This window comes from Rhizobium sp. IBUN, from assembly GCF_000510625.1.
GTDB classification, from domain to species: domain Bacteria; phylum Pseudomonadota; class Alphaproteobacteria; order Rhizobiales; family Rhizobiaceae; genus Rhizobium; species Rhizobium altiplani.
On record NZ_AZNV01000014.1, the window covers coordinates 1 to 56554 of the forward strand.

Here is a 56554-nt window from a genome sequence, read left to right on the forward strand (position 1 = left end):
GTGCTCGGCAAACCAGGCGATCAGCGCATCGGGCTCGCTCAGTACCTTTGCTTCACGCACGATGCGGCCATCTGCATCCACCACGCACACACTTGAATATTCCAACGAGACATCGATTCCGGCATACTGCTTCATGGTCGTCTCTCCGTGATGCTATGGAGCAGGCCACTCCTGACTCCGCGAAACCATCATTGTGAGGGACGACCACCAGCCTTTCAAACCTCGCTGGCCGAGCTCCGCCCGTTACACCATCTAGTCCATAGGCGAGGCGGGGACGGTCGAGACTGCGCGCTGGGGACGGCCTTTTTCGGCGATGGCAATGCCGCCCAAAGCGAGCGCAAGCGCGATCACATGGAAGGGCTGAAGATGCTCGCCAAGCAGCGCCACGGACAACAGCGTTCCGAAGACCGGCACGAGGTTGATGAAGAGCCCGGCGCGATTTGCGCCGATCGCCTCGACGCCCTTGATATAGAGGATCTGGGCAAGCAGGGACGCGAAGATGGCAGTGTAGAAGGCAATCAGCCAGCCCTTGTTGTCTGGCAATTGCACAGCACCTTGCGTGCCCTCCCAGATGAGAAGTGGCACTGCTGTCAGCGTCGCGCCGAGGGCGGGGATCGCCATCAGCGTGCGCCAATCAAGGGGCGGTTTCCAGCGTAGAAAAATCGTGTAGACAGAATAGGCGGCTACGGCGATCAGCATGAGGCCGTCGCCACGGTTGAGACCGAGCTGCAGCAGGGTCGTCAGGTCACCATGCGCGGCGGTCAATGCGACGCCGCCGAGCGTCATGGCGAAGCCGACTATCTGTGCTGCAGAAACGCCTGTGCGGAAGAAGACGAAGTTCAGCAGGAAGATCAGCATCGGGATCCCGGCCTGCTCGATCGCAACATTGATCACGGTTGTGTACTGGACGGCCGAGTAAAGCATCGCGTTGAAAAGCGTATAGCCGATGATGCCGTAGAAGAAGAGCAGCGGCAGGTTCTTGCGGACGATCGGCCAGTCGCGCTTCAATTGCGGTACGGAAACGGCTGCAATGAGTGCCGTCGCAAGGAACCAGCGCAGAAACGTCAGCGTCATCGGGCTGACGTGCCCGAGCGCGAGCTTGCCCGCCACTGCGTTTCCGCCCCAGCATAGTGCCGCGACGACGAGAGAAATATAAGCGGCGACCTGCACAGGCGATTCTTCCAGATGACGGCGATGTGGTTCTCAACCTTGGGATATGATTGGCCAATAGCCCGATGATGGCTGATTTGTCACGTAAAAAGCCGATTTCGTCGGCATAACAGGGTCGATTTCCCGGTGACAAACCTTTATAGATGCGCGGGTTTGAGAAGGGTGCGGTTAAATCCGCCTTTAACAGGAAGACGTGAATGACGAACGTAGTTGTAGTCGGTTCGCAATGGGGTGACGAAGGCAAAGGCAAGATTGTCGATTGGCTTTCGGAACGCGCCGATGTGATCGTGCGCTATCAGGGCGGACACAATGCGGGCCACACGCTGGTCATCGACGGTGTCAGCTACAAGCTTGCCCTTCTCCCATCCGGCCTCGTGCGCGGCAAACTCAGTGTCATCGGCAATGGCGTCGTCGTCGATCCGCATCATTTCGTCGCCGAAGTCGCGAAGCTGCGCGCGCAGGGTGTCAATGTAACGCCCGAGGTGCTGCGCATCGCGGACAACGCACCGCTGATCCTGTCGCTGCACCGCGACCTCGATGGCTTCCGCGAAGACGCGGCTTCCAACAGCGGAACCAAGATCGGTACCACTCGCCGCGGCATCGGCCCGGCTTATGAAGACAAGGTCGGTCGCCGCGCGATCCGCGCCATCGACCTGGCCGACAAGGAAGCGCTGCCGGCCAAGATCGACCGTCTTCTGACGCACCACAATGCGCTGCGCCGCGGCCTCGGACTGCCGGAGATTTCGGTGGAATCGCTCGAGAAGGAACTGAACGACGTCGCCGACCAGGTTCTGCCTTATGTCGACCAGGTCTGGCGTATCCTCGACGACCAGCGCAAGGCCGGTGCCCGCATCCTGTTCGAAGGTGCGCAGGGTGCGCTGCTCGACAACGACCACGGCACCTATCCCTTCGTCACCTCGTCGAACACGGTTGCCGGTCAGGCCGCCGCCGGCTCGGGTCTCGGCCCGACGGCAATCGGCTATGTTCTCGGCATCACCAAGGCTTACACGACGCGCGTGGGCGAAGGTCCGTTCCCGTGCGAACTGAACGATGAGATCGGCAAGCATCTTTCGACAGTTGGTCGCGAAGTCGGCGTCAATACCGGTCGTCCGCGCCGCTGCGGCTGGTTCGATTCGGTTCTGGTCCGCCAGACGGTGAAGACATCGGGCATCACGGGCATCGCGCTAACCAAGCTCGACGTTCTCGACGGTCTTGACGAACTGAAGATCTGCGTCGCCTACAAGCTTGACGGCAAAGAGATCGATTATCTTCCGGCTAGCCAGGCTGCCCAGGCCCGCGTAGAGCCGATCTACATCACGCTGGAAGGCTGGAAGGAATCGACTGTCGGCGCACGCAGCTGGGCTGATCTGCCAGCCCAGGCAATCAAGTATGTTCGCCAAGTCGAAGAACTGATCGGGGCGCCCGTCGCTCTCTTGTCTACAAGTCCTGAGCGCGACGACACGATACTTGTGACCGATCCGTTTGAGGACTAAGGTCGCGGGTCATTATTTGTGCGGTTCGCAGGGCGGACCGCACTCTTAGAGAAAGTACGAATGGCGGATTTTATCGCAGTTATCCGGCGGGCGGTTGACGGCCTGTCTGAAAATACTCCCGAGATGCGGGTGAAAGTCTACGAGCGTGCTCGCGGTGCTGTTCAGCGGCAGCTCGAGAATATGAAGCCGCGCCCACCGGAAGCGATGCTGCAACGGCAGCTTGAAAAACTCGAAGCTGCAATCCGCGAAGTCGAAGCCGAACACGCAGAAGCCGTTCTGGTCGACGATGCAGCGCTAGCCGCAGAGCCTGAGGTTGAGGCAAGCGCCGAAGCGGCCAATGAGCCGAATGCGGCCGTTCCCGAACCGGTTGCCAGCGAAGCTGTGGTCGACGAGCCGGCGCATGAAACGCCGGTTCACGAAGAGCAGATGGCAGCCGAAGAACCTGCGCCTGCCTACGAAGAGCCGGTCGAAGAGCCTGCGCCCTATCAAGAAGAACGTACGCCTCATTATGAGGAGCCTGTCGCTGCCGAGCCGGAACACACCGCGCAGCAGAACGCACATTGGGAGCATGAAGAGCCGCGCGCTCCTGTCGGGGAAGCCGAGCCTGTCGAGCATTGGCAGGCCGCTCATGAAGACGACGTCGCTCGCGAGGAGCAGTACGGTCACGAGGAGTATGTTGGCGCAGTCGAGGAGCCTGTTGTCGAGCCGACCGAGCCGCCCCACGAAGAGCCGGTTCTGCAGCCAATTGCTCGCGACTACGACCTGACCAATCGCCTTGTCGAGCCCGTCTATGGGCTGGATCGTCCGCCGGAAGAATTCGTGGATCGCAGCCAGGAGGAGCCGCTCCAAGCGGATGCCGCTGCGCATTTCGATCCTGTGTGGGCAGAGCCAGTAGAGGAAACGCCTGCACCTCCGGCCAAGGATGCGCAGACGGATTGGGCGCTCGAAGAACTCAGGCAGTTTTCGGAATCTGCGCCGGTTGCTCCGGCCAACGAAGCGGCGCGCGCGTTTGAAGACGTCATCACGGGATTCGACCATACGCCGGGCGGCGTGAAGATGCCTGCCGCGAATGAGGGCTTCTCCTGGGAGGCCGCAGCCTTCGACGATCTGCCACCGATCGAAAACGGCAAGAAAGTTCCGATCAACGCTCATTTCGATGACGGCGATCTCTTCTCCGAAATTCATGGGACGCCGGCAAAAGCTGTACCGGAAACCAATTGGCAGGAGGCAAAGCCGCTTCGCGGATACGACAACCGCGGCGTGGTTGCCGAAGATGATGATGGCATTCCGGCCGCCGATCTCGACAGTGCTGTTGCTGCTAAGTTCCAGGGTAAGAACCTGCGTATGGAGCCGAAGCGCCGTCGCTTCGGCATTGGCTCCATCGTGACGATCCTCATTGCGCTGGGCGTGGTCGGTGGTGGCGGATACGCTGCCTGGATCAATCAGGACGCGCTGTCGTCAATGGTGAAAAACCTCGTCAGCGCTGCTCCCTCGCAGAGCGCGAAGAACGAGCAGACGCCCGCCAAGCCGGATGCGGCGCCCCAGACGAGCGATGCGAAGCCAGCTGAGGCAAATAAGGAAGTTGCGTCCTTGAATGACGGCGCTTCCGTCAACAACAAGTTCAACCAGCGGCTTCTTGCCGATGGCACCGAAGTCGACAACGGTCCGGCCTCCGTTCCGGGAACGCCTACGGCGGAAGGAAAGTCGGTAGCCGAGCAGAACGTTGCTGCAGCGGATCCGACGCCGCCTGCGACCTCGACGACACCTGCCGTCCCGGCTGCCACCGCACCCGCGACGACGCCGCCGGCGGCTGGAGCCACGCAAGCTGCGCCGGTCGGCTCCTCCGAGAAGATGTTCCTGTACGAAGAGCGGATCGGTCAGAGTTCGCCGACCGCCATCCAGGGCTCGGTCGTCTGGAGTCTTCAGCACGAGACAGGCCCGGATGGCAGGCAGGAAGCGACCGTACAGGGGACCGTGACTGTTCCAGAACGCAATCTGTCGGCGCAGCTTACCTTCAAGCGCAATTCTGATGCGTCGCTGCCGGCCAGCCACATCGTCGAGGTGGTTTTCTCGCTGCCGCCGAACTTTGAAGGTGGCGCTATCGAGAGCGTTCAGCGTATCTCGATGAAGCGAACCGAACAGGATCGGGGCGACGCCCTGATTGCCGTTCCGGCAAAGATCACCGACGATTTCCACATGATCGCGCTGAACGACTATCCGGATGCGCGCAAGGCGAACCTCGATCTCCTTTCAAGCCGCGACTGGATCGATATTCCGATCACCTACCGCAATGGTCGCCGCGCGCTTCTGACGATGCAGAAGGGTACGACGGGCGGCGAGGCGTTCAACGCCGCGATCAAGGAATGGGCTGCTTTTGGCGATGTATCGACCAGCCAATAAGCGCCTGCCGAATGGATAAAAGAAAGGGCGGGACCATCGGTCCCGCCCTTTTTGATTTGAAATTGCAACGGCGCTACGCGGTCGCTTCGACCACGCGAACGGCCTTGGCGCGTTCGAGAGCGTCCTTACGGACGGCATCCTGGACCTTTTCGAAGGCGCGGACCTCGATCTGACGAACGCGTTCGCGGCTGATGTCGAATTCGGACGAGAGGTCTTCCAGGGTCACCGGATCTTCCGCGAGGCGACGTGCCTCGAAGATACGGCGCTCGCGGTCGTTCAGAACGCTCATCGCCTTCGCCAGCATGCGGCGGCGCGTGTCGAGCTCATCCTGTTCGATAAGAACCTCTTCCTGGCTGTCATGGTCGTCGACGAGCCAATCCTGCCATTGACCGGATTCGCCTTCCGAGGCCTTGATCGGTGCGTTCAGCGAGGCATCGCCGGAAAGGCGACGGTTCATCGAAACGACCTCCTCCTCGGAGACGTTCAGCTTGGTGGCGATCTCAGCAACGTGTTCCGGCTTCAGGTCGCCATCGTCAATGGCCTGGATACGGCCCTTGAGGCGACGCAGATTGAAGAACAGCCGCTTCTGGTTGGCGGTCGTACCCATCTTCACCAGAGACCACGAACGCAGGATGTATTCCTGGATTGAGGCCTTGATCCACCACATGGCATAGGTGGCAAGACGGAAGCCGCGCTCCGGATCGAACTTCTTGACGGCCTGCATCAGGCCGACATTGCCTTCAGAGACGACTTCGCCGATTGGCAGGCCATAGCCGCGGTAGCCCATTGCGATCTTCGCAACGAGGCGCAGGTGGCTGGTGACGAGTTTGTGTGCCGCTTCGCGATCGCCGTGTTCCGCATAGCGCTTCGCCAGCATGTATTCCTGCTGCGGCTCCAGCATCGGAAATTTGCGGATTTCGTCGAGATAGCGATTGAGACCGTTTTCGCCGGCGGTAATGGACGGCAAGTTATTTCGGGCCATAAAAGCACCCTCCTATCTGAATTCCGGTTCCCAATGGAACGCGCCCCTGCGTCGAAAGGCAAACCGGGACATGCGGCTTTATCCAAGCCCGCACTAAGTCAATGTACAGATAAGTATGGCGGAACAGGGGTTCAAGACCATACACCGCTTCACGAAGGCGTTACTCTCGCTCCGCACGCAGGGCGTCTGCCAACTCTTCCATGTCCTCGGGCAGAGGCACCTCGAAGTGCATGACCTCGCCGGTGCGAGGGTGCTCGAATTGCAGCATGTAGGCGTGGAGCGCCTGTCTTCCGAAGGCATTCACGGTCTTCCTGGCGGCATCCGGAAGCAGGTTTGCCTTTGTTTTGAAACCTGCTCCGTAGACGGTGTCGCCAAGTAGCGGATGGCCGATATGTGCCATGTGGACGCGGATCTGATGGGTGCGGCCGGTTTCGAGATGGCACTCGACCAGCGAGGCCAGCGACGTGGCATCAGGGTTCTCATGGAAGCGTTCGAGCACTTCGTAGTGGGTGATCGCCTCGTCGGCATCCTGCGTCTCGGATCGCTTGACGGCGCGACGCGTGCGGTCGCCGACGGCGCGGCCGAGCGGTGCATCGATCGTTCCAGTCAGCGTGCGAGGGCGGCCCCAGACAATCGCTTGGTAAGCCCGCTCTAGCGGCATGGTCCGCCCATGGTCGGCGAATTGCAGCGAGAGATGGCGATGGGATATGTCGTTCTTGGCGACGACCATGACACCTGTGGTGTCCTTGTCCAGCCTGTGGACGATGCCCGGACGGCGCACACCGCCGATACCGGAAAGACTGTCGCCGCAATGATAGATCAACGCGTTGACGAGCGTGCCCGTCCAATTGCCAGCCGCGGGGTGCACCACGAGACCGGCCGGCTTGGAAATGACGACGAGGTCATCGTCTTCATAAAGAATATCGAGCGGGATATTCTCGCCCTTGGGCGTCGGATCCTCCGGCTCGGGCAGCAGGATCTCGAAGGTGTCGCCTGAACGAACCTTTTTCTGCGGATCGGCGAGGATCTTGCCGCCCACGGAGACCCGGCCCTCCTTGATTAGCGCCTTCACGCGGCTGCGCGAAAACTCCTCGCCGAGCTGTCCGGTCATCCACGCGTCAAGACGGCCTTCGGCGTTCTCGTCGGCGGTGAGGACTTTTCTAATGCCGGCAGCTTGTTTAAAGGGGTCGCTCAAGACGCTTCTTCTCCGAATTATTTAAAGAACGGAACGCCACATATGACGAATATCCAGCCAGAAGACGATCAGGACGAAAAACCCCTGGATCCGGCGATGGAACGTGTCCGGCGCAAGATGATCCGCCTGCAGATCGTCTCAGGCGTCATCATGTTCGTGAGCCTTATGGCTGTCTTCGGCGCGGTTGTCTACAAAGCGATGCGCGCGCCCGCGAAGGAACCGACAGCCGTAACTTCTGCCGGTGTACCATCCGATGCGCCGGTATCGGTCACGGCAACTTTGCCGTCGGGCTTCGTCATCCAGTCGTCGTCGCTCTCGGGAGGCCAGATCATGTTCTTTGGCGCGACATCCGATGGAATCAAGAAGTCGCTCATCTTCGATATCAAGTCGGGGCGCATTGTTGCCGATGTGACGGTCAGTGGCGGCTAGGACAATGGCCTCTCGCCTCGTTGCCATCGAGAGCGCGGACGATCCTCGTATCGCTGACTTTCGCGACATCCGCGAGCGCGATCTGACCGGCCGGCAGAACCGCTTCATCGCGGAGGGCACGGTAGTCCTTCGCGTGCTTGTGGAAGCGAGCCACGGCGGTCGCTTTGCGACCGAAAAAGTGCTGCTTCTCAGGAACCGTGTCGACGGCGTCGCTGCAATCCTCGAGAGACTGCCTGATGACGTGCCGGTCTATGTCGCAGAGGCGGACGTCCTAGATCGGATCGTCGGGTTTCATCTCCATCGAGGCGTGTTGGCCCTTGGCAGGCGAGAGGTGGTCGGAACCGAGCTTGTCGACCGATTGCCCGAACGTTCGCTCGTCCTTGTCGGCTGCGGTATTTCCAACCATGACAATGCCGGGTCGATGTTCCGCAATGCGGCCGCCTTCAAGGCGGATGCCATCTTTCTCGATGAGACTTCGTGTGACCCGCTTTATCGCAAGGCGGTACGCGTTTCTGTCGGCTCCGTACTCAGTGTTCCCTATGAGCGGAAGGGCACGGCGCTCGACGTTCTAACACGGCTTGCTGCGAGTGGCTTTGCAATCTGGACGCTCTCGCCGCGCGGGGAGACCGACATTCGAGCCATACCGCCAACCGATCGCATGGCGCTGGTCGTGGGTACGGAAGGCGAGGGGCTGCCGCCTGCACTCCTGGAACGTTTTCAAAGCGCGCGGATCCCGCAGTCGGAGGGACTGGACAGCCTCAATGTGGCGACGGCGACCGGCATCGCCCTCTTTGCCATGTCATCGGCAGCGAAGCTGATCTGAGTTCAGCCCGGTTCGGACAGGATTGTCGCGGCGCGTTGCGCGAGGTTGATACGCTCGCCGTCCTGATTGTCGGTGCCATCCGGCAGAAGGTCGCGGATCGGTGAGGAGGGTCCTTCGTTGATAGCGGTCAATGCAACCATGCTTGCAGCAATGCCGGCGATCTCTTCACGTATCGCACCGTCGTGGCTGGTGTCGGATTTCGCTTTCAGAAGTTGTTCCGAGACGGCGGCGCTGCGCTTGCGCACTTCGTCGCTCAGGCGCGCTGCAATCGCTGCTGTGTCGAGCTCAGTCGGCATTGTTTCCTCGGTTGCCCGCTCCTCTGAAACCGCATCTGCGGCCACGGGCTGAAGTCCAGCGTTGCGCAATGCACGGTTTGCCTTGCGCAGCTCGGCATTCGCCGCCTTTATCTGTTCCTTCAGCTTGGTAATTTCCTGCTGGCGGCGTCCGAGAAGCGTATCCTTGTCGGCCGTTGACGCCGCATCGCGCCCCGCTTTGTCCTCGAGCCGGATGACTGCGTGCTCATGCTGGGCGAGCGCCAGCTCCGCGTCCTTGGCGCGCTTCTGCAGCAGGTTCACGTCCTGGCGAAGATTGTCGCGCTCGATGCGGACTGCGTTCGCCTTGAACGTCAGGCTCTCGATTTCGGTATCGCGCGCTGCGAGATCGATCTTGAGATTGTCGGACTGCTCCGCAAGCTTGTTAAGGCGCGTACGAAGAGCGTCGAGCTCGCCTTCCTTGGCGGCGCTTGCTTGCTCGGCGATGTGGAGGCTCGTCTTAAGCTGGCTGATGTAGTTCTCGTCCTTGCGCAGGTGCGAGCGCTGTTCCGCGGCCTCAACACTCATGTCGCTGATTTGCGCCTGTAGCCCCTCGATCTCGGCGGCAAACCGTCCTGCGTCGAGCGCCAGCGAGTCATGCTTCAGTTGCAGCGCCAGCGACTTTTCGCGCTCGCGCATGAGGTCCTGTGTCGTCTTGGCGTTCTCGGCAGCATAGAGGGCCCGGACCATATCCTTCTGCGCGCGCACTTCCTGTGGGCTGAGTGGCATGGTCGCGCGCATACGGTTTTCCGTATACCAGACGATGCGGCGGTGGACGGCAGGCGACACGAGAAAGACGAGAAACGCTGCCGCCAGGAAGCCCAATCCGAACAAGAGAGCATATTCGATCACGGCGCGGCCACGGCTTCCAGAAGTTGAGTTGCGTCAGGACCAATGATTAAGCGGACCTGACGCGTAGAGCAAGTGGCGGATAGGTCACGGCGAGCGAGAGTTCGCTGCGCCGATGGGAATCAGAAGGGATTCCAGGTCGGATTAGGGGTGACCTTGAGGTAGCCGACATTCAATCCGAGGCGAGCACCGACGCCTGTGCGGATCGGCACCACCAGTACGTTGTCGTTCTTGAGAAGCGTCATGCCGAAGCCGGCGATAACGAAGGCTTGACCACTGACGCCACCGAAGCGCGCGTAGATGGCGTCGGTCGAGGGCAGGTCGTAGACGAGCATCATGACGCGCGTGCCCTGACCGCCATAGTCGATCCCGAGCGACGGACCCTGCCAGTAGAGCGGATGCTCACCGGCATTCTTTGTATTCAACTGGCCTTCGCCGTAGGTGAGACCGGCGATGAAAGCTCCGGAACCTTCCTGGCCGAGGACATAGCCGTTGGGAAGGCCGTATTTCTGAAAGGCGGCTTCGATCACCTTGGCCAGCCCGCCACTGGTCGAGCCGAAGAACGAGTGCCCAGCGTCGACGATTTCCTGCATCGAATACTGGCCGCCGTTAGACTGCTGCGCCGATGCCTGCATTGGGACAAGCGCGAGGGGCGAAAATGTCAGCGCAACGAGAAGCCGCCAGATGGCGGAGAGTCTTCCGAAAAAATGGGCGCGCATGGTGTTATCCGTTCATCATGGTCGGTACGATGAGCCGTTTCCGGCGTTTCGTTCATTTTGCGCGTATGGTCTTAACAATCGGTTTACCAAATATGGTGTCATTATGGCGCTGAGTACGGCCGCAAACTTCGCGCAATTTAAATGACGCAAAAGAGGCGGCGGAATGAACCTGCCGCCCTCCTGGAGACTATGATGTCGAAGAATCCAAACCTCACCCTTGCTGGCCCCGACCTGGCCGCGCTTCTGTGCAGCCGCGTCTGCCATGACGTCATCTCGCCGGTTGGCGCAATCAACAATGGTCTGGAGCTTCTGGACGAGGGCGGCGCCGATGCCGACGCGATGGATCTTATCAGGACAAGCGCGCTCAACGCCTCTGTCCGTCTGAAGTTCGCCCGGCTTGCCTTCGGGGCCTCGGGATCGGTCGGGGCTTCGATCGATACCGGCGAAGCCGAACGTGCGGCGAAGGATTTTGCTGCCGCGGAGAAGAAGACCGAGGTTGTCTGGACTGGTCCGCGCGCGATTATCGCCAAGAACCGCGTCAAGTTGCTGCTCAATCTCTTCCTGGTAGCCTATTCGTCAATTCCACGTGGCGGTGTCATCGAAGTCACGCTTGAGAACCCCGAACTGGACGCAAAATTCAAGATTGTTGCGAAGGGCAAGCTGATGCGCCTGCCGCCGAAATTCGTGGAGATCTCTACGGGGGAAATCGAGGAAGCCATCGACGCCCACTCGATCCAGCCCTACTACACCGTGCTGCTTGCCGATGAATGCGGTATGGCGCTCGGGCATAGCGCGACCGTCGAAGAACTGACGTTTACCGCTGACGTTATCGCAGCTTGATGCAGGGACCTCGACGGCGACCCGACCGTCGAGGTAATAAATCCTTAGCCTAATGTTTCTATTCTTGGCCGGTAACACGCCAGCCGCATTAGAAGCTGGGGCAAGGAGCAGCCATGCAGAGGTTTATGATCGCCGACTCATCTGACGTCGTTCGGAAGGTGGGGAAGCGCATCCTTTCCGAACTCGACTTCATGGTCAGCGAAGCCTCCAACGTTGTCGAAGCTCTCTCCAGTTGCCAGGTGGAACTTCCAGAATACCTGATCGTCGATTCTGGCATGGACAGCGCGCTCGAGTTGATTTCGGCGATCCGCGGCATGGAAGGCGGCAAGGACGTCAAAATCTACTATTGCGTGGTTGAGGCCGACCTCAAGAAGCTGATGATGGGCAAGCGGGCAGGGGCGACGGATTTCCTCCTCAAACCTTTCGATCGCAAGATTCTGACGGCCGTATTCGGCCACCGCGCTATCGCAGCATAATTGCGACTGCCCGCCAACGATCGAAGCCGCCACGGGCGGCTTTTTCTATGTCACAACGAAAAAATCCCGCCACAGAGGACGGGATTTTCTTAGTCTTGGCAAAGGGGCTGACGTATCAGGCGGTCTCGGCGTACTCGGCGCCGTCCGGCTCGCGCAGAACATAGCCGCGGCCCCAGACTGTTTCGATGTAGTTTGCGCCACCGGCAGCATTTGCGAGCTTCTTGCGCAGTTTGCAGATGAAGACGTCGATGATCTTCAGTTCCGGCTCGTCCATCCCGCCATAGAGATGGTTCAGGAACATTTCCTTGGTGAGCGTGGTGCCCTTGCGGAGCGAAAGAAGCTCCAGCATCTGGTATTCCTTGCCCGTCAGGTGCACGCGCTGGCCACCAACTTCGACCGTCTTGGCGTCGAGGTTGACGATCAGTTCGCCAGTCATGATGACCGACTGGGCATGACCCTTGGAACGACGAACGATTGCGTGGATGCGCGCAACCAGTTCGTCCTTGTGGAACGGCTTGGTCATGTAGTCGTCGGCGCCAAAGCCGAGACCGCGAACCTTGTCCTCGATACCGGCCATGCCCGAGAGAATCAGGATGGGTGTCTTGACCTTGGACAGGCGGAGAGTGCGGAGCACTTCATATCCGGACATGTCGGGAAGGTTCAAATCGAGAAGGATGATGTCGTAATCATACAACTTCCCTAGGTCCACGCCTTCTTCACCCAGATCGGTGGTGTAGACGTTAAAACTTTCTGATTTGAGCATCAATTCGATGCTCTGCGCTGTCGCGCTGTCGTCTTCAATGAGTAGTACCCGCATTATTATCCCCTTTACCGCCGCCGAAAGGTGGTCTGGCCCCTACGCGATACCGAATACATCATTGCGTGATTTGGAAGCTGCCACGAAATGGTTAACAAATTCTGATTCACTCTGGCAAGAGGTAACGAATTTATTAAATATTTTGTCCATTCCGCTGTTTTCCAACGAGAATTCGCAAAGCCAGATCTTAACTTTTACATTAAGAACGGCCGGTAAGCGATTCATTCGACTCACCAATGAAACAGTATCGGAAATCGCGTAGTTGTGTTTACCGACCCTTAAATCATCGGGACTATCATTAACGATGCCCGTAAACGAAAGGTTACCAGCGGTAGGTTTTTGTTAATACCGACGGAAATTTTTTCGGCAGGCCGCGTCAAAGCGGCCGGCAAGGGCGATTTAAAGTGGAGCAGGGGTCTCGCATCACTGGAGTAATGCGTATGAAGTCGCGTGAGAGCCTAGTTCGCCTGAAGGAGTTTCAGGTGAACGAAAAACGTCGCCAACTGCAGCAATTGCAGATGATGATGTCCGAATTTGATAGGATGACGAAGGATCTGGAGAGCCAGATCGTCGTCGAGGAAAAGAAGTCCGGCATTTCCGACCCGAATCACTTCGCCTATCCGACCTTCGCAAAGGCAGCTCGCCAGCGCGCGGACAATCTTCAGGTCTCGATCAAGGAACTGAAGATGCAGGAAGAGGCGCTTGAACAGGCGCTCGAAGAGATACAGGCGGAATATGCACGTGCAGCCGCGCTCGAAGAGCGCGACGGCGCAGTCCGGGCAAGAGCCTAAGGCGGGAAACGGGTGCTGTTGGCACCTTGGGATCGCCTCGAAAAAAGCCATGCATGATGGGCCGTCGCGTCCGTCATACATGGCTTTTGGCGTTATTGGGCTAACCGTTAATGACGTCGCGCCACTCCTCGTGGCGTTGCGCTTGCGCTTTGAAGAAGGGACATAACGGGAAGATCTTCCATCCCCCTTTGCGTGCCTCCTCGACGGCATGAAGAGCAAGTGCCTGGCCAACGCCCTTGCCGCGCAGCGCATCGGGTACGCCGGTGTGGTCAATAATGACAAGCGCCGGCGATGCGCGGGAATAGGTCATTTCGGCCTGATGGCCCTCGACCTCTGCAACGTAGCGGCCGCCGGAGGGATTCTCTTCATTCCTGATGTTCATTGCCATTCCTCGTCAACATTCAGCTGTCGGTCGGAAATTGGCATGTCATCCCGGCCGCGCCAAGGCGGGCGATGTGGACACAGTGTTCGATGAGAAGAGGCGGGGACAATTGCTGCCGGTACGAGGCCGGCAGCAATTCCGGCTCACCGACCGATTTTCCTGCCGAGTGGTCTATGGAGCAGGGAACTCGTGGTGAGGCTTGTCGCAGCATAAAAGCAGGGCGTCTGCAGGCTGCGTTAATGATTGCGGGCCGTTTGTATATCCCCCTCAGGACATGCAAGCGGCCCGAATCTAAAAATCGTTGCCCAGGATGGGCTTGTCAGTGGCGATACTGCTGAATACGCGTGGTGCGCAAACCGGCAAGGCCATGGCTGTTAATGGAAGACTGCCAGGACAAGAACTCTTCGACAGTCAGCGTGTAACGCTCGCACGCTTCTTCCAAGCTCAACAGGCCACCGCGAACCGCCGCTACAACCTCTGCTTTGCGACGGATAACCCAGCGCCTGGTATTCGGCGGTGGCAAATCCGCAATCGTCAGCGGGCTGCCATCGGGGCCGATGACATATTTTACTCGGGGACGTATCATTTCGGTCATTGGACTCTCTACACAACTCAAGACCACGGCCGTCACTCTAGCTTGTCACATTTAAGAATTGCCTAAGCGCATAGTAACACTTTGATAAGAAGTTTAGGCGTCGACTTCCTGGAAGCGATTTGCGCGCCCTCGTAGCCTTCCCCTGCGTAAATTTGTGATGAGCGCATAGGAGCCATGCGCAATGGCTAGTGGGCAATTGACGAACGTCAATTTATAAGCGCCGCAACATAGTTGTTAGTGCAAGACCGCGTCTCCGTTCTTTTCGTGGTGCCCGGAATAACTAAGGTTTGCTTCGTGTCCTTTTGATACGTGCCTTTGCTTTTCCTCTGCGGCGCGTGGCCATTCTGGTCGACGAAATGAAGAAGCTGAGGCGAAGCTAGCCGCCGAGGGACAGGAAAATGAAGAAGCAAGAACGCGCCGTCCGCGACGGCGTGGGGGATGCTGTTTTTTCGCGGATCGCGTCCGGGCAGAAAATGTCCTCGGAACGATTCAACGATTGCGTGGCTGAGATGGCAGTCGAGGCGGGATTCAACCAATACTTGTTTGCGGAGTTTCCGCGCGGGGATCGCAGCGGCTTCGCCAGCAACTATCTCGCTAGCAACTGGCCGCAAGAGCTCATTGATCTCTATGAGGAGGTTGACCTCTTCTATTGCAGCAAGCTGGTCTCGGCTCTCAAGACGACAGCGATGCCTGTCTTCTGTGACAAGGCGCCATTCGAAAGCGCGGCTGCAAACCAGGGAAACGACCGGCTGACGGCGCACTTCAGGGGCCATGGCCTCAAGGACACATTTGCCTTTGCCTTGCATGACATGCATTTGCGGCACTTCATATTCGCATTCTCGGGTGAGCGCGTGCGTCTCGCTCGCGAGGAGGCAATGCGGCAGGTTTTCCGGGCGATGGAGTTTCTGGAGCTGTTTGCGCAGCAGAACCCTGTTGAGCAACCGATGGAGAACCTCAGCAGCCGGGAAATCGAGTGCCTGCGTTGGTCGGCCGCGGGAAAGAGCAGTGAAGAGATCGCGATTATTCTCGATCTCTCCGCACATACGGTCATCGGCTACCTGAAGAGCGCGATGCGAAAGCTCGACTCTGTTAACCGCATGCAGGCAATCGCCCGCGCACTTCGCTATCGGTTGCTCTAGGCGTTTATCGAACCGATCTAGAGCATTATTGCCGAAAGCTCGGTCTCTGCGGCTCCAAACTCATATTGTGCGCTTCCGTGATGCAGGAGCGCCAGCCAGTCTCCCTCGTTCAATGCGGCCACGGTGCAGGCAATATCGCGTACTGCGCTGGTCGACGCGGAACCGACGAGAGAGGCGAGTTCCGTCGTACCATTTACATCGATCGCAGTTTCGTGCCCGGAGGAGGAGAGGGTGCTTGCTGTCAATTGCAGGAGATAAAAGCCGGTCTCCGGGATAAGCAAGCGATTGCCAGCGCCTGTGGGCAGAGCCGAGCCAAGAGAAAAGCCGCCCTGCAGCAGATGGAAGTCGCTGAAGCCGGTTCGGCTGCCGTCTGCAGGCGTGGATGTTCCCGCGGCCAAGGACGTTCGGGCAGCAGGTCTCGCCGGGGTTCTCACCGTGCCTCGGGACGAAATTGTCAGAGCGGTCAGCCAATCGGCGCCATTGCCGCTGACCTTGATCGAAAAGTCGTCGTTGCCGCGAGGCCAATTTCCGCCCGGCCGGACCATGCTGTCTGAAAAAGCAGGGTTCCCGTCTCCGCGACGGCGGCTTTGTTCACCTTCAACTGGTGCCCGTGGCCTGCATTGCCGAAGAGGCTCGCTTCCGAGGCCACTGCGAGGTGATTGACGGCGTCCGGCGACGTGTTGACGCCGATTATAGGAAGAGCACTGTGATCATCGAGCGATATCGCGCGCCACTCGCCGCTGCTTGAAAACACGAAGTTGGCCCTGGGCGGCGACGAAGCCACGCCAGCCCGTCCTGGGTTGGATATAGATCCTGGCGCCATCCTGGCGGAGCGCCAGCATGCCGTCCTTTCCGGACCACGAACCACCGGCTCCCTCAGCGACAAGATAGCACTGTCCCTCAGACGCGTCTGAGGGCGGAGCGGAGGATACTTCGACGATGCAGAGTTGGACAATGGCATCGAGACGCTGCAGCGCCTCGTTATGGGTCCCATGCCTCTGCGCTTGGGAGGGTAGGATGTAGGGGAGGGCGAGATTGTTGGTCTGGTCAGACACGGTTTTGCGGCTCCGGGATTGGCCGGACGGGCGCCCGGCGTGGTGTCATTCACCGAGAATCCTAGGCGCCACAAATGAGACGTGGACAGCGAAAGCCGCATCCCGCTGATTTTGCGTGTTTTTCCGACGAGGTTATGCCCGCTCCAAAGCGGATCTGGCGCCGCCCCAGGAAATGAAGTTCGGGTTGGCGAAGTCGCTGTCATGCATTTGAGACGTCTTGCCGTAGGTCAGCGGCAACCCGTCCAGCGTTACGGTGGAGCCGCCCGCAGCGCGCAGCACGGCATCCCCGGCGGCTGTATCCCACTCCATTGTCCGCGTGAAGCGCGGATAAACGTCGGCCAGGCCTTCAGCCAGCATGCAGAATTTCAGCGAGGAGCCGATGTTGGTGCAGTGGGAGATCGCGTTTGCGGCGAGAAAAACATCTGTCTGGGGGCTGTTGTGGGATCTGCTTGCCAAAGCCGTCCGGTCGGCCGGTTGCGGACGCACCCGGATGGGCGTCCGCCGTGTCACCTGAAAACGGTCGTCGACAAGGAGTTTCTCGGCCTTGCTGTCCTCGCCAGCGAAGGCGACGCCGAGGGCGGGGGCATAAACGATCCCTGCGAGAGGGCGTCCCTCGCTGATATAGGCAATGTTCACGGTGAACTCGCGTCGTCGGTCGACGAATTCCCGTGTGCCGTCGAGCGGATCCACAAGGAAGAAGGATCTGCCGATCGCAGGCACGTTTCCTGCTGCCACTGATTCTTCCGCGATAATCGGCGTATCGGGGAACGCGGCTTCAAGCTGTGCAATGATGATGCGCTCGGCACGCTCGTCGGCGATGGTGACCGGGCTGTTGTCTGCTTTCCTGGCGGTCGGGCATCCCTCCCGATAGACCTTCATAATCGCTTTGCCCGCTTCGAGAGCGGCGCGCTCAAATGTTTCGAGCATTGCTCGCCTTCCGGATCTTTTTGTTGCGCTCACCTGCAGCGTTTCACCTTTATATAAGCAATTCCCTCGGCCAAGTGAAACTTGCCAAATTCAAGCGACAGTTTCTGGGACAGAATCCAGCCTGCCCCGTGCCGCGGCATTGTCCGAAAGCGGGATGGTGTTGCAGTTTGCACCATTCTAAAGTCAAAAAGCGCTTTCTGGGGCTTCACATGTTAAAAAAAGCGAATTGTTGGTCGCAAAAAAGTCATTTTCACCAAAACGGCAAAGAACTTTGGAGCTTTGCGATTTTGCGCTTCCCTTTTGGTTTGAAAGCGGTATGAAATCCTTAATCAAGGGCGCATCAAAAGCTCTAATAACAAGAGATGTTGGCTAAACCGGCTTGCATCCAGGGGAAATGGTATATGGAATATTTTGTCCAGCAGCTCGTTAATGGGCTGACTCTTGGATCCATCTATGGCCTTGTGGCTATTGGCTATACGATGGTTTACGGCATTATCGGCATGATCAACTTCGCCCATGGCGATATTTTCATGCTTGGCGGTTTCGCCGGCCTCATCGTTTTTCTCGTCCTCACCTCCATGTTTGCGGGTCTTCCGGTTGCAGTTTTGCTGCTGGTTATGCTCCTGATCGCAATGTTGATGACGAGCTTGTGGAACTGGACGATCGAGCGTGTTGCTTATCGTCCGCTACGCGGATCGTTTCGCCTGGCGCCGCTGATCACTGCGATCGGCATGTCGATCACGCTGTCGAACTTCATCCAGGTGACCCAGGGGCCGCGCAACAAGCCGATCCCGCCGCTGGTCAGCACTGTATACAACGTCGCCGGCATCTCCATCTCGCTGAAGCAGATCGTCATCATCCTTATCACGGTGGTGCTGCTGACGGTGTTCTGGTACCTCGTCAATCATACGTCGCTCGGGCGCGCTCAGCGTGCAACTGAGCAGGACCGCAAGATGGCGGCGCTGCTGGGCGTCAATGTCGATCAGACGATTTCCATCACCTTCATCATGGGCGCGGCGCTGGCTGCGGTCGCAGGTACCATGTATCTGATGTATTATGGTGTCGTGAACTTCAACGACGGCTTCGTACCGGGTGTGAAGGCGTTCACCGCGGCCGTTCTCGGCGGTATCGGTTCGCTTCCAGGCGCTGTCCTGGGTGGGCTGATGATCGGTTTGATCGAGTCGTTGTGGTCGGCCTACTTCACCATCGCGTACAAGGATGTGGCGACATTCGCCATCCTCGCTTTCGTGCTGATCTTCAAGCCGACAGGTATCCTGGGCCGGCCGGAAGTCGAGAAGGTTTAACGTCATGGAAAATGTTGTACGTTCCGCTGACAAGCCCGCCAAAGCCGGACTTGTTCAGACGGGTATTAAAGAAGCTCTGTTTGCTGCCCTGATCGCGTTCGGCATGTTCGTGCTGTACGTTGGCCTGAAGACCGATCAGAATATCAGCAACGAACTCATCATTGTTCAGCGCTGGGGCCTCCTAGCTATATTCGTAGCGATTGCAGCCGTCGGTCGCTTCCTGACCGTCGTCTTCCTGCGGCCGCACCTTGATGCACGCAAGTTGGCGAAGGCGCGTAGTGGCGAGCTGGATATCTCGGCCGAAAAGGGCTTTTTCCACACACATTTCTTGAAGATCGCGCTCGTCGCACTGCTGCTCTATCCGGTGTTCATCTACGCCGTCGCGGGTCCGCAGGGTTCGCTGAAGTGGGTGGATAACTTCGGTATCCAGATTCTGATCTACGTGATGCTGGCTTGGGGGCTGAACATCGTCGTTGGCCTCGCTGGCTTGCTCGATCTTGGCTACGTGGCGTTCTACGCGATCGGCGCCTACTCTTACGCGCTCCTGTCCAGCTATTTCGGCCTGTCGTTCTGGGTGCTCCTGCCTCTGTCCGGTATTCTGGCAGCGCTGTGGGGTGTGATTCTGGGCTTCCCGGTTCTGCGACTGCGCGGCGACTACCTCGCGATTGTCACGCTGGCCTTCGGTGAAATCATTCGCCTGGTCATCATCAACTGGACGGATCTCACCAAAGGCACGTTCGGTATCTCGGGCATTCCGAAGGCGACGCTTTTCGGCATCCCGTTTGATGCGAGCGCCGGCGGCTTTGCGAAGCTGTTCCACCTGCCGATGTCATCGGCCTACTACAAGATCTTCCTTTTCTACCTGATCCTGGCCCTCTGCATGCTGACCGCCTATGTGACGATCCGCCTGCGCCGGATGCCGATCGGCCGTGCATGGGAGGCCATGCGCGAAGACGAAATTGCCTGCCGCTCGCTCGGGATCAATACGGTGACGACGAAACTCACGGCCTTTGCGACGGGCGCTATGTTCGGTGGTTTCGCAGGCTCCTTCTTTGCCGCTCGTCAGGGCTTCGTTTCCCCGGAATCGTTCGTCTTCCTGGAATCGGCTGTTATCCTCGCCATCGTCGTTCTCGGCGGCATGGGCTCGCTGACCGGTATCGCGATCGCTGCGATCGTCATGGTTGGCGGCACGGAAATGCTGCGTGAGATGGCCTTCCTGAAGATGATTTTCGGACCGGACTTCACGCCTGAGCTTTACCGTATGCTGCTGTTCGGCCTGGCGATGGTCGTCGTGATGCTGATCAAGCCGCGCGGCTTCGTGGGGTCGCGTGAACCGACAGCCTTCCTCAAGGAGCGCAAGGCAGTTTCCGGCAGCTTTACCAAGGAGGGCCACGGTTGATGAGCCCTCAGGAAACAAACATGACCAGCGATACTTTGCTGAAGGTCGAGCATCTGTCGATGAAGTTCGGTGGCCTGATGGCGATCAACGACTTCTCATTTGAAGCCAAGCGTGGCGACATTACCGCACTCATCGGCCCGAACGGCGCCGGCAAGACGACGGTCTTCAACTGCATCACCGGCTTCTATAAGCCGACGATGGGCATGATCACGCTGAAGCAGAAGGACGGCAAGGAGTTCTTGCTGGAGCGCCTTCCGGACTTCCGGATCACCAAGGAAGCCAGGGTTGCCCGCACGTTCCAGAACATCCGGCTGTTTTCCGGCCTGACGGTTCTCGAAAACCTGCTCGTCGCCCAGCACAACAAGCTGATGAAGGCGTCCGGGTTCACCGTGATGGGTCTCGTGGGCATCGGGCCGTATCGGGCAGAGGCGAAGAATGCCGTTGAACTGGCACGCCACTGGCTAGAGAAGGCTGATCTGATTGATCGCGCCGATGACCCGGCTGGTGATCTGCCTTATGGCGCACAGCGCCGGCTTGAGATCGCGCGCGCCATGTGTACGGAGCCGGAACTTCTGTGCCTGGACGAGCCTGCTGCTGGCCTCAATCCCCGCGAGTCGGCCGCGCTGAACGCGCTGCTGCGCAGCATTCGCAGCGAAAGCGGCACGTCGATCCTGCTGATTGAGCACGATATGTCGGTGGTCATGGAAATTTCCGACCATGTCGTCGTGCTGGAATACGGTCAGAAGATTTCCGATGGCACGCCTGATGAAGTGAAGCAGGACCCGCGGGTTATCGCGGCCTATCTCGGTGTCGAGGACGAGGAAGTGGAAGAAGTGATTGCAGCCGTAGAGAACCTCGAAGGAGGCTCGCACTAATGACTGGCCAGCCACTTCTGAACGTTCAGGGCGTTGAAACCTACTATGGCAACATCCGGGCCCTGGCCGGAATCGATATCGAGGTCCATCGCGGCGAGATCGTAAGCCTGATCGGTGCCAACGGCGCCGGCAAGTCGACGCTGATGATGACGATTTGCGGAAGTCCGCAGGCGCGCAAGGGCTCGGTGGTTTTCGATGGCCAGGATATCACGCGTCTGCCGACGCATGAGATCGCCCGCCTTCGCATCGCGCAGTCGCCTGAAGGACGCCGTATCTTCCCGCGCATGACCGTCATGGAAAATCTCCAGATGGGCGCGGGTCTCGACAACCTGAAATACTTCAACGAGGACGTCGAGAAGGTCTTTACGATGTTCCCGCGCCTCAAGGAGCGCCAGGGCCAGCGCGGCGGTACGCTCTCGGGCGGCGAGCAGCAGATGCTGTCGATCGGTCGCGCGCTGATGGCGCGTCCAAAGCTGCTGTTGCTGGACGAGCCCTCGCTTGGTCTAGCACCGCTGATCGTCAAGGGCATTTTCGAGGCGATCAAGAAACTCAACAAGGAAGAAGGCCTGACTGTCTTCCTCGTGGAGCAGAACGCCTTCGCAGCTCTGCGCTTGTCGGACCGTGCCTATGTCATGGTCAACGGCAAGGTCACCATGAGCGGTTCCGGCATGGAACTTCTCGCGAATCCAGAAGTGCGTGCCGCCTATCTCGAAGGCGGACGTCATTGAGCATGACGAAGGGGAGACTTTGATATGCAGGGACTTTTCTTTGAGAGCGATACGGGCGTGCGCAGCGCAATTCGCTTGGTCGTCGTGCTGATTGGATTCTGGACGGCATGGAGGGCCGGCAGAGCCGCGGCCGAGAGCTGGAGCAACTATCCTCTGGTAATCGCCTATACTGTTCTGCTTGCTGGTGCGATGCAATTCCTGCATCACGCACTGTTCGATGGACCGGTTCTCAGCCTCTTTTACTATGTAATCGACCTGGTCTTGCTTCTGATCTTCTCGACGGCCGGCTATCGCTATCGCCGGACCAATCAGATGGTCAACAACTACTACTGGCTATACGAAAAGACGTCCCCCTTCTCTTGGAAGGCAAAACATTGACAGCCGGTTGAATCTAGGGACAGATGCCCCTCCGAGTGGAACAAGTTTCCTGGCGCAGTAAAGTGGGTAATGCGCTGGGTAGTGGAACGGAACCCGCTAAAAAATTGGGAGTAACAGAATGAAAAAGTCTCTCCTGTCGGCTGTGGCACTGACGGCGATGGTCGCCTTCAGCGGCAACGCATGGGCCGACATCATCGTTGGCGTTGCTGGTCCGCTGACTGGCCCGAACGCTGCGTTCGGCGCTCAGCTCCAGAAGGGCGCAGAGCAGGCCGCCGCTGACATCAACGCCGCTGGTGGCATCAACGGCGAGCAGGTCAAGATCGTGCTCGGCGACGACGTTTCCGACCCGAAGCAGGGCATCTCGGTCGCGAACAAGTTCGCTGCTGACGGTGTCAAGTTCGTAATCGGCCACTTCAACTCGGGCGTTTCGATCCCGGCTTCCGAAGTCTACGCTGAAAACGGCATGCTCGAAATCACCCCGGCCGCTACGAACCCGAAGTTCACCGAGCGCGGCCTCTGGAACACGTTCCGTACTTGCGGCCGTGACGACCAGCAGGGTGCAATCGCCGGCAAGTATCTTGCTGACCACTTCAAGGACGCCAAGATCGCTGTCGTTCACGACAAGACGCCTTACGGCCAGGGTCTCGCTGACGAAACCAAGAAGGCTCTGAACGCTGCTGGCACGACGGAAGCCCTCTACGAAGGTATCAACGTTGGCGACAAGGACTTCTCGGCTCTCATCGCCAAGATGAAGGAAGCCGGCGTCACGATCATCTACTGGGGTGGCCTCCACACCGAAGCTGGTCTGATCATCCGTCAGGCAGCCGACCAGGGCCTCAAAGCTACGCTGGTTTCCGGTGACGGTATCGTTTCGAACGAATTGGCATCGATCGCTGGCGACGCAGTTGCCGGTACGCTGAACACCTTCGGCCCCGATCCGACGCTGAACCCGGCCAACAAGGATCTCGTTGCGAAGTTCAAGGCTGCAGGCTTCAACCCGGAAGCTTACACGCTCTACTCCTACGCTGCGCTGCAGTCGATCGCTGGCGGTGCAAAGGCTGCCGGTTCCAACGACGCTGAAGCCGTTGCTGCTGCAATGAAGGCAAAGGGCCCGTTCCCGACCGTTCTCGGCGACATGTCATTCGACGAAAAGGGTGACCCGAAGCTTCCCGGCTACATCATGTACGAGTGGAAGAAGGGTCCAGACGGCAAGTACAGCTACTTCCCGCAGGAAGCCAAGTAAGGGTTCATCCCCCGCTTGTGCGGATTTTGGAAGCCCGGTCGCAAGACCGGGCTTCTTCTGTTTGGCCCATCGGGCTTTTTGGGCTACTGGCTAGAAAGCCAACCAAGCATTCGGAGCAGGTCACCATGTCCAAACCACGCATTCTCGTTACGCGCCGCTGGCCGTCAGCCGTCGAACGCATCCTTTCGGAACGGTTCGATGTAACATTGAACCTGCGCGATGAAGCGATGAGCGTGGAGGCATTGCGCCAAGCGATGGATGAGTACGATGCCATCTTGCCGACGGTCTCCGACAAGTTGCCTGCAGCCGTTTTCGATGTCGTGACGCCGCGCACGCGCATACTCGGCAATTTCGGGGTCGGCTACAATCATATCGACACCAATGCCGCCAAGGGCCGCGGGATCGTCGTGACGAATACGCCCGACGTGCTGACCGATTGCACGGCTGACATCGCCATGCTGCTGCTACTGACAGTGGCCCGGCGCGGCGGCGAGGGCGAGCGTCAGGTCCGCTCCGGCGAGTGGGCCGGGTGGTGCCCGACGCACATGATCGGGACGAAGGTCACCGGCAAAACCGTCGGCATCATCGGCTTCGGGCGCATCGGCAGGGCGTTCGCACAACGTTGCCATTTCGGTTTTGGCATGGACGTGGTTTTCTACAACAGAACACCGGTCGATCCGTCGGAAGCGGCGCGCTACGGGGCACGGCAATTGCCGACGATTGAGGAGGTATTGGCGCTATCCGACTTCGTGTCCCTGCATTGCCCAGGTGGTGCGGTAAACCGACACCTGATGAATGTGGGTCGACTTGCGGCAATGAAGCCCGGCGCGTTCCTGATCAATACTGCACGCGGCGATGTCGTTGACGAGGTGGCTTTGATCGCCGCGCTGAAGGACGGCGTCATTCGTGGTGCCGGGCTCGACGTATATGCGGCCGAGCCGCACGTACCGGATGCGCTGAAAGTCATGGAGAATGTTGTTCTGCTGCCGCATCTCGGCAGCGCGACCGAGGAAACCCGCACGGCCATGGGGATAAAGGTGGTGGACAACGTCACTGCCTTCTTCGAGGGGCGGTCGCCGCCCGACCGCGTTGTTTGATCTGCCTCTTCCTCCGCGAGAGTTTTGCTAGAGGCTGAGTTCGAAGAGTAGCTCGCCGTCTCGATGGCCGATCAGGCGCCAGCCGGCGCGTCGGTAAAGCCTTTCGGCTCTCGTCGCGGGATCCGTCGTCAAGCGAATCCGCTCGAAGCCGGCGGATTTCAACGTTTGACACGCGCGTTCAAGCAGGGCACGCCCGATCCCGCGACCGCTGTACTGCTCGTCCACGAACAATGCCCAGATGAAGTCGTCGCGGGTGTCCGCCGCCGAGAAGCTGGCGACTTCGCCATTTTCTTCCCCGACAAAGATGCCGGGATTGGCAATGAACCAATTGATATCGTCCAGGGTAACCTTGGAGGGATCGGACAGGATGTTCTCCGATACCCCGGCGCGGATTTCGACGATCCGGGCAGTATCCCGATTTGTCGCCCTACGGATCAATGCTGCGCTCTCCGACTCTAGATCGTTCACGTCTCATGCAAGACGTGAGCGGCCTTGACCGCCGCCGAGGCACGGTTTTCGACGCCGAGCTTCACATAGATCTGTTCGAGATGCTTGTTCACGGTGCGCGCCGACAGGCCGAGAATCTCGCCGATATCGCGGTTGGCCTTGCCTTTCGCAATCCATAACAACACTTCGGATTCCCTCTGTGTCAGCGAGAAATGCCGGCGCAGCACCTCGTCGTCGGCCCGCGCGTTGTTTGCCGTCAGGCGAAACAGATATTCATCCGGACCGATCGCGCCCAGGAAGGCCAGCTGAAGCACGTCCTTGCCGGCATGCGAAAGCGAGATCGCGCCCTCGCGCGCCGAGGCCGGGCGGGTCTTCATCCACTCGGCAATCCTGCTGACCACCGTGTCCATGGCATCATCTCGATTCATCGCTGCGTTGGCGAGGCGTGTTGCCTGTGGCGTCGACCAATGAATATCGCCGTCGCCCTTGACGGCGAGCAAATGTCGGCCGGCAGCGTCCAGCGCAACGCGCGCGCTCTGTGTGGAACGGGCGTTGCGCAGATGGACGCCGATCCGCGCTCGCAGCTCGTCGATATTGATCGGTTTCGTCAGGTAGTCGACGCCTCCGGATTCGAGTGCACGAACGACATGCTCGGTTTCTGTCAGGCCGGTCATGAAGATGACCGGTATCTGGCTGATTGCCGGGTTGGCTTTGAGTCTCCTACAAGTCTCAAAGCCGTCCATGGAGGGCATGACCGCATCCAGCAGAATGAGATCGGGCGTAATGCGCTCCACAATATTTAGGGCAGCCGAGCCTGACGTGGCGATCAGGACCGAGAATCCGGACTGCTCCAGAGCATCGGTCAGGAACCCCAAAGCCTCCGGCGAGTCATCCACCAGCAGAACGATGTCGCGCGGGAGCTCAGCCAAGGGTTTCTACCTTCTCGTCAAAACGGTGCAGGAAATTCATGAGGCCGTTCAGATCGAAGGAGGCCGCATAGGAGCGAAGTTCTTCTGTAAATGGCTGATTTTCTTCTACCTTGGCAAGGTCGCCGAGCTTTGCCTCGATGCCTCTGATGTAGCCGATTTCGGCGAGCCGCAACAATTCCTGAACATGGGAGTGTCCTGGACTGACCAGCGGCCGGTCGTGCTTGGCGGGGGCGGGCGGGATCGCCTCCGCATAGATCCACCTCAAACCCAGATGGAGCGCAAGCTTGTCACGCAGTTGCTTGATGTCGACAGGCTTGCCGATGGCATCATTGTGGCTGTCATCGCTATCGCGGTGTGCGGCGGCGTCGCCGATATTGGCGGACAGCATGACGATCGGGGCAGTCTGGCCGTTCGCGCGCAGGCGCGAAACGAGTTGCCAGCCATTCATGCCCGGCATCGAGATATCGACCAGGAAGAGATCGGGCTGGATGCCTTCGATCAAAGTCAGGCAATCGGCTCCGCTTGCCGCCGTCAGCACGACGAAATCAAGTGGGGCGAGCACCTCGCGCATCATCTCGCGGTGGTCCTCATTGTCGTCCACGACGACGATCGTGCGCCGAGGACCGTCGTAGCTGACGATCTTCTTCTCCTGTGGCGGGACCGTCATTTCGCGAAGCACGGCGGAAAGCATGAGGCGAACGCGGAAGACCGTTCCGCGATCCTTCTCGCTGCTCACCGAGATTTCGCCGCCCAGCGTGTTGGTCAAAAGCTGCGTGATCGTCAGACCGAGGCCAAGGCCCGGCATCGGCCGGACGCTGTCGGCTTCGCCACGCTGGAACGGCTCGTAGATACGGCTCAAGTCCTTCTCGGCAATGCCGCGGCCGGTGTCGCTGACCGTGAAGGTGGCGACCTGGCTGCGATAGCCAACGTCGAAGATGACGCTGCCTTCGTCAGTGAACTTGATGGCGTTGGAGAGCAGATTGACGAGGATCTGGCGCAACCGCTTCTCGTCGGTGCGTACGAAGTGGGGCAGGGCGGGTGAGCGGTCGTGATGGAACGTCAATCCCTTGGCCTGGGCCTGAGGGCGGAACATGTCGACGATTTGATCCAGGAAATCCTTAATGTTGATCTCGTTGGAATAGACCTGCAGGCGCCCGGCTTCGATCTTGGAGATATCGAGGAGACCGTCGATAAGACCGGAGAGATGCTCGGCGCTGCGGCGGATGACCTTGATCGACGACTGTCGTGGAGTGGGAATGGTTTCGTCGCGCTCGAGAATCTGCGCGTAGCCGAGCACGGCGTTCAGCGGCGTGCGCAATTCGTGACTAAGGCCGACGACATAACGGCTCTTCGCACGGTTGGCGGCTTCAGCCGTTTCCTTGGCGGTCTGAAGGGCGGCGTCGGTCTTCTTGTGCGCGGCGATTTCCTTCAGCAGCAGCGTATTCTGGCGAGAGGATTCTTCCTCGGCAACGACCCGGCTGTCATGCGCGAGCACGTAAAACCAGCAGACGACTCCCGCAATCACCGCGAAGACGAAGAAGACTACCAGGATCGTTCCGTTGACGACGTCGGCGGTTTCGGGTGACGCCGAGGAAACCTGATGGGCGATCATCGCGAGGATGGTTCCGACGGCCGTCAGGGCGAGCACGACGGCGATGCCATAGCGACCGAGGCGTGTGGTCAGCTTCTCAACGACGCTCCCCGGCAGTACTGCCTTGGCGACCGTGCCAACCTGTGCGTTGAAGCGCGCCTTCGGCTTGCACATGTCGTGGCAGCGGCTGTCGAGCGAACAGCAGAGCGAGCAGATCGGTGCCGCATAGGCCGGGCACCAGGCCATATCTTCAGGCTCGAATGGATGCTCGCAGACGGAACAGGTGATGTTGGTAAGGTTCTTCCAGCTGTGGCGCGGCTTGCGAGCGAGATAGAACCTGCCCTTCGTACTCCAGGCGATCAGCGGCGAGGCGATCAGCGCGACAACAAGCGTGATGTAAGGCGCGAGGGAGGCTGCGATGGAGCCGAAGACGCCGAAATGCGCGACCAGCGCGATGCCGGCCGATAGCGTCATGGCGCCGAGGCCGACGGGGTTGATGTCGTAGAGGTGAGCGCGCTTGAATTCGATGCCGGGAGGCGCAAGGCCGAGCGGCTTGTTGATGAAAAGGTCCGCCGAGATCGTGCAGAGCCAGGCCATGGCGATGATCGAGAAGATGCCGAGCGTTTCCTCGAGCAGCCTATAGATGCCAAGTTCCATCAGCAGAAGGGCAATCGCCACGTTGAAGACGAGCCAGATGACGCGGCCGGGATGGCTATGAGTGAGGCGGGAGAAGAAGTTCGACCAGGCGAGCGAGCCTGCATAGGCGTTCATCACATTGATCTTCAACTGCGATACGACCACGAAGGCAGCCATCAGCAGCAGGGCGGCGTTGTGCCAGGGGATCATGTATCCAAAGGCGGTCAGATACATCTGGGCCGGATCGGCGGCACGATCAACCGGCACGCCGGACGCGAACGTCAGCACGACGAGGAAGGAGCCGGCTAGCAGCTTCGGCGCCCCGATGATCACCCAGCCTGGGCCGGCGAGGAAGACCGCGAGGCGGTGGCGCCATTTCGTCTGCTTCTCCGGGGGTAGAAAGCGCAGAAAGTCGGCCTGTTCGCCGATCTGCGACATCAGCGCCAATATGACGGCTGAGGCGGCGCCGAATTCGACGAGATCGAAAGGTGCGACCGTGCCCGGCGGCCCCGAAGCATGGCGAATGCCGGCAAAGGCGCGCCACAGATCGAATTTCTCCCAGTCCATCACGGCGATGAAGAGGAAGGGCAGGACATTGAGGACGATCCAGAAAGGCTGGGTCAGCAACTGGAATCGGCTGATCAGCCGGACGCCGTGCGTCACCAGCGGAATGACCATGACGGCGCTGATGATGTAGCCGATCCACAGAGGGATGCCGAGCGTCAGCTCCAGCGCGCCGGACATGATCGAGGCTTCGATCGCAAACAGCATGAAGGTGAAACTGGCATAGATCAGGGACGTGACCGTGGAGCCGATATAGCCGAAGCTCGCACCGCGGGTCAGCAGGTCGATATCGACGCCGTGGCGGATCGCGTAGCGGCTGATCGGCAGGCCGATGGCGAGCATGGCGATCGAGGCGACGATGATGGCGTAGAAGGCGTTGGTCGTGCCGTAGGAGAGCGTGATGGCGCCACCGATCGCTTCCAGCGCCAGGAAGGAGATGGCACCGATTGCCGTCTGCGAGATGCGCTGCGAGGAGAACTGCCGGGCGCTCTTGGCGGTGAACCGCAGCGCATAGTCCTCCAGCGTCTGGTTCGCCACCCAGCGATTGTATTCGCGCCTGACCGGAATGATGCGTTGCCGCGCTGCCATGCGTTAGTGCCAGCCCCTTTGTTCCCCTTGTCATCGTTCGTAACATGGAACCACGCGAGGCTTAAGAGTGCGGCGCAGCACAGAACTGCACATTTCGCCCCGTCACCTACGTCATATCACGTATACGCTTTCGCAGTGCAGCACCGGATAGTCCTTTAAGCAACAGTTAACTTCCGTTTTCGGCCTGTTGTCTAACAAGAAGAGGGGATCAACCAGATGAATCTCAAGTCCTATATCACGGGCGCCGCACTCGGCGCCGTCATGTCGGCCACGGCCGCATTCCACGGAGCCGTTGCGGCTGACGACACCATCAAGGTCGGCGTTCTGCACTCGCTGTCCGGCACGATGGCGATCTCCGAAACGACGCTGAAAGACGCCATGCTGATGCTCATCGACGAGCAGAACAAGAAGGGCGGCCTTCTCGGCAAGAAGCTCGAAGCTGTCGTCGTCGACCCGGCCTCCGACTGGCCGCTGTTTGCCGAAAAGGCACGCGAGCTGATCGAAAAGGACAAGGTTGCGGCCGTCTTCGGTTGCTGGACGTCCTCGTCGCGCAAGTCGGTCCTGCCGGTCTTCGAAGAGCTCAACTCGATCCTCTTCTACCCGGTTCAGTATGAAGGCGAAGAGTCCTCGCGCAACATCTTCTACACGGGTGCCGCTCCGAACCAGCAGGCGATTCCGGCCGTCGACTACCTGATGGAAAAGGAAGGCGTTAAGCGCTTCGTTCTCGAAGGCACCGACTACGTCTATCCGCGCACCACCAACAAGATCCTGGAAGCCTATCTCGTCTCGAAGGGCATTCCGAAGGAAGACATCATCATCAACTACACGCCGTTCGGCTTCTCCGACTGGCAGACGGAAGTGAAGAAGATCAAGGAATTCGGCGCGGCCGGCAAGAAGACGGCGGTGGTCTCGACCATCAACGGTGACGCCAACGTTCCGTTCTACAAGGAACTCGGCAACCAGGGCGTCAAGGCAACCGACATTCCCGTCGTCGCCTTCTCGGTCGGTGAAGAAGAGCTTGCCGGTCTCGACACCAAGCCGCTCGTCGGTCACCTCGCTGCCTGGAACTACTTCGAGTCGGTCGAAAGCCCGGCGAACAAGAAGTTCATCAAACAGTGGCACGAGTTCACCAAGAACGACAAGCGCGTGACCAACGACCCGATGGAAGCTGCCTATATCGGCTTCAACGCATGGGTTAAGGCTGTTCAGGCTGCCGGCACGACCGACACGGACAAGGTTCTCGACTCGATCATCGGCACCACGGTTCCGAACCTGTCGGGCGGCTATGCGACCGTCATGCCGAACCACCACATCACCAAGCCGGTTCTGATCGGTGAAATCCAGGCGAACGGCCAGTTCGAAATCGTTCAGCAGACCCCGGCGGTCGTTGGCGACGAATGGTCCGACTTCCTGCCGGACTCCAAGGACCTGATCTCCGATTGGCGCAAGCCCATGAACTGCGGCAACTTCAACGTTGCCTCGGGCAAGTGCGGCGGCAAGGGCTCCTGAGTGCGAACCACCCCGTCACTCTGACGCCTGAAGACTTCCGCCCGGTCTCTCCTGTCCGGGCGGAAGGTCCATCTCCGGAGCGCAGCCTTGATGCTTCGGACGGCGGCGGTTCCATGGTGGATCGATGCCGATTTAAGGGCTTATTTTTCCCGATTGCGCCGGAAGGCCAACGATAACCGAGGCAAGAGAGCCGATGTATCGCGCCATCAAGATTTTGCTTTTGACCCTATGCCTGGCCATGCCGGCTTTTGCGACCGCGCTCAAGGCACAGCAAGACATTCACCCCCTTATCGATGCGCTTGGCGTCGGCGATTTCCCTGAGCGCGAAGCCGCGATCAAGGCACTGGTCGCCTCCAAGGACCCGCGCGTCGGCGAGATCCTGCAGTTGCTGAGCGATGGTCAGCTTTACGTGAATTCCGAGACCGGCGGTCCTGTGCTGGTGCAGGGCGGCACCGAGGATGAGCCGACCTATGCCGACCCGATATCAGGCGCGGTCGTTTCCGACGTCGATCCGGACTATATGTCCAAGGTCAAGATCAACAACTCGCTGCGTACGGTGATTGCCACCGCCACCAGCCAGCTGACGCTCCTGAGCGCGGATCGGGGCGCGCGGCTTGCGGCAGCCCAGGGACTGCTCAAGGACGCCGATCCGGCAAATCTTGACCTCCTCACCTCGGCGCTGGCTGAAGAAAACGACGCCGAGGTCAAAAATGCGATGGAAGCGGCGCGCGCTGTCATGGTGCTGAAGAGCGATGTCAGCGCCGAAGAGAAGAAGGCCGCGATCGATACGGTCGCTGCGCGCGGCGGGCGCGATGCGCTGACCATCCTGAATTCCGCGATGGCGACCGCGCCTGAGGAACTGAAGGGTGCTATCCAGACCCATGTCAACGCGATCAACCGCAGCCTGGCGCTTTGGGATGTCGGGCAGAACATCTGGTACGGGCTGTCGCTTGGCTCGGTGCTGCTGCTGGCCGCGATCGGCCTTGCCATTACCTTCGGCGTCATGGGCGTCATCAACATGGCGCATGGCGAAATGGTGATGATCGGCGCTTACACGACGTACGTCGTGCAGGAGTACATCAGCTCCGCATTTCCCGAACTCGGAAACTATTCGCTGGCCTTCTCCGTGCCGGCGGCTTTCGTCTTCACCGGCTTTGTCGGTCTTGTCATCGAGCGGGTCGTCATCCGTTATCTCTATGGCCGGCCGCTCGAAACGCTGCTCGCCACCTGGGGCGCGTCGCTGATCCTGCAGCAGGCGGTTCGCACGATCTTCGGCCCGACGAATCGCGAGGTGCGCAATCCAAGCTGGATGTCCGGCGCATTTGAACTGGGCGGGCTCTCGATCACCTGGAACCGCCTCTGGATCATCGTTTTCTCGATGGCTGTGTTCTTTGCGCTGCTCGTTCTCCTGAAGCGCTCGGCCTTCGGCCTGCAGATGCGCGCGGTTACGCAGAACCGCCGCATGGCCTCGTCGATGGGCATCCGCACCGGCTGGGTCGATGCATTCACCTTCGCGCTCGGCTCCGGCATTGCCGGCATAGCGGGCGTCGCGCTCAGCCAGATCGACAACGTGTCGCCTAACCTCGGGCAGAGCTACATCATCGACAGCTTCATGGTCGTGGTCTTCGGTGGCGTGGGCAATCTCTGGGGCACGCTCGTCGGTGCGCTGTCGCTCGGTGTCCTCAACAAATTCCTCGAGCCCTTCGCCGGCGCCGTGCTCGGCAAGATCCTGGTGCTCGTCCTCATCATTCTGTTCATCCAGAAGCGTCCGCGTGGGCTCTTCGCACTCAAAGGAAGGGCGGTGGAAGCATGATTACGGCCTTCCTGCTTCGGTCTCTCGACCATAAGATCGTCGCTGCGATCGTCATTCTGCTTGCAGTCGCCGTGCTGGTGCCGGTTCTCAACCTGATGACCGCGCCGACCAATCCGCTGCATATCCCGACCTATATCATGGCGCTGTTCGGCAAGTATCTCACCTACGCCCTGCTGGCGCTGGCGCTCGACCTTGTCTGGGGCTTCTGCGGCATTCTCTCACTCGGCCACGGCGCCTTTTTCGCGCTCGGCGGCTATGCGATGGGCATGTATCTGATGCGACAGATCGGCTCGCGCGGCGTCTATGGCGACCCGATCCTTCCGGATTTCATGGTGTTCCTGAACTGGAAGGAACTGCCGTGGTTCTGGTACGGCTTTGACAAGTTCTGGTTCGCGGCGCTGATGGTTCTGCTGGTGCCGGGACTGCTGGCCTTCGTGTTCGGCTGGTTCGCCTTCCGCTCACGCGTCAACGGCGTCTACCTGTCGATCATCACGCAGGCGATGACCTACGCGCTGCTGCTCGCCTTCTTCAGAAACGACATGGGCTTCGGCGGCAACAACGGCATGACCGACTTCAAGGAAATTCTCGGCTTCAACGTTCAGGCTGATGGCACGCGTGCTGCGCTGTTTGCAGCGACCGCCATCTTCCTTGCACTGTCGCTCATGATTGCCTCGGCCATCGTCCGCTCGAAGTTCGGCAAGGTGCTGGTCGGCGTGCGTGATGCGGAAAGCCGCACGCGCTTCCTCGGCTACCGCGTCGAGCACTTCAAGCTCTTCACCTTTGTCGTCTCCGCGATGATGGCGGGCATTGCCGGTGCGCTTTACGTGCCGCAGGTCGGCATCATCAACCCCGGCGAATTCGCGCCGGCCAACTCGATCGAAGTGGTCATCTGGACGGCAGTCGGCGGTCGCTCGACGCTGATCGGGCCGATCATCGGCGCCATTCTGGTCAACGGCGGCAAGACGATCTTCACGGGCCTTTTCCCCGAGTTCTGGCTGTTCGCGCTTGGCGGTCTCTTCGTGCTCGTCACGCTGTTCCTGCCAAAGGGGATCGTCGGGACCATCGGCCAGTACTTCACGCGCCGCAAGCCGAAGACGGAGGCGACCCCGCCCGCGCTTCAGGAAGAGGGTGTCGATGCAAAAATCCAGCCGGCGGAGTAAGCGATCATGATCCCTGACGTCAAACCAAACAGCGTTCTCTATCTCAACAACGTCTCGGTTTCCTTCGACGGCTTCAAGGCACTGAACTCGCTCTCGATCGTCATCGAGCCTGGCGAACTTCGGGCCATCATCGGCCCGAATGGTGCCGGCAAGACAACGATGATGGACATCATCACCGGCAAGACGCGGCCGGATGAAGGCGAGGTGTTCTTCAACGGGCAGACCGATCTCACCAAACTCGACGAGGCCGACATCGCGCAGCTCGGGATTGGTCGCAAGTTCCAGAAACCGACGGTCTTCGAAAGTCACACGGTGTGGGACAACCTCGAACTCGCCTTGAACCGCAAGCGCGATGTCTTCTCGACGCTGTTCTACCGGCTCTCCGCGGAAGACAGGGCGCGCATCGAGGAGATCCTTGAGACCGTGCGGCTGACGCATCGGCGCGACGAACTCGCCGCCAACCTCTCGCACGGCCAGAAGCAGTGGCTGGAGATCGGCATGCTTCTGGCGCAGGAACCGAAGCTTTTGTTGGTCGATGAGCCGGTCGCCGGCATGACGGACGCCGAAACCGCGGAAACGGCGATCCTCCTCAAGGAGATCGCCAAGACCCGCTCGGTCGTCGTCGTGGAGCATGACATGGGCTTCATCCGCGATCTCGGCGTCAAGGTGACCTGCCTTGCCGAAGGTTCGGTGCTGGCCGAAGGATCGATCGATTTCGTGAGCTCCGATCCGAAGGTGATCGAGAATTATCTGGGGCGCTGAGATGCTGACAGTCGAAAATGCAAACCTTCACTATGGCGCCGCCCAGGCGCTGCGCGGCATTTCCATCAAGGCGGAAATGGGCAAGATCACTTGCGTGCTGGGGCGTAACGGCGTGGGCAAGAGTTCTCTTCTCCGCGCCGTTACCGGCCAGCATCCGCTGTCGGCGGGAACGGTGACGTTCAACGACACCAGGCTCAACGGCCTGCCGCCCTATGCGCGCGCCAAGCAGGGCATCGGCTATGTGCCGCAGGGGCGTGAGATCTTTCCGTTGCTGACGGTGAAAGAAAATCTCGAGACCGGCTTTGCGCCGCTTTCACGGGGCAGCAAGAATATTCCCGACGATATCTTCAGCCTGTTTCCTGTGCTGCAGACCATGCTTGGACGTCGCGGCGGCGACCTTTCCGGCGGACAGCAGCAGCAGCTGGCGATCGGCCGGGCGATGGTGACGCGGCCGAAGATCCTCGTGCTCGACGAGCCGACCGAGGGCATCCAGCCGTCGATCATCAAGGACATCGGCCGGGCAATCCGGTATCTGCGCGACAGTGCCGGGATGGCGATCCTGCTGGTGGAACAGTATCTCGATTTCTGCCGCGAACTTGCCGACTACGTCTACATCATGGATCGCGGCGAGATCGTTCACGAGGGGCTTGCGGAAACGCTCGATACGCCGGAAGCGCGTCGTCATTTGACTGTATGATCCAGTGGTTATCTGTTGGGCAGATGCTGTTTTCCTCGGCAGTTTCTGAAGGATCTCGTTGCCGCCGGTCCGATCGTGGTGAGTGTGTCGGAGCGGCACGGGAATTGCTTGCTTTCTGCAAGTTAGTGACTTCAATGAAAACGGCCGGGGTCAACCGGCGGTCCATTGGGAAGGGACGGAATGACGAACGCGGCGGCAGCTACGAGACCGCAGAGAGCCGAGGGGCGCGGGCATCTGGCTGCGAGGATGCTCGACGGGCGTACGCGCCTGCAGGAACTCTACCAGGAAGGAGCGGGCAAGATCCGGCTTCCGGATACGTTCGATTCCTCCATGGAAGCCGTCATCATCAATACCGCGGGCGGCCTCACCGGCGGCGACCGAATGAACTGGAGCGTTACGGCTGGTCCCGGCGCCCGCATCGACGTCACCACGCAGGCCTGCGAGAAGATCTACAAGGCATCGGCAGGAACGGCTGAGGTCAACACCAGCATTACCGCGGGCGCAAACGCCCGGGTGGACTGGTTGCCGCAGGAAACCATCCTGTTCGATCGTTCATCGCTGTTTCGAAAGCTCGACGTTGATCTCGATGATGATGCCGAATTCCTGGCCGTCGAATCCATCCTGCTTGGCCGGAAGGCGATGGGGGAGGCGGTGGAGAGCGGCCTCTTTCGCGACCGCTGGCGTATTCGCAAGGCAGGCCGGCTCTGCCACGCCGAGGACCTGGCGCTGCAGGGAAATGTTGCAATGTTTGCCGGTGCCGATGCCGTGCTGTCAGGCAAGGTCGCGTTTGCAACGCTGCTGTATGTCGGGCCGCGCGCCGAAGCCTACCTCGGTGCAGTGCGCCCGCTGCTTGAGGGCCATATGGGCGGCGCCAGCAGCTGGGCCGGCAAGCTTGTCGTGCGCCTTTCAGCGCCCGATGGTTTTGCCTTGAGAAAAATTCTCATCCCGATCATTTCGGCCTTGCGCGATGGAGCGCCGGTGCCGAAAGTCTGGAATCTCTAGTTGAAGCAGATGGATGCACGATGAACCTCACACCGAGAGAAAAAGACAAGTTGTTGATTTCGATGGCGGCGATGGTCGCGCGGCGGCGGCTGGAACGGGGCGTCAAGCTCAACCATCCCGAAGCGATCGCGTTGATCACCGATTTCGTCGTCGAAGGCGCGCGTGACGGGCGTCCGGTCGCCGAACTGATGGAGGCGGGGGCTCATGTCGTCGGCCGTGACCAAGTGATGGAAGGCATCGCGGAGATGATCCATGACGTCCAGGTCGAGGCAACCTTTCCTGATGGCACCAAGCTCGTCACCGTCCACGAACCGATCCGCTGAGGTTCCCATGCTGGAGCTGCGCCCCAATTGCGAATGCTGCGACAAGGATCTTCCGCCCGACAGTTCTGAGGCAATGATCTGCACATTCGAATGCACGTTCTGCGCCGATTGCGTTGCCGATGTTCTCGGCGGCATCTGCCCGAATTGCGGCGGCGAACTTGTGCGCCGCCCGGCGCGCCCCGCTTCCAAGCTTGCCAAGTACCCGGCGTCAACAAAGCGCGTTCTGAAAGCCGAGGGCTGCGGGCCCATCAAGGCTGCGTGAGGAGAAGATCATGATCCCAGGAGAAATCATTGCCGCAAGCGGCGACATCGAGCTGAACTTCGGCGCGCCGACAGTGACGCTTGAGGTCTCGAACACCGGTGATCGCCCCGTGCAGGTCGGCAGCCACTATCATTTCGCGGAAACGAATGCCGGTCTCTCTTTCGATCGGGAGAAGGCACACGGCATGCGGCTCGATATCCCGGCCGGCACGGCCGTACGTTTCGAGCCCGGTCAGACGCGCTCGGTGACGCTCATCCCTCTCTCCGGCAAGCGCGAAGTCTACGGTTTCCGCCAGCTGGTCATGGGCAAGCTCTAGAGTGGGCCGGGAGCAGACGATGCGTGCGAGCCTGCACCTTCTGGCGGCCGGTGCTGCGACGGTCTTTGCCTTCGGCGCCAACGCCGAGGATCTTGATTGCAAAAATCCGGTCACGCAAGCTGACATGACGGCTTGTGAACAGGCGCGCCAGCAGACCGGCGACAAGGCACTGAACGCACAATACAAGATCACGCGCGCGGCTCTCGCAGCACTCGACAAGGATCTCGATGCGGATATGCGGGGTGCCGAAGAGGCACTGGTGAAGGCGCAGCGCGCATGGGTGAATTTCCGTGATGCGGAGTGTGAGGCGGCAGGCTTTCAGGCGCGTGGCGGCACGATGGAGCCGATGCTCGTAGCAGGCTGTATTGCAGAGTTGACGGACGCGCGCACCAAGCAGCTCAAGGAACTCGCAGAGACGATGGGCAACTGACATGGTTGGCAGGATCATGGTCGTCGGCAACGGAGAGATCGGCGCACAGGCGGCGGCCGTAGTGGCGGATGCTGCGTTCGTTATCCGCTTTAACGAATGCCGCTCCTACGAAGCGAGCCCGGGGCGCACCGACGTCGTCGCCGTCTGCAATACCGGGCGGCCGGGCAAGGCAATGCTTGCTTCCGAGGCGTGGCGGGAGCATCCAGCCGTGCGTGAGGCGGCGGCGATCTGGAGCGTGCGCGATCCGCAAAAGTTCGCGGAACTGCGAGCGCCGCTGGCCGTATCGCATCCCGAGCTCGACGATTTCTGCGACGACTACACGAGTCAATTCAATGCGTTCTGTGCTGATGTTGGCAAGATGCATGTGGTCGTTGACAAAGTGATTCATGAAGCGGTGGACGAGGCGCTCGCTGCCTACCACCCGGCGCCCTACGTCGTGCCGAGCAGCGGCATGATCGTGATCGCCGAAGTGATGAACAGATTTCCCGAGGCGACCATCGATCTCGCAGGCTTCGGCCACGCGGGATGGGAATGGCATCCTTTTGCTGCCGAGCGGCAGCTTGTCGATAGTTATGTCGCCGCTGGCCGCGTCACGCGGCTGCCGGCAAGCGCATCCCTTTCTTCCTCCCAAGGAGCCTGACATATGCCCTACAAGATTTCCCGCGCCGCCTATGCCGGCATGTTCGGCCCGACCACCGGCGACAAGGTGCGCCTCGCCGATACCGAGCTCTTCATCGAGATCGAGAAGGATTTCACCACATATGGCGAAGAGGTGAAATTTGGCGGCGGCAAGGTCATTCGCGACGGCATGGGCCAGAGCCAGGCGACGCGGGCGCAGGGTGCTGTCGATACCGTCATCACCAATGTCGTCATCATCGACCATACGGGCGTCGTCAAGGCCGATATAGGCCTAAAGAACGGCCGCATCGCGGCGATCGGCAAAGCCGGCAATCCGGATACGCAACCCGGCGTCAACATCATCGTCGGCCCCTCGACCGAGGCGATCGCTGGCGAAGGCAAGATCATCACTGCCGGCGGTATGGATGCGCATATTCACTACATCTGCCCGCAGCAGATCGAGGAAGCGCTGATGTCGGGCGTAACCTGCATGCTGGGCGGCGGCACCGGCCCGGCGCATGGCACGCTCGCCACGACCTGCACCGGTGCCTGGCACATCGAGCGGATGATCGAGAGCTTCGACGGCTTCCCGATGAACCTTGCGCTTGCCGGCAAGGGAAACGCCTCGCTGCCCGCCGCACTCGAAGAGATGGTGCTTGCGGGCGCATCGTCGCTGAAGCTCCACGAGGACTGGGGCACGACGCCGGCTGCGATCGACTGCTGCCTTTCGGTCGCCGACGACTATGACATCCAGGTGATGATCCACACCGACACGCTGAATGAAAGCGGCTTTGTCGAGGATACGATCGGCGCCATTAAGGGCCGCACCATCCACGCCTTCCACACGGAAGGAGCGGGCGGTGGCCACGCTCCTGACATTATCAAGATCTGCGGTCAGTCGAACGTCATCCCGTCGTCGACCAACCCGACGCGGCCCTACACGGTCAATACCGTCGCCGAGCATCTCGACATGCTGATGGTCTGCCACCATCTGTCACCGTCTATCCCCGAGGACATCGCATTTGCCGAAAGCCGCATCCGCAAGGAGACGATCGCGGCGGAAGACATCCTGCATGACATCGGCGCCTTCTCGATCATTTCGTCCGACAGCCAGGCCATGGGTCGTGTCGGGGAGGTAGCAATCCGTACTTGGCAGACTGCCGACAAGATGAAGCGTCAGCGCGGCCGCCTGAAGGAAGAGAAGGGCGAGAACGACAACTTCCGCGTCCGCCGCTATATTGCGAAATACACGATCAACCCGGCGATCGCGCAAGGTCTTTCACACGAAATCGGCTCGATCGAAGTCGGCAAGCGCGCCGATCTGGTTCTGTGGAACCCTGCCTTCTTCGGCGTCAAGCCTGAGATGGTATTGCTCGGCGGTTCGATTGCTGCGGCTCCCATGGGCGATCCGAATGCTTCGATCCCGACGCCGCAGCCGATGCATTACCGGCCGATGTTTGCCGCCCACGGCAAGCTGCGAACCAGTTCGTCTGTCACCTTCGTCTCGCAAGCGTCGCTCGATGCGGGTCTGAAGAGCCGTCTCGGCGTCGCTAAAAATCTTGTCGCTGTGAAGAACACCCGCGGCGGCCTTTCCAAGGCGTCGATGATTCACAACAGCCTGACGCCGCACATCGAGGTCGATCCGGAGACCTATGAGGTGCGGGCTGATGGCGAGTTGCTGACCTGCGAGCCGGCCACCGTCCTGCCGATGGCGCAGCGCTATTTCTTGTTTTGAGTGTTTGGGGCGGCCGCATGCGAGGTGGCGGCTCCTAAAGCCGCGCGTTAAGACTGAATCTCCTGTGGGTTGTTTTTTATTTTTGTATGTTCCACCTTGAGGCGTTCCTTCGGTAATAGGACATTCTCCTTGTTGGTGGTTATAAAACACACGTAAAAACAAATTGTTACGATTCAAACCTCGCTGGATGATTGATCGCGGAAAGCGTCACGTTTTTGGGCAGCTTTCAACCGCCGCTCAATTCACCAAACTCGTTCGAACTTTAACAGTTCACTTAAGAACTCAGCAGGAGGTGACCTCTAAGCAATGTGCCTAGCGGCGGGCAAGAAGGTCGATTCGCATGAGAATTTCACTCCAGGCGGAGCTTGGCGATTTTCGTGATCGCCGCGCAATTTATGTGTTTGCTCTCAAGATGAGCTTCCTTGCGGTGACGCTCTCGTCGATCGTCATTGTCCTGCTATTGCCGCCGCTCGACTGGGCGGGACTGATGCCTGTTCCGCTCGCTCATGGTGTTGTCTACGGCGTGTTACTGTCGTGGCTTATTGGCGGGGCGGTCTCAAGCGTGCTGTCGCTGATAGCCGGTCACGCGATGCACCAGCTCAGCGTCTCGCGCGCGGAGTTCGAGCAGTTGAGCCGCACCGATGTGCTTTCAGGTCTTCTCAACCGACGTGCCTTTACAGAGGCATTGGAGCAGGTCGATGGAAATGCCTGTCTCGCGATCTTCGACGTCGACCGGTTCAAGGCCATAAACGATCGCTTCGGCCATGCCTGCGGCGATTCCGTCATCGTGGCAGTCTCCGCCATCCTCGCGGCTGCCTTCGGCGGGCACTCCGTCGCGGCGAGGCTGGGCGGTGAAGAGTTCGGCGCGATCGTTGTCGGTGGCTCACAAGAGCAGCGGATCGAGAGAGTGCAGTCGGTCTGCGCCCGCCTGGCCGGGCATCCGGTCGTTGCCGACGATTGCGTGGTCGCACTGACTGTGTCGGCCGGTATTGCGGAGTTCGAGCCCGCACGGAGCAACGAGGCTGTTTATTCGGCGGCCGACAAGGCGCTCTACCTGGCAAAGGCGCTCGGTCGAAATCGCGTGGTGCATGAGAATGACGGGCTGCATCCTGGTTGGCGCAGACGTTTGCCGGAGGAGGCCGTGGCCGCGCACGCAATGAACATGGATTGCGATGAGGCGCGGTTGGCCTGACGAATTCGCGGAATTACACAGCGAATGCCTGCAACGACAAGTTGGAGCCGGCGGATAAGCGCCACGCGGCCTCGTTGGTCCCACGCGACCGCGGAAATCATGCTTCGCCGCGTCGTTCTGTGTTACGCTTGTCATTGTCGCTCATGCGATCGCTGGTTACTTGGAGAGCTTATGGCAAGGACGCCCCTCAAGCGACGGCTGGCAGCAATCATGGCCACCGACGTAGTCGGCTATTCTCGTCTCATGGAGGCTGACGAGGAGGCGACGCTAGCTTCAGTCAAAGCGATGCAGGAAGAGCTGATAAGGCCGAATGTCGAGCGCGAAGGCGGCAGGGTTTTCAAACTCATGGGCGACGGCACCTTGGCCGTATTTGATTCCGTGAACGGTGCAGTGGAGTGCGCGATTGCAATCCAGGGCGAACTTATGCGCCAGCGGGAAGGGTCGCGCCTAGTTCTTCGCATTGGAATCAATCTAGCCGATGTTTTGGTCGATGGTACCGACTTATTCGGCGACGGAGTGAACGTTGCCTCTCGCATTGAAGCAAGCGCATTCCCCGGCGGCATAAGCATCACCGATGGCGTCTATCACCAGATCGCCAAGAGGACTGGGACGGATTTTGTGGATGGCGGCGAAAGGGTTCTAAAGAATATCGATCGACCCGTGCGCGTTTGGCACTGGCAGCCACGTTACAACGGTTTCGTGGAAGAGGAGCGACCGCGCCCTGCTGACGGAGCAATCGCAAAGACCGCAGTTAGAATCACCGCCGCGCCGTCAACGGCCCCGCAGCAGCTGGACTTGGCGGAACTGGTTGTATCCTCCCTTGAAGACCTTCTTACCGAGCAGCGTTGGCTCGATGTCTCGCGTGTTGGATCCGCTTCCGCCGCACTGGATGGAAGTGCTATTCGCCCGTATGACTACACGGTCAAGATTGGTATTCATGGCGCAGGCCCGTTCCGGGTAAACGCCAAATTCCTGCATACGAACGCCACGCCTGTGATGTGGTCGCGAGCTTTCGATCTTCCGGAAAGTTACCATTTCGATGTCATTGAACTGGTGGCGGCGGAGATAGGCTCGCTGGTTCAGGACAAGGTGCTGCTTGCAGCATCCGAGATGATCGCCAAGAAGCCACAGTCGTCCTGGTCGGCCGACGAAAACTTCCTCTATGGCAGGATGCTTGATAGCAAGCATATGCTTCCCGAGGCGGAGGTTTTCTTCTTGAGGGCAACGGAACTGGATCCGGGGATGATTTATGCCCAGGCCAGCTATGCCATTGCCCTGACTTACAGTTTTGCCCAAGCAGGCGACTTCGAGCACCTGCGCCGCGCCGACGAGATCGCACGGATCGCCTTGCGCATCGACAACAATGACGCCCTTTCCCACTATGCGGCAGCGCTGGTCCATCTGCTTTCACGCGACTACGACGGGGCCAGATCGCATTATGGCAAGGCGCGCGACCTTGCGCCCAGCGATCTGCAGATTCGCGCCGATCACGCGGAAATGCTCCACTACCTCGGCGACCTGGAACAAGCGGACGCCGAAATCGGTGAATGCTTCAGGTTGGCAAAATATCCCCCGGTGTGGTTCTGGGTGATCAGGGGAATTATCCGACTCCACCAGGGCCGCTTTGGTTCTGCAATTGAGGATTTTGAGAACATTCCATGGAGGTCGTGGCGAACGCTTATCTTGCTTGCTGCGGCCTATGCCCTGCACGGTGACGAAGTTCGACGTCGGCAGTACCAGACTGAGGCCTTGAGCCTTCAGCCCGCACTCGGACCTGAGCTTGTGCGAAACACTTTTCCCTATCGCGACCAGGACGCGCTTTCAAAACTTCTCTGTGCCTTTGTAGGAACTGCATAGGAATTCCGGGCGCAAACATCTGCTGCATATGCCTTTCCGGCAGGTTCCTTCTTGCATCGCATCAGGCTATTTTGCATGGTCGCAGTCTCAAGCGAATTGGACACGTCATGCAACGCGTTACTTCCTACCTGCCTGCGGGCACGCCTTCCTCGAACCCCATCGGAAAAGTGGTTTTGCCGCACGACCTGAGGCATTTGCGGCGAAAGCTGCTTCACCTCGACAACGGCGAGATGGTCATGCTCGACCTCAAGGAGCCGGTGCTTTTTGCCAGTGGTGATATGTTGGTTCTCGAGGATGGCGAGCTCATCGAAATTGTAGCCGCAGACGAGAAGCTCTTCGAGGTGAGGGGCAGGGATCGCGTGCACCTGATCGAGCTCGCGTGGCATCTCGGCAATCGGCATCTCGGCGCCCAGATCGAGGAAGACCGCATCCTTATCCTTCGTGATCATGTGATCCGCTCCATGCTCGAAGGGCTCGGTGCGACGATCCGCGAAGTTGCAGAGCCGTTCCAGCCGGCACGCGGTGCGTATCATTCACATGGCCATGCGCACGGTCATGACCAAGCGCATCATCATCACTCGCACGACTGATCCGATATGACTGATGATGCTGACCTGCATGCGTTGTTGAGGATGATGACCTGGCTTTCGCCAGCTTTCCCCGTCGGGTCCTTCGCCTATTCAGGCGGTTTGGAGCGCGCCGTTCATGATCGGCTGGTCCCCGATGCTCATTCGCTTGCTGCGTGGGCGTCGAACCTGATGGAGCGTGGGCCTGTATGGAACGACGTGGTTCTCCTTGCCGAGAGCCACCGCTGTCACCGACAGTCGGAGCGGCTCGGCGAACTGGCGGAGCTCGCCGAAGCGCTTGCCGGCTCGCGCGAGCGTCATCAGGAGACGATGCTGCTCGGCGATGCGTTCCTGTCCGCCGCCGGTGCGTGGCCAGACGAGGTTTTCGATCGATTGCCGCGACATGTGGCCTACCCGGTGGCGATCGGTGCCGTGGCGGGTGCCCATGGGGTGGCGTTGGAGAAGGCGATTGCGGCATTCCTGCATGCCTATCTCTCGCAGGCAGTTTCCGCAGGTATCCGTCTCGGCGTGGCCGGGCAGAAGGATGGCGTTGCCATTCTGTCGCGGCTTGAAGGCGACATAACCTCGGTTGTGAAGCGGGCGGCAGCTTCAACACTCGACGATCTCGGATCGGCGACCATCCAGGCCGACATCATGTCGCTGCGCCATGAAACGCAGTCGACCAGGCTCTTTCGATCGTGACTTGTCGGCAGACGCGCGGCCAGCCGTCGCCACCTGCGTCATTTGCCGGTGGTCGCCCTTCAGGCGGCACGCTATCATCGGCCGTTATTGGAGTTCAGAATATGAAATCAGGAAACGGACCCTTGCGCGTGGGCATCGGTGGGCCGGTCGGCTCCGGCAAGACGGCGCTGACCGAGAAGCTCTGCAAGGCCATGCGCGACGACTATTCGGTGGCTGTCGTCACGAACGACATCTACACGACCGAGGATGCCGAGGCGCTCATGCGCATGCAAGCTTTGCCATCGGATCGGATCGTTGGCGTGGAGACCGGCGGTTGCCCGCACACGGCGATCCGTGAGGACGCGACGATCAATCTGCAGGCCATCGCGGGCCTGAATGAGCGGATTCCCGATCTCGATGTAGTTTTCATCGAGTCGGGCGGTGACAATCTGGCCGCCACCTTCTCCCCTGATCTGGCTGATATCACGATCTACGTCATTTCGGTTTGCCAGGGCGAGGAAATCCCGCGCAAGGGTGGCCCAGGCATTACCAAATCGGACCTTCTCGTCATCAACAAAAAGGATCTGGCTCCCTATGTCGGCGCGGACCTCGAGGTCATGGACCGCGACGCGACACGGATGCGCCAGGCACGCCCCTTCGTATTCTCCGACATGAAGCGTGGCGATGGCGTTAGCTCCATCGTCAGCTTCCTGAAGGAACATGGCGGCCTGTAGTCAAACCTGCCTCAGCGCGTTGACATCCTCGATCGCGATGGCGCGGCCGCTGACGCGTACGCCTGATGTGCGCAAGGCGGAGAAGGCACGTGACAGCGCTTCCGGCGCAAGGCCGAGCTTTCGTGCCAGCAGGCGCTTTTGGAACGGCAGGCGCAGGGAAGCCCGCGCACCCTCACTCGTACAATGCGTCAGCAGATAGTGGGCGACGCGCTGCTGGCTGGTCTGCATGCGATCGCGCGCCAGACACTCCATGGTCGACAGCAAATGCCGCGAGAGGCTGCGCGCGATCGCGCTGCCAATCCGCGGGTGTTGAGCGAGCAACGCCTTGACCTCAGCGAGATCAAAGCGGGCGAGGATGACGTGCTCCATCGCCTGTGCGCTATAATTGTATGCGTCGCCGGCAAGCACCAGGCATTCACCGAAGCTGTCGCCCGGCTCGCAGATGCTGACATCCGCTTCGCGTTCCTCAGAGCCGCGATAGAGCCTGACGTAGCCACTTAGCACGCAATAGAAGTAGTGCGCCTTCTCGTGTTCACGGAAGAGAACATCCTGTGGACCGTAGCGCACCGCCACCGCGCAGGACAGCAGAGCGTCTCGCTCGTGTCGGTCAAGGTTGGAGGTGATCAACGCACCGCCAAGCATCGCCTGCTGCGCGCTGCTCAGTTTAAAAGCTCCGGACATCTGTTTCTCCCTGTGGCGCGGCGGGTGCCGTTCCCTACCTGATACTTGGAAGGATAACCGGGAGACGCGGTTCAGAACTTGAGCTTGATCAAATGTCAGCTAATAAAAAGCCGGGGTGTTGCCCCGGCTCTTGGCTCGAGCAGCTACTCTGCCGCGAACGGCGGCAGGCGTACGACATTGCCAGATTTGCCGCGCTTGCTTTCCGGGGTCTCGATTGCCGTTACCCGGCCCTCGAGCGCACCCAGCGCTTGTGTGAGTTCTTCGCGGGACATGGCCAGATCTTCCTTGTCCTTCTTGCCCACGAGACGACCGAACATCCAGGCAAGCAAGCGGGACAGATCGTCCATGATCAGGAAGAACGAAGGCACGACGACCAGCGAAAGCACGGTCGACACGATAATGCCGCCGATCACCGCAATCGCCATCGGCGCACGGAACGAACCGCCTTCGCCGACGCCGAGCGCTGATGGCAGCATACCTGCTGACATGGCAATAGACGTCATGATGATCGGCCGGGCGCGCTTGCGACCTGCCTCGACCATGGCTTCGACACGCTCCATGCCGCGATGACGCATCTCGATGGCGAAGTCGACGAGCAGGATCGCGTTCTTCGTCACGATGCCCATCAGCATCAGGATGCCGATCATCACGGGCATCGAGAGCGGATTCTGGGTGACCAGCAGCCCGACTGCCACGCCGCCGATCGCAAGCGGCAGCGAGAACAGGATGGTGAAGGGCTGGATCACGTCCTTGAAGAGGAGGATCAGCACCGTCAGCACCAGCATCAGGCCCATCAACATGGCGTTGACGAAGCTCTGCTGCATTTCGGTCTGCACCTTCGTGTCGCCACTTTCGGCAAGCTGTACCGTCGGCGGAATGTTGGCTTCCTTGACGATCTGGCGGAACCGTGCCGAGGCAGTGTCGAGCGCCACGCCCTGCGGCAGGTCCGAGCCGATCGATACGACGCGGTAGCGGTTGTTGCGCTTGATCGAGCTGACGCCTTCCGAATAGTCGATATCGGCGACAGTGGAGAGCGGTACGGTACTGCCGCTTGCCGTCTGGATCTTCATTGCCCGCAAGGCGGCAAGATCGCGACGCATGTCGAGCGAGGCCTGCACGCGGATCGGGATCTGGCGATCGTCAAGGTTGATCTTGGCGAGCGCCGCATCAATATCGCCGATGGTGGCAACGCGGATGGTTTCGGAGATCTGCTGCGGCGTGATGCCGAGGCGAGCCGCCTGATCCTTGCGCGGACGGATCTGGAGTTCCGGACGGGGCAGGGCGCCTTCGGCGCTGACGTTCGCCAGCAGCGGATCGGCTCGCAGTTTCGCTTCCAGGATACCGACAGCATCGTTCAGATCCTTCTCGTTCTTGGAGAGGAAGTTGAACGACAGGTCACGTTCGCCGCGATCGTTGAGCTTCAGGATGCGAACGTCTGGGATATCATGGAGTTTGGCAAAGACCTCCTTTTCGATATCCCACTGCGGACGAACGCGTCCCTTCGGTTCCACCTCGGGCAGATAGGATCCAATGACCGGGACCTTAACGAGCATGTCGTCCAGCTTCTTTAAAAGCCTCTGGTCAAGCTTGTGGAGCGTGAGCGTTACCGTCGCACGGCGCAGTTCGAGGTCGCCCTTCGGAGACGCGCCACCAAGCACGAAGACGCTTTCGACGCCGTCGATATCCTTCACGTCCTTGTAGATCGCGTTCGTGGTCGCTTCCGTGTCGTCGAGCGTCGCATTCGGCGGTAGCTCGACGGACAGGACGATGCGCGATGCGTCCTCCGGCGGCAGGAAGCTGCCGGGCACCTGCGCAAGCAACATCACGGAGCCGACAAGGAAGGCGATCGCCGCAATCAGTGTCGCATAGCGGGTCCACCACCGGCGGGTCGTAGCGCGCACGAGGCGCGTATATCCGCGGAAGAAGAGGCCGTCGTTGTCGTGATGGTCTTCGATGCCGTCTTCCGCGCGCATCAGATATGCGGCCATCATCGGCGTGATGAGGCGCGCCACCATGAGCGAGAAGAACACCGAGAAGGCAACTGTCAGGCCGAACTGAATGAAGTACTGACCGGGGATGCCAGGCATGAACGACACCGGCACGAACACAGCGATGATCGTGAAGGTCGTCGCGATAACCGCGAGGCCAATTTCGTCTGCCGCCTCGATCGCCGCTCGGTAGGGCGTCTTGCCCATCTTGATATGTCGGGCGATGTTCTCGATCTCGACGATCGCGTCATCGACGAGAATACCGGTCGCGAGCGTCAGGGCAAGGAAGCTGACAAGGTTCAGAGAGAAACCCATCAGGTCCATGATCCAGAAAGTCGGGATCGCCGACAACGGCAGCGCGATGGCCGAGATAAGCGTTGCACGCCAGTTCCGGAGGAAGAGGAAGACAACGATGATCGCAAGCAGCGCGCCCTCGATCAGCGTATCGATGGCCGCTTCATAGTTGCCATAGGTGAAATAAACGGAGTCGCTGATCAGCTCGATGCCGACGTTCGGGTTTTCCGCACGCACCTTGTCGAGGCTCTTTGCCACGGTTTCGGCGACGCTGACCTCACTGGCACCCTTCGAGCGGAAGACGCCGAAGGTCACGACAGGGGTGTCATCGAAGCGCGAGAAGGATTTCGGCTCCTGATAGGTGTCCTTGATGACGCCGAGATCGGAAACCTTGACGAAGCGGCCGTTTGGCAATGCGATCGTGGTGTTGGCAAGTTCGGCGACATTGCGGGCGTCGCCGAGCACACGGATCGCCTGTTCGCTGCCTGCCACCTGGCCACGGCCGGAGCCGAGGTCGACGTTGGTGCCGCGCAGTTGTTGGTTCACGCTTGCCGCGGTAATGCCGTGGGCGTTCAGCTTGTCGGGATTGAGCTCGATACGCACTTCGCGGTCTGCACCGCCGTAACGGTCGACACGGCCGATGCCGGCCTGCCCCTGCAAGGCGCGCTTGACCGTATCATCGACGAACCAGGAGAGCTCTTCGAGCGTCATGTCGGGGGAGGAGACGGCAAAGGTCTGGATCGCCTGACCCTCGACGTCGATCTTCGAGACGATCGGTTCTTCGACGTTGGCAGGCAGGTCGCTGCGGATGCGGTCGATCGCGTCCTTGGTGTCCTGAACGGCCTGCTCGGTCGGCACTTCCATGCGGAACATGACGACCGTCTGCGACTGGCCGTCCGTCACCGTCGATTGGATTTCATCGATGCCGTTGATACTGGCGACGGCATCCTCGATCTCCTTCGTCACCTGCATCTCGAGCTCGGCCGGCGAAGCGCCGCTCTGCGTTACGACGATGGAGACGAGCGGAACGTCAATGTTCGGAAACCGCGTGATCGGCAGCCTATTGAAGGACTGGATGCCGACGAAAAGAAGAAGTGCGAACGCCAGAAGCGAGGCGACGGGATTTCGGATAGACCAGGCTGAAAAGTTCATCGGCCGTCTCTCAGTTGGAAACCGGTGGCTGTTCACGAACCGGCGTGATGCGGTCGCCGTCACGGACATAGGCGCCCGCTTTGGCTACGACCTCATCGCCAGCTTTCAATCCATTGACGATCTCGACATAGGCTCCGTCCTGGATGCCGGTTTCGACCTTGGCAAACTTGACGACGTTATTCTCGACCTTACGGGCCGAGGATCCTTCATTGCCCGACAGCACGGCCGAGACGGGGAGCGCCACGTTTTCCGTTGTGCGCACGACGATGTCGGCGCTGCCGTACATACCCGAACGCGCCTTGCTGGAATCGTCGATCAAAATGTGGACCAAACCGAGGCGCGTGAGCGGATCGACTGTCGGCGAGACCAGACGCACGGAGCCGCTAATCTTTTCGCGACTACCAGAGAGCAAGATGGTCGCCTTCTGGCCGGGTTGAACCTTCACAATCTCGCTCTCGCCCACTTCCGCCACAAGCTCGATCTCGTCATCGCGAATGACCGTGAAAAGCGGATCGCCGGTGGCGAGCGCAATCGCTCCGATCCTGGCGTTCTTGGCTGCGACAGTACCGGCGACCGGCGTCTTGACGTCGGTGCGTGCGAGCTTCAGATCAGCGTCCGCGATCTGGCTCTCCGTGACCTTGATCTCCGCGACGGCTACCTGGATTGCCTGCTTTGCCGAGTCAACACGGGCGTTGGCGGAAGCTGCAGCGGCATCCGCCTGTTCGACCGTTGCCGTCGAGACAGTGCCCTTCTTGCCCATTTCCTGGGCGCGGACCTGCTGCTGTCGTGCCTGCTCCGCATTAGCCTCTGCTTCAATCAGTTGTGCGCGAAGCTGGGCAAGGCTCGCCTCGTTCTTGGCTTTCGTGGCCTGCATCTGGCTTTTCTGCAGGATGATTGCGTCGTCGTTCAGGGTCGCCAGCGTGCTATCGGCCTGGACCCTGTCGCCGATATCCGCGTTGAGCGCACGGATCGACAAGCCTTCGACCTGCGGCTGGATATAGACTTCCTCGACTGGCTTAACCGTACCGGTCGCGACAACACGATCGACGAGCGTGCGGGTGGAGGCTTTCGTCACGACGATGGCCGGCAGGTTTTGTTGCGGCTTTGCGACCGGCTGTTCCTGGGCAAATGTCGTTGACGCTACAACCGCCGCGATCAGCAGAGTTGAGGCGCGAAGTATCTTAACAGGCGTACGTGCCATGCGTCGTCATCCAGTTTTGCTCGGCCTAGCTTGCGCGTTGTCATCAGCGCGCCCATGACCGGTTCCCGTATTGGTATTCTCAGAAGTATTTTCGTTCATTTGCCGACTCTTACTTAAGAAGTCCCTCATCCGGCAAACTCGGCTTGTACGTGGTAGCTATTTGCCCATCGCGCAAGTCCGGCAGAAAATAATTCCTCGTTCGAACACAATAATTACCAATGTGATGCAGATCAATCACTGTGCGGTTATGCAAGCATTCCGTTAGTTGATCCTGCGTCGTTGTTATGACGTGCGAGCACCGCTCGATGCGACATCGATCGCGAAATTTCTTCGATAAAAACAGCAAAAAAATGAAAAAACGCGCGGAGGGTCCGCGCGTTTCGTGTCTTGTCGTTACCGAATTACTTGGAAGCAGCGTCCGTTACGTCGTGCGTCCAGGCTCCGGTCGGTTCCTTGTTGATGATCTTTTGGTCAAGGAGTGCCTTGGCCGTGCGATCATAGAGGGTCGTGTCGAGCTTGCCGGTGCCATCGCCGATCAACTTGGCAACTTCGCCCATCATACGCTTCTGGTGGTTTTCGTCCTGGCCGCCGGCGTCAACGACGATTCCGGCAGCTTCATCCGGGTTCTCGGTTGCGTACTTCCAGCCCTTCATCGAAGCCTTGACGAACTTGACCATCTTTTCCTTGAAGGCCGGGTCCTTGAGCTTGTCTTCCATGGCATAGAGGCCGTCTTCGAGAAGGTCGTTGCCCATGGCGGTATAGTTGAAGACGATCAGGTCTTCGGGCTTGAAGCCGGCATCGATCGCCTGCCAGTATTCGTTATAGGTCATGACGGAGATGCAGTCGGCCTGCTTCTGCAGCAGCGGCTGCACGTCGAAGCTCTGCTTCAACACGGTCACGCCATCGGCACCGCCTTCGGTCTTCAGGCCAAGCTTGTTCATCCAGGCGAAGAACGGATATTCGTTGCCGAAGAACCAGACGCCGAGCGTATGGCCCTTGAAATCGGCTTCGGTCTTGATCGGGCCGTCCTTGCGGCAGACCATTTCCATGCCTGATTTCTGGTAGGGCTGGGCGATGTTGACGAGCGGAACGCCCTTCTCACGAGCAACAAGCGCGCCGCCCATCCAGTCGACGATGACGTCAGCGCCGCCGCCGGCGATCACCTGTTCCGGCGCAATGTCAGGGCCGCCCGGCTTGATGGTGACGTCGAGGCCTTCTTCCTCGTAGTAGCCCTTTTCTTTGGCGACGTAATAACCGGCGAACTGCGACTGCGTCACCCACTTGAGCTGCAGCGTCACCTTGTCGGCAGCCATCGCTTGGGTTGCCGCGAGCGACATCGCGCTCGCCATCATCGCAATAATCAGTTTTTTCATTTTCTTTTTTCCCTCTGAAGTTATGCCTAATCCCATTCGCGGGAATAAAGCGACGCCTAGCCACCACGGATAGACGGATGCCAGAAAGTCACCGCCCTTTCGGCGAGGGCGACGACGCCATAGAAGACCGAGCCTACCAGCGCCGCAATGGCGATTTCGGCCCAGACCATGTCGACATTCATGCGCCCGATCTCGGTGGAGATACGGAAGCCCATGCCGACGATCGGCGTACCAAAGAACTCCGCAACGATGGCACCGATCAGCGCCAGCGTCGAGTTGATCTTCAATGCATTGAAAATGAAGGGCATCGCCGCCGGAAGCCGGAGCTTCAGCAGCGTCTGCCAATAGTTGGAGGCATACGTCTGCATCAGGTCGCGCTCCATCGCGCCGGATGCGGTGAGGCCGGCGACGGTGTTCACCAACATCGGGAAGAACGTCATGATGATGACGACGGCTGCCTTCGACTGCCAGTCGAAGCCGAACCACATCACCATGATCGGCGCGACGCCGATAATCGGGAGCGCCGACACCATATTGCCGATCGGCAGAAGGCCCCGGCGCAGGAAACCGACGCGATCGGCGAGGATCGCGACGGCAAAGCCTGCGCTACAGCCGATGATGTAACCGGCGAATACTGCCTTGAAGATCGTCTGACGTACGTCGTCGGCCAGGATCGGCAGCGAGCCGGCGATCCTGGCTCCAATGGCGCTAGGTGGCGGCAGCAGGACGAAGGGAATGCCGGCGCCGCGCGTCAGCGCCTCCCAGAGTATCAGGATCCAGGCACCGAAGATTGCCGGGATCAGCAGCCGCAGGCACGAGCGGCCCAAATTCGAGGCCGGCGTCATGGCCGAAAGCTCGGTGACGCATCGCCAGGCAAGCAGCCAGCAGGCGGCCATCAGTAGGAAGAAGGATTTCGTCGCCAGGCCTTCGTTGCCGGTCACACCAGCGAGCAGGACCCATGCCGCCCAGTGCGCGCCGATCAGCAGAACGGCGGCGACATACAGCTTCGGCAACGGCGAGAAGGAAACGAGGGCGACCGCGACGATCAACGCGATCGTAAGGCCCGCGGTTATCGACGACACCGGGTCCGGTGCGCCCTCGGCCATGATCGGCAAGGTGATCATCGCAATCGCGGTCAGCACCAGGGCAAGAATACCCTGCCAGGAAAAGGCCATCTGCTTCATGCTGGCCTCCCGCCCATCGAACGGTCGACGAACTTTGCGACAAGGCCGACGATGGCGACCAGGCTTGCGGCCAACACCGAGCCCGCGACAAGCGCTGCCCAGATGTCGATCGTCTGGCTGTAATAGGAGCCGGCGAGCAGTTTCGAGCCGATGCCGGCGACGGCGCCGGTCGGAAGCTCGCCGACAATGGCGCCGACAAGGCTTGCGGCGATCGCGACCTTCATCGAGGTGAAGAGGAACGGCACGGATGCCGGAACACGCAGCTTCCAGAATGTCTGGGCGGGTGTCGCGTTATAGGTTCGCATCAGGTCGAGGAACATGACCTCGGGCGACCGCAGGCCCTTCACCATGCCAACAGTGACCGGGAAGAAGGAGAGGTAGGTCGAGATCAGCGCCTTCGGGATCAGCCCGGTGATGTTGATGGCGCCGAGGACGACGATCACCATCGGTGCGATTGCCAGGATCGGTACGGTCTGCGAAGCAATGACCCACGGCATGAGGCTGCGGTCGAGCGCCTTGATATGAACGATCCCGACGGCGATCAGGATCCCGAGCAGCGTGCCGAAGCCGAAGCCAAGCAGCGTCGAGGAAAGCGTGACCCAGCTGTGGTAGACGAGGCTGCGGTTGCTCGAGAGCTTCCGCAGAAACGTGTTTTCGAAGACGTTTTGCACTACCTGATGGGGCGCGGGCAGCAACGGCTTCGGTTGCGAGAGCGTTTTCTCGATGAATTCGATGGTGTCAGGCGTCTGGTTGGCGCGCTGATCCATGTCCCGCTGGAAGGAGGCGTTCATCAGGACCGCCGCAACGTACCAGATCGCGATCAGGACCACGAGGATCGTGACGACGGGGACGATCCTGTCTTTGAGAGTGTCGGGCTTCATGAGCGCCCCCGCGCAACGGTTCCAACGCTAAGTGCCTTAGTGCTCATAGCTGTGCCCCGCTCTCAGGCCTTCGCGCACGCGGTGGGCGATTTCGAGGAACTCGGGCGCCTCGCGGATGTCCAGCGGTCGCTCCCTGGGAAGCGGCGAGTCGATGACATCAGTCACGCGGCCGGGGCGAGGCGACATCACGACAATCTTGGTGGAGAGGTAGACCGCCTCGGGGATCGAGTGGGTGACGAAGCAGATCGTCTTGTTGGTGCGCGCCCAGAGCTTCAGAAGCTCCTCGTTCAGGTGGTCGCGGACGATTTCGTCAAGCGCGCCGAAGGGTTCGTCCATCAGGAGCAAGTCGGCATCGAAGGCGAGCGCGCGGGCGATGGAGGCACGCTGCTGCATGCCGCCGGAAAGCTGCCAGGGGAACTTCTTCTCGAAGCCGGTAAGATTGACGAGATCGAGCGCATCGGCGATGCGCTTCTTCTGATCGGCCGACGCATAGCCCATGATCTCGAGCGGCAGGGCGATATTCTTCTCGATGGTCCGCCAGGGATAGAGCGCCGGCGCCTGGAAGACATAGCCGTAGGCGCGGGCCTTGCGGGCCTCCTCAGGCGTCATGCCGTTGACGGTGATTTCGCCCGATGTTTTCTTTTCCAGATCGGCAATAACGCGCAGAAATGTCGTCTTTCCGCAGCCGGAAGGGCCAATGAACGAGACGAAGTCGCCCTTGCGCACGTCGAGATTGACGTTGGTCAGCGCATGCACAGGAGCGTCACTGGCATCGTAGGTCAGACAGAGGTCCTTGGCGGATACGACTGAGGTAGCTTGCGTCAACGCTTGTGTATCCTGTTTTCCCCGCGCTTCCGCGGTTTGCGTGATAGTATGAGTAGCTGTTTTCATTGTTCCGGCAAGGTCCATGGAGGATGACGATGGACGCGACATCAAAGCCCACCTGTCACATTGTGCACCCCAGTCATGCCTATGATGGCAAGCAGGGGCTCAGTTACTTCGAAGGCATCGCGGCCGAGACGGTCGGCGCCAAGGGTATCTGCATGCATTTGCTGACGATTCCGCCCGGCGTTCGCGCCAAGGCGCATCTGCACGAGTCGCATGAAACGGCGATCTACATGCTCTCCGGCGAGGCTCACACCTGGTACGGCGACGAGCTGGAGCATCATGTCGTCGTCCACGCCGGCGAGTTGTTCTACATCCCCGCCGGAGTGCCGCATCTGCCTGCCAACCTCAGCAGCACCCCTTGCACCGCGATCATCGCCCGCACGGACCCGAACGAGCAGGAAAGCGTCGTTTTGCTTCCGGAGCTTGATCGGCTGGTGAAGGAGTGATGCCAAGGATCAGACCCCCGTCGCCGGGATGCCTGACCGTTCGACCTTGCGCGGCGCCACGAGCTCCTTCCATGTCGACAGCGCCTTGTTAACCGCCTGGAACGGCTCGCGCTTCACGAACTGGCCGTGTCCTTCCTTCGTCTTGACGGTGCTTTCCTCGATCGCGACTTCGCCGCGCGTCAGCGTGTAGCGCGGCAGGCCGGTGACCTGCTTGCCTTCGAAGACGTTGTAGTCGATCGATGATTGCTGGGTCTTGGCCGAGATCGTCTTCGAGCGCTTGGGATCCCAGACGACGATATCGGCATCGGCGCCGACGAGGATCGCGCCCTTCTTCGGATAGACGTTGAGGATCTTGGCAATGTTGGTCGAGGTGACCGCAACGAACTCGTTCATCGTCAGGCGGCCGGTGTTGACGCCCTGGGTCCACAACATCGGCAGTCGGTCTTCGAGGCCGCCAGTGCCATTCGGGATCTTGGAGAAATCACCAACGCCGAAGCGCTTCTGATCGGTGGTGAAGGCGCAATGGTCCGTCGCCACGACCGAGAGCGATCCGGATTGCAGGCCGGCCCAGAGGCTGTCCTGATGCTGTTTGTTGCGGAAGGGCGGGGACATGACACGGCGGGCAGCATGGTCCCAGTCCTTGTTGAAATATTCGCTTTCATCGAGCGTCAGATGCTGGATCAGTGGTTCACCGTAGACGCGCATGCCCTTCTGGCGGGCGCGACGGATCGCTTCATGCGCCTGTTCGCAGGAGGTATGCACGACGTAGAGCGGCACACCCGCCATGTCGGCCAGCATGATGGCGCGATTGGTTGCCTCGCCTTCGACCTCGGGCGGACGGGAGTAGGCGTGCGCCTCCGGACCGTTGTTGCCTTCGGCAAGAAGCTTTGCGGTCATCGAGGCAACGACGTCGCCGTTTTCGGCATGCACCAGCGGCAGCGCGCCGAGTTCGGCACAGCGCTGGAAGGAGGCGAACATTTCGTCGTCGTTCACCATCAGCGCGCCCTTGTAGGCCATGAAGTGCTTAAAGGTGTTGATGCCCTTGTCCTTGACCACTATCTCCATCTCGTTGAAGACGCGCTCGTTCCAGCCGGTGATCGCCATGTGGAACGAGTAGTCGGCGTTGGCGCGGCTCGTCTTGTTGTCCCACATCTGCAGCGCTTCGAGCAGCGATTGCTCCGGCCCCGGCAGGCAGAAATCGACGACCATGGTCGTGCCGCCGGCGAGACCGGCGCGCGTGCCGCTTTCGAAGTCGTCGGAGGAATAGGTGCCCATGAACGGCATTTCGAGGTGAACGTGCGGGTCGATGCCACCCGGCATCACGTAGCAGCCCGTCGCATCGAGCGTTTCGGTGCCGGAGAGGTTCGGGCCGATCTCGACGATCTTGCTGCCCTCGATCTTCACGTCCGCCTTGTAGGTCAGGTCGGCGGTGACGATGGTTCCGCCCTTGATGACTTTGCTCATGATCAGTTCCCTTGCATTGATTGCTCGCGGCTCTTCGTCCGCTGGTAAAAGAAAAGGCGGGAATGACCCCGCCCTTGATTATGCAACGATTTCAGCGGTCTCGACGACGGCGTGGAAGAGGACGTCAGCGCCGGCCGTCGCCCATTCCTTGGAGATGTCCTCCGCCTCGTTGT

55 protein-coding genes and 2 pseudogenes (1 of these 57 cut by a window edge) are annotated in these 56554 nt (G+C 59.9%); 33 read left to right on the forward strand and 24 right to left on the reverse strand.

Annotated features, from left to right (window positions below):
* Together RHIBUN_RS37330 and RHIBUN_RS0114625 are read right to left on the reverse strand one after the other, a co-directional pair.
* Window positions 1-135, reverse strand: a pseudogene (locus RHIBUN_RS37330) (IS110 family transposase); the annotation flags it as partial.
* Between the two features lie 117 nt (window positions 136-252).
* Window positions 253-1170 carry a DMT family transporter gene (locus RHIBUN_RS0114625; RefSeq protein WP_025660094.1) on the reverse strand — a complete coding sequence of 306 codons (918 nt, stop codon included), beginning with the start codon at window positions 1168-1170 and terminating at the stop codon, window positions 253-255.
* A gap of 197 nt (window positions 1171-1367) precedes the next feature.
* On the opposite strand from RHIBUN_RS0114625, the gene RHIBUN_RS0114630 reads away from it, so the two are divergent.
* Both RHIBUN_RS0114630 and RHIBUN_RS0114635 read left to right on the forward strand, forming a co-directional pair.
* On the forward strand, window positions 1368-2663 hold the full coding sequence (locus tag RHIBUN_RS0114630; RefSeq protein ID WP_025660095.1) for an adenylosuccinate synthase: 1296 nt from the start codon (window positions 1368-1370) through the stop codon (window positions 2661-2663).
* A gap of 60 nt (window positions 2664-2723) precedes the next feature.
* Window positions 2724-5063: a hypothetical protein gene (locus tag RHIBUN_RS0114635; RefSeq protein ID WP_025660096.1), complete on the forward strand. Its 2340-nt coding sequence runs from the start codon at window positions 2724-2726 to the stop codon at window positions 5061-5063.
* Window positions 5064-5136: 73 nt separating this feature from the next.
* Here RHIBUN_RS0114635 and rpoH read toward each other — a convergent pair whose 3' ends face one another.
* On the reverse strand, window positions 5137-6045 hold the full coding sequence (gene rpoH, locus RHIBUN_RS0114640) for an RNA polymerase sigma factor RpoH (protein WP_018117284.1): 909 nt from the start codon (window positions 6043-6045) through the stop codon (window positions 5137-5139).
* Between the two features lie 160 nt (window positions 6046-6205).
* Window positions 6206-7240: an RluA family pseudouridine synthase gene (locus tag RHIBUN_RS0114645; RefSeq protein ID WP_025660097.1), complete on the reverse strand. Its 1035-nt coding sequence runs from the start codon at window positions 7238-7240 to the stop codon at window positions 6206-6208.
* 42 nt (window positions 7241-7282) lie between these two features.
* Between RHIBUN_RS0114645 and RHIBUN_RS0114650 the strand changes: the two genes are divergently transcribed.
* Both RHIBUN_RS0114650 and RHIBUN_RS0114655 read left to right on the forward strand, forming a co-directional pair.
* On the forward strand, window positions 7283-7669 hold the full coding sequence (locus tag RHIBUN_RS0114650) for a hypothetical protein (protein ID WP_025660098.1): 387 nt from the start codon (window positions 7283-7285) through the stop codon (window positions 7667-7669).
* A gap of 4 nt (window positions 7670-7673) precedes the next feature.
* Window positions 7674-8492, forward strand: a complete 819-nt coding sequence (locus RHIBUN_RS0114655; RefSeq protein ID WP_025660099.1) for an RNA methyltransferase — start codon at window positions 7674-7676, stop codon at window positions 8490-8492.
* A gap of 2 nt (window positions 8493-8494) precedes the next feature.
* Here RHIBUN_RS0114655 and RHIBUN_RS0114660 read toward each other — a convergent pair whose 3' ends face one another.
* The gene (locus tag RHIBUN_RS0114660) at window positions 8495-9655 is read right to left on the reverse strand and encodes a hypothetical protein (RefSeq protein ID WP_025660100.1); all 1161 of its coding nucleotides are present in this window, start codon (window positions 9653-9655) and stop codon (window positions 8495-8497) included.
* A 119-nt stretch (window positions 9656-9774) separates the two neighbouring features.
* Window positions 9775-10287, reverse strand: coding sequence for an EipA family protein (locus tag RHIBUN_RS0114665; protein ID WP_245267975.1), 513 nt, complete (start codon window positions 10285-10287; stop codon window positions 9775-9777).
* Window positions 10288-10563: 276 nt separating this feature from the next.
* On the opposite strand from RHIBUN_RS0114665, the gene RHIBUN_RS0114670 reads away from it, so the two are divergent.
* Both RHIBUN_RS0114670 and RHIBUN_RS0114675 read left to right on the forward strand, forming a co-directional pair.
* Window positions 10564-11211 (forward strand): histidine phosphotransferase family protein, encoded by a 648-nt coding sequence (locus RHIBUN_RS0114670; RefSeq protein WP_025660101.1) that lies wholly within the window; start codon window positions 10564-10566, stop codon window positions 11209-11211.
* Window positions 11212-11324: 113 nt separating this feature from the next.
* A complete protein-coding gene (locus tag RHIBUN_RS0114675; RefSeq protein WP_025660102.1) occupies window positions 11325-11687 on the forward strand; it encodes a response regulator in 363 nt (120 codons plus the stop codon).
* A 115-nt stretch (window positions 11688-11802) separates the two neighbouring features.
* On the opposite strand, the gene ctrA is transcribed toward RHIBUN_RS0114675, so the two are convergent.
* Window positions 11803-12504, reverse strand: a complete 702-nt coding sequence (gene ctrA, locus RHIBUN_RS0114680) for a cell cycle two-component system response regulator CtrA (RefSeq protein WP_003542362.1) — start codon at window positions 12502-12504, stop codon at window positions 11803-11805.
* 440 nt (window positions 12505-12944) lie between these two features.
* Between ctrA and RHIBUN_RS0114685 the strand changes: the two genes are divergently transcribed.
* Window positions 12945-13295 (forward strand): hypothetical protein, encoded by a 351-nt coding sequence (locus RHIBUN_RS0114685; protein ID WP_018117276.1) that lies wholly within the window; start codon window positions 12945-12947, stop codon window positions 13293-13295.
* A 100-nt stretch (window positions 13296-13395) separates the two neighbouring features.
* Here RHIBUN_RS0114685 and RHIBUN_RS0114690 read toward each other — a convergent pair whose 3' ends face one another.
* Both RHIBUN_RS0114690 and RHIBUN_RS0114695 read right to left on the reverse strand, forming a co-directional pair.
* Complete coding sequence (locus RHIBUN_RS0114690) at window positions 13396-13677, reverse strand: GNAT family N-acetyltransferase (protein ID WP_018117275.1); 282 nt, start codon at window positions 13675-13677, stop codon at window positions 13396-13398.
* Between the two features lie 319 nt (window positions 13678-13996).
* Window positions 13997-14272 carry a DUF1153 domain-containing protein gene (locus RHIBUN_RS0114695; RefSeq protein WP_007533628.1) on the reverse strand — a complete coding sequence of 92 codons (276 nt, stop codon included), beginning with the start codon at window positions 14270-14272 and terminating at the stop codon, window positions 13997-13999.
* A gap of 398 nt (window positions 14273-14670) precedes the next feature.
* Between RHIBUN_RS0114695 and RHIBUN_RS0114700 the strand changes: the two genes are divergently transcribed.
* Window positions 14671-15411: a LuxR C-terminal-related transcriptional regulator gene (locus tag RHIBUN_RS0114700; RefSeq protein ID WP_025660103.1), complete on the forward strand. Its 741-nt coding sequence runs from the start codon at window positions 14671-14673 to the stop codon at window positions 15409-15411.
* A gap of 17 nt (window positions 15412-15428) precedes the next feature.
* On the opposite strand, the gene RHIBUN_RS37335 is transcribed toward RHIBUN_RS0114700, so the two are convergent.
* The 3 genes from RHIBUN_RS37335 to cysQ all read right to left on the reverse strand — a co-directional run bounded on the left by RHIBUN_RS37335 (window position 15429) and on the right by cysQ (window position 17393).
* Complete coding sequence (locus RHIBUN_RS37335) at window positions 15429-15809, reverse strand: hypothetical protein (protein WP_245271670.1); 381 nt, start codon at window positions 15807-15809, stop codon at window positions 15429-15431.
* 312 nt (window positions 15810-16121) lie between these two features.
* Window positions 16122-16466, reverse strand: coding sequence for a DUF2793 domain-containing protein (locus RHIBUN_RS37340; RefSeq protein WP_245271671.1), 345 nt, complete (start codon window positions 16464-16466; stop codon window positions 16122-16124).
* Between the two features lie 132 nt (window positions 16467-16598).
* The gene (cysQ, locus tag RHIBUN_RS0114710; protein WP_025660104.1) at window positions 16599-17393 is read right to left on the reverse strand and encodes a 3'(2'),5'-bisphosphate nucleotidase CysQ; all 795 of its coding nucleotides are present in this window, start codon (window positions 17391-17393) and stop codon (window positions 16599-16601) included.
* A 401-nt stretch (window positions 17394-17794) separates the two neighbouring features.
* Between cysQ and RHIBUN_RS0114715 the strand changes: the two genes are divergently transcribed.
* The 7 genes from RHIBUN_RS0114715 (at window position 17795) to RHIBUN_RS0114745 (ending at window position 24417) form a co-directional block, all read left to right on the forward strand.
* Complete coding sequence (locus tag RHIBUN_RS0114715) at window positions 17795-18697, forward strand: branched-chain amino acid ABC transporter permease (RefSeq protein WP_018858215.1); 903 nt, start codon at window positions 17795-17797, stop codon at window positions 18695-18697.
* A 4-nt stretch (window positions 18698-18701) separates the two neighbouring features.
* Entirely contained in the window at window positions 18702-20096 is a 1395-nt protein-coding gene (gene livM / locus RHIBUN_RS0114720; RefSeq protein ID WP_018858216.1) for a high-affinity branched-chain amino acid ABC transporter permease LivM, read from the forward strand.
* The gene (locus RHIBUN_RS0114725; protein ID WP_025660105.1) at window positions 20096-20971 is read left to right on the forward strand and encodes an ABC transporter ATP-binding protein; all 876 of its coding nucleotides are present in this window, start codon (window positions 20096-20098) and stop codon (window positions 20969-20971) included. The genes livM and RHIBUN_RS0114725 overlap by 1 nt, the downstream gene beginning before the upstream one ends.
* Window positions 20971-21699 (forward strand): ABC transporter ATP-binding protein, encoded by a 729-nt coding sequence (locus RHIBUN_RS0114730; protein WP_025660106.1) that lies wholly within the window; start codon window positions 20971-20973, stop codon window positions 21697-21699. Before RHIBUN_RS0114725 ends, RHIBUN_RS0114730 begins: the two co-directional genes overlap by 1 nt.
* 24 nt (window positions 21700-21723) lie before the next feature.
* Window positions 21724-22077 (forward strand): DUF6867 family protein, encoded by a 354-nt coding sequence (locus RHIBUN_RS0114735; RefSeq protein WP_018858219.1) that lies wholly within the window; start codon window positions 21724-21726, stop codon window positions 22075-22077.
* A gap of 118 nt (window positions 22078-22195) precedes the next feature.
* Window positions 22196-23320: a branched-chain amino acid ABC transporter substrate-binding protein gene (locus tag RHIBUN_RS0114740; RefSeq protein WP_018858220.1), complete on the forward strand. Its 1125-nt coding sequence runs from the start codon at window positions 22196-22198 to the stop codon at window positions 23318-23320.
* Between the two features lie 125 nt (window positions 23321-23445).
* Window positions 23446-24417: a D-glycerate dehydrogenase gene (locus tag RHIBUN_RS0114745; RefSeq protein ID WP_025660107.1), complete on the forward strand. Its 972-nt coding sequence runs from the start codon at window positions 23446-23448 to the stop codon at window positions 24415-24417.
* Window positions 24418-24444: 27 nt separating this feature from the next.
* Here RHIBUN_RS0114745 and RHIBUN_RS0114750 read toward each other — a convergent pair whose 3' ends face one another.
* The 3 genes from RHIBUN_RS0114750 to RHIBUN_RS0114760 are packed head-to-tail and all read right to left on the reverse strand — an operon-like array spanning window position 24445 to window position 29172.
* Window positions 24445-24855 carry a GNAT family N-acetyltransferase gene (locus RHIBUN_RS0114750; protein ID WP_025660108.1) on the reverse strand — a complete coding sequence of 137 codons (411 nt, stop codon included), beginning with the start codon at window positions 24853-24855 and terminating at the stop codon, window positions 24445-24447.
* A gap of 26 nt (window positions 24856-24881) precedes the next feature.
* Window positions 24882-25793 (reverse strand): response regulator, encoded by a 912-nt coding sequence (locus RHIBUN_RS0114755; RefSeq protein ID WP_025660109.1) that lies wholly within the window; start codon window positions 25791-25793, stop codon window positions 24882-24884.
* Window positions 25786-29172, reverse strand: coding sequence for an ATP-binding protein (locus RHIBUN_RS0114760; RefSeq protein ID WP_025660110.1), 3387 nt, complete (start codon window positions 29170-29172; stop codon window positions 25786-25788). The genes RHIBUN_RS0114755 and RHIBUN_RS0114760 overlap by 8 nt, the downstream gene beginning before the upstream one ends.
* Before the next feature lie 216 nt (window positions 29173-29388).
* Here RHIBUN_RS0114760 and urtA point away from each other — a divergent pair, with 216 nt between their 5' ends.
* The 17 genes and pseudogenes from urtA (at window position 29389) to ureG (ending at window position 44829) form a co-directional block, all read left to right on the forward strand.
* Entirely contained in the window at window positions 29389-30681 is a 1293-nt protein-coding gene (urtA, locus tag RHIBUN_RS0114765; protein WP_025660111.1) for an urea ABC transporter substrate-binding protein, read from the forward strand.
* 193 nt (window positions 30682-30874) lie between these two features.
* Window positions 30875-32494, forward strand: coding sequence for an urea ABC transporter permease subunit UrtB (urtB, locus tag RHIBUN_RS0114770; RefSeq protein ID WP_025660112.1), 1620 nt, complete (start codon window positions 30875-30877; stop codon window positions 32492-32494).
* Window positions 32491-33555 (forward strand): annotated as a pseudogene (urtC, locus tag RHIBUN_RS0114775) (urea ABC transporter permease subunit UrtC); the annotation flags it as partial. The gene urtB and the pseudogene urtC, both read left to right, overlap by 4 nt.
* Before the next feature lie 105 nt (window positions 33556-33660).
* Window positions 33661-34416: an urea ABC transporter ATP-binding protein UrtD gene (gene urtD / locus RHIBUN_RS0114780; RefSeq protein ID WP_018858228.1), complete on the forward strand. Its 756-nt coding sequence runs from the start codon at window positions 33661-33663 to the stop codon at window positions 34414-34416.
* Window position 34417: 1 nt separating this feature from the next.
* Entirely contained in the window at window positions 34418-35113 is a 696-nt protein-coding gene (gene urtE / locus RHIBUN_RS0114785) for an urea ABC transporter ATP-binding subunit UrtE (protein ID WP_018858229.1), read from the forward strand.
* 180 nt (window positions 35114-35293) lie between these two features.
* The gene (locus RHIBUN_RS0114790) at window positions 35294-36115 is read left to right on the forward strand and encodes an urease accessory protein UreD (RefSeq protein WP_025660114.1); all 822 of its coding nucleotides are present in this window, start codon (window positions 35294-35296) and stop codon (window positions 36113-36115) included.
* Window positions 36116-36135: 20 nt separating this feature from the next.
* The gene (locus RHIBUN_RS0114795) at window positions 36136-36438 is read left to right on the forward strand and encodes an urease subunit gamma (RefSeq protein WP_018858231.1); all 303 of its coding nucleotides are present in this window, start codon (window positions 36136-36138) and stop codon (window positions 36436-36438) included.
* 7 nt (window positions 36439-36445) lie between these two features.
* Window positions 36446-36700 (forward strand): DUF1272 domain-containing protein, encoded by a 255-nt coding sequence (locus RHIBUN_RS0114800; protein ID WP_025660115.1) that lies wholly within the window; start codon window positions 36446-36448, stop codon window positions 36698-36700.
* A 10-nt stretch (window positions 36701-36710) separates the two neighbouring features.
* Window positions 36711-37016 (forward strand): urease subunit beta, encoded by a 306-nt coding sequence (locus RHIBUN_RS0114805; RefSeq protein WP_025660116.1) that lies wholly within the window; start codon window positions 36711-36713, stop codon window positions 37014-37016.
* 19 nt (window positions 37017-37035) lie between these two features.
* Window positions 37036-37446 (forward strand): lysozyme inhibitor LprI family protein, encoded by a 411-nt coding sequence (locus tag RHIBUN_RS0114810; protein WP_025660117.1) that lies wholly within the window; start codon window positions 37036-37038, stop codon window positions 37444-37446.
* A 16-nt stretch (window positions 37447-37462) separates the two neighbouring features.
* Window positions 37463-38086: a hypothetical protein gene (locus RHIBUN_RS0114815; protein ID WP_025660118.1), complete on the forward strand. Its 624-nt coding sequence runs from the start codon at window positions 37463-37465 to the stop codon at window positions 38084-38086.
* 3 nt (window positions 38087-38089) lie between these two features.
* The gene (ureC, locus tag RHIBUN_RS0114820; protein ID WP_018858236.1) at window positions 38090-39799 is read left to right on the forward strand and encodes an urease subunit alpha; all 1710 of its coding nucleotides are present in this window, start codon (window positions 38090-38092) and stop codon (window positions 39797-39799) included.
* Between the two features lie 340 nt (window positions 39800-40139).
* The gene (locus RHIBUN_RS0114825; RefSeq protein ID WP_037216195.1) at window positions 40140-40991 is read left to right on the forward strand and encodes a GGDEF domain-containing protein; all 852 of its coding nucleotides are present in this window, start codon (window positions 40140-40142) and stop codon (window positions 40989-40991) included.
* A gap of 210 nt (window positions 40992-41201) precedes the next feature.
* On the forward strand, window positions 41202-42848 hold the full coding sequence (locus tag RHIBUN_RS0114830; RefSeq protein ID WP_245271672.1) for an adenylate/guanylate cyclase domain-containing protein: 1647 nt from the start codon (window positions 41202-41204) through the stop codon (window positions 42846-42848).
* 107 nt (window positions 42849-42955) lie between these two features.
* Window positions 42956-43438: an urease accessory protein UreE gene (gene ureE, locus RHIBUN_RS0114835; protein WP_018858239.1), complete on the forward strand. Its 483-nt coding sequence runs from the start codon at window positions 42956-42958 to the stop codon at window positions 43436-43438.
* Window positions 43439-43444: 6 nt separating this feature from the next.
* On the forward strand, window positions 43445-44116 hold the full coding sequence (locus RHIBUN_RS0114840) for an urease accessory protein UreF (protein WP_025660121.1): 672 nt from the start codon (window positions 43445-43447) through the stop codon (window positions 44114-44116).
* Between the two features lie 101 nt (window positions 44117-44217).
* Window positions 44218-44829 carry an urease accessory protein UreG gene (ureG, locus tag RHIBUN_RS0114845; protein WP_025660122.1) on the forward strand — a complete coding sequence of 204 codons (612 nt, stop codon included), beginning with the start codon at window positions 44218-44220 and terminating at the stop codon, window positions 44827-44829.
* On the opposite strand, the gene RHIBUN_RS0114850 is transcribed toward ureG, so the two are convergent.
* From RHIBUN_RS0114850 to RHIBUN_RS0114880, 7 genes are all read right to left on the reverse strand, one after another.
* Entirely contained in the window at window positions 44830-45510 is a 681-nt protein-coding gene (locus RHIBUN_RS0114850; RefSeq protein WP_018116916.1) for a Crp/Fnr family transcriptional regulator, read from the reverse strand.
* Between the two features lie 143 nt (window positions 45511-45653).
* On the reverse strand, window positions 45654-48944 hold the full coding sequence (locus tag RHIBUN_RS0114855; protein ID WP_025660123.1) for an efflux RND transporter permease subunit: 3291 nt from the start codon (window positions 48942-48944) through the stop codon (window positions 45654-45656).
* A gap of 10 nt (window positions 48945-48954) precedes the next feature.
* Complete coding sequence (locus tag RHIBUN_RS0114860; protein WP_018116918.1) at window positions 48955-50145, reverse strand: efflux RND transporter periplasmic adaptor subunit; 1191 nt, start codon at window positions 50143-50145, stop codon at window positions 48955-48957.
* 401 nt (window positions 50146-50546) lie between these two features.
* Complete coding sequence (locus tag RHIBUN_RS0114865; protein ID WP_018116919.1) at window positions 50547-51518, reverse strand: ABC transporter substrate-binding protein; 972 nt, start codon at window positions 51516-51518, stop codon at window positions 50547-50549.
* A gap of 56 nt (window positions 51519-51574) precedes the next feature.
* Window positions 51575-52702: an ABC transporter permease gene (locus tag RHIBUN_RS0114870; protein ID WP_025660124.1), complete on the reverse strand. Its 1128-nt coding sequence runs from the start codon at window positions 52700-52702 to the stop codon at window positions 51575-51577.
* Window positions 52699-53583: an ABC transporter permease gene (locus RHIBUN_RS0114875; protein WP_018858243.1), complete on the reverse strand. Its 885-nt coding sequence runs from the start codon at window positions 53581-53583 to the stop codon at window positions 52699-52701. Before RHIBUN_RS0114875 ends, RHIBUN_RS0114870 begins: the two co-directional genes overlap by 4 nt.
* Before the next feature lie 36 nt (window positions 53584-53619).
* Window positions 53620-54408, reverse strand: coding sequence for an ABC transporter ATP-binding protein (locus tag RHIBUN_RS0114880; RefSeq protein WP_018116922.1), 789 nt, complete (start codon window positions 54406-54408; stop codon window positions 53620-53622).
* Window positions 54409-54503: 95 nt separating this feature from the next.
* Here RHIBUN_RS0114880 and RHIBUN_RS0114885 point away from each other — a divergent pair, with 95 nt between their 5' ends.
* Window positions 54504-54917: a cupin domain-containing protein gene (locus tag RHIBUN_RS0114885; RefSeq protein WP_018858244.1), complete on the forward strand. Its 414-nt coding sequence runs from the start codon at window positions 54504-54506 to the stop codon at window positions 54915-54917.
* 9 nt (window positions 54918-54926) lie between these two features.
* Here the strand turns inward: RHIBUN_RS0114885 and hydA are convergent, their stop codons facing one another.
* Both hydA and RHIBUN_RS0114895 read right to left on the reverse strand, forming a co-directional pair.
* Entirely contained in the window at window positions 54927-56381 is a 1455-nt protein-coding gene (hydA, locus tag RHIBUN_RS0114890) for a dihydropyrimidinase (protein ID WP_025660125.1), read from the reverse strand.
* Window positions 56382-56459: 78 nt separating this feature from the next.
* A protein-coding gene (locus RHIBUN_RS0114895; RefSeq protein ID WP_037216218.1) for a Zn-dependent hydrolase crosses the window boundary here: on the reverse strand, window positions 56460-56554 show its end. Its footprint extends 1159 nt past the window's final position; the window shows 95 of its 1254 coding nt (coding positions 1160-1254); the start codon falls outside the window, past its right edge — the gene reads right to left on this strand; the stop codon is at window positions 56460-56462.

Bases quoted from the DNA above. Each gene is read 5' to 3' on its own strand.
- RHIBUN_RS0114740 (WP_018858220.1), top strand. From the start codon at position 22,196: ATGAAAAAGTCTCTCCTGTCGGCTGTGGCACTGACGGCGATGGTCGCC.
- RHIBUN_RS0114655 (WP_025660099.1), top strand. From the start codon at position 7,674: ATGGCCTCTCGCCTCGTTGCCATCGAGAGCGCGGACGATCCTCGTATC.
- RHIBUN_RS0114730 (WP_025660106.1), top strand. From the start codon at position 20,971: ATGACTGGCCAGCCACTTCTGAACGTTCAGGGCGTTGAAACCTACTAT.
- RHIBUN_RS0114725 (WP_025660105.1), top strand. From the start codon at position 20,096: ATGAGCCCTCAGGAAACAAACATGACCAGCGATACTTTGCTGAAGGTC.
- ureC (WP_018858236.1), top strand. From the start codon at position 38,090: ATGCCCTACAAGATTTCCCGCGCCGCCTATGCCGGCATGTTCGGCCCG.
- livM (WP_018858216.1), top strand. From the start codon at position 18,702: ATGGAAAATGTTGTACGTTCCGCTGACAAGCCCGCCAAAGCCGGACTT.
- urtE (WP_018858229.1), top strand. From the start codon at position 34,418: ATGCTGACAGTCGAAAATGCAAACCTTCACTATGGCGCCGCCCAGGCG.
- urtD (WP_018858228.1), top strand. From the start codon at position 33,661: ATGATCCCTGACGTCAAACCAAACAGCGTTCTCTATCTCAACAACGTC.
- RHIBUN_RS0114690 (WP_018117275.1), bottom strand. From the start codon at position 13,677: ATGAACATCAGGAATGAAGAGAATCCCTCCGGCGGCCGCTACGTTGCA.
- RHIBUN_RS0114675 (WP_025660102.1), top strand. From the start codon at position 11,325: ATGCAGAGGTTTATGATCGCCGACTCATCTGACGTCGTTCGGAAGGTG.
- urtA (WP_025660111.1), top strand. From the start codon at position 29,389: ATGAATCTCAAGTCCTATATCACGGGCGCCGCACTCGGCGCCGTCATG.
- cysQ (WP_025660104.1), bottom strand. From the start codon at position 17,393: ATGCTCGAAACATTTGAGCGCGCCGCTCTCGAAGCGGGCAAAGCGATT.
- RHIBUN_RS0114695 (WP_007533628.1), bottom strand. From the start codon at position 14,272: ATGACCGAAATGATACGTCCCCGAGTAAAATATGTCATCGGCCCCGAT.
- RHIBUN_RS0114700 (WP_025660103.1), top strand. From the start codon at position 14,671: ATGAAGAAGCAAGAACGCGCCGTCCGCGACGGCGTGGGGGATGCTGTT.
- RHIBUN_RS0114665 (WP_245267975.1), bottom strand. From the start codon at position 10,287: ATGCAGGCATCGGCGCAGCAGTCTAACGGCGGCCAGTATTCGATGCAG.
- RHIBUN_RS0114795 (WP_018858231.1), top strand. From the start codon at position 36,136: ATGAACCTCACACCGAGAGAAAAAGACAAGTTGTTGATTTCGATGGCG.
- RHIBUN_RS0114735 (WP_018858219.1), top strand. From the start codon at position 21,724: ATGCAGGGACTTTTCTTTGAGAGCGATACGGGCGTGCGCAGCGCAATT.
- urtB (WP_025660112.1), top strand. From the start codon at position 30,875: ATGTATCGCGCCATCAAGATTTTGCTTTTGACCCTATGCCTGGCCATG.
- rpoH (WP_018117284.1), bottom strand. From the start codon at position 6,045: ATGGCCCGAAATAACTTGCCGTCCATTACCGCCGGCGAAAACGGTCTC.
- RHIBUN_RS0114800 (WP_025660115.1), top strand. From the start codon at position 36,446: ATGCTGGAGCTGCGCCCCAATTGCGAATGCTGCGACAAGGATCTTCCG.
- RHIBUN_RS0114850 (WP_018116916.1), bottom strand. From the start codon at position 45,510: ATGTCCGGAGCTTTTAAACTGAGCAGCGCGCAGCAGGCGATGCTTGGC.
- ctrA (WP_003542362.1), bottom strand. From the start codon at position 12,504: ATGCGGGTACTACTCATTGAAGACGACAGCGCGACAGCGCAGAGCATC.
- RHIBUN_RS0114825 (WP_037216195.1), top strand. From the start codon at position 40,140: ATGAGAATTTCACTCCAGGCGGAGCTTGGCGATTTTCGTGATCGCCGC.
- RHIBUN_RS0114760 (WP_025660110.1), bottom strand. From the start codon at position 29,172: ATGGCAGCGCGGCAACGCATCATTCCGGTCAGGCGCGAATACAATCGC.
- RHIBUN_RS0114650 (WP_025660098.1), top strand. From the start codon at position 7,283: ATGACGAATATCCAGCCAGAAGACGATCAGGACGAAAAACCCCTGGAT.
- ureG (WP_025660122.1), top strand. From the start codon at position 44,218: ATGAAATCAGGAAACGGACCCTTGCGCGTGGGCATCGGTGGGCCGGTC.
- RHIBUN_RS0114875 (WP_018858243.1), bottom strand. From the start codon at position 53,583: ATGAAGCCCGACACTCTCAAAGACAGGATCGTCCCCGTCGTCACGATC.
- hydA (WP_025660125.1), bottom strand. From the start codon at position 56,381: ATGAGCAAAGTCATCAAGGGCGGAACCATCGTCACCGCCGACCTGACC.
- ureE (WP_018858239.1), top strand. From the start codon at position 42,956: ATGCAACGCGTTACTTCCTACCTGCCTGCGGGCACGCCTTCCTCGAAC.
- RHIBUN_RS0114670 (WP_025660101.1), top strand. From the start codon at position 10,564: ATGTCGAAGAATCCAAACCTCACCCTTGCTGGCCCCGACCTGGCCGCG.
- RHIBUN_RS0114855 (WP_025660123.1), bottom strand. From the start codon at position 48,944: ATGAACTTTTCAGCCTGGTCTATCCGAAATCCCGTCGCCTCGCTTCTG.
- RHIBUN_RS0114815 (WP_025660118.1), top strand. From the start codon at position 37,463: ATGGTCGTCGGCAACGGAGAGATCGGCGCACAGGCGGCGGCCGTAGTG.
- RHIBUN_RS0114870 (WP_025660124.1), bottom strand. From the start codon at position 52,702: ATGAAGCAGATGGCCTTTTCCTGGCAGGGTATTCTTGCCCTGGTGCTG.
- RHIBUN_RS0114745 (WP_025660107.1), top strand. From the start codon at position 23,446: ATGTCCAAACCACGCATTCTCGTTACGCGCCGCTGGCCGTCAGCCGTC.
- RHIBUN_RS0114860 (WP_018116918.1), bottom strand. From the start codon at position 50,145: ATGGCACGTACGCCTGTTAAGATACTTCGCGCCTCAACTCTGCTGATC.
- RHIBUN_RS0114810 (WP_025660117.1), top strand. From the start codon at position 37,036: ATGCGTGCGAGCCTGCACCTTCTGGCGGCCGGTGCTGCGACGGTCTTT.
- RHIBUN_RS0114715 (WP_018858215.1), top strand. From the start codon at position 17,795: ATGGAATATTTTGTCCAGCAGCTCGTTAATGGGCTGACTCTTGGATCC.
- RHIBUN_RS0114885 (WP_018858244.1), top strand. From the start codon at position 54,504: ATGGACGCGACATCAAAGCCCACCTGTCACATTGTGCACCCCAGTCAT.
- RHIBUN_RS0114635 (WP_025660096.1), top strand. From the start codon at position 2,724: ATGGCGGATTTTATCGCAGTTATCCGGCGGGCGGTTGACGGCCTGTCT.
- RHIBUN_RS0114840 (WP_025660121.1), top strand. From the start codon at position 43,445: ATGACTGATGATGCTGACCTGCATGCGTTGTTGAGGATGATGACCTGG.
- RHIBUN_RS0114830 (WP_245271672.1), top strand. From the start codon at position 41,202: ATGGCCACCGACGTAGTCGGCTATTCTCGTCTCATGGAGGCTGACGAG.
- RHIBUN_RS0114630 (WP_025660095.1), top strand. From the start codon at position 1,368: ATGACGAACGTAGTTGTAGTCGGTTCGCAATGGGGTGACGAAGGCAAA.
- RHIBUN_RS0114865 (WP_018116919.1), bottom strand. From the start codon at position 51,518: ATGAAAAAACTGATTATTGCGATGATGGCGAGCGCGATGTCGCTCGCG.
- RHIBUN_RS0114805 (WP_025660116.1), top strand. From the start codon at position 36,711: ATGATCCCAGGAGAAATCATTGCCGCAAGCGGCGACATCGAGCTGAAC.
- RHIBUN_RS0114685 (WP_018117276.1), top strand. From the start codon at position 12,945: ATGAAGTCGCGTGAGAGCCTAGTTCGCCTGAAGGAGTTTCAGGTGAAC.
- RHIBUN_RS0114790 (WP_025660114.1), top strand. From the start codon at position 35,294: ATGACGAACGCGGCGGCAGCTACGAGACCGCAGAGAGCCGAGGGGCGC.